Source organism: Streptomyces sp. NPDC002795 (assembly GCF_042888725.1).
In the GTDB taxonomy this organism is placed as follows: domain Bacteria; phylum Actinomycetota; class Actinomycetes; order Streptomycetales; family Streptomycetaceae; genus Streptomyces.
The window spans coordinates 113,460-170,877 of the sequence record NZ_JBIAQB010000014.1 but is presented as its reverse complement, the minus strand read 5'-3'; the positions used below and the strand labels follow the sequence as shown (position 1 = coordinate 170,877).

Here is a 57,418-nt window from a genome sequence, read left to right as displayed (position 1 = left end):
CCCTTCCGTACGCTCGTACGATGGAGGGGGTCCATTGCCCTATTCAGGAGGAACTGTGTCGGAGGAGCTCAACCCGGAGACCCCGGAAGCTGACGAGCCCATCAAGCAGCGCAAGAACGGCCTCTACCCGGGCGTTTCCGACGAGCTCGCCGAGAACATGAAGTCCGGCTGGGCCGACACCGAGCTGCACGACCTGCAGCCGTGTCCGCAGGCCGCCGAGACCGCCGCCCGCCGTGCCGCCCTGTCCGCCCGCTTCCCCGGCGAGCGCCTCGTGGTGCCCGCGGGCAACCTCAAGACCCGCTCGAACGACACGGAGTACGCCTTTCGCGCCTCCGTCGAGTACGCGTACCTGACCGGCAACCAGACCGAGGACGGCGTCCTCGTCCTGGAGCCCAGGGCAGAGGGCCACGACGCCACGATCTACCTCCTGCCGCGCTCCAACCGCGAGAACGGCGAGTTCTGGCTCGACGGCCAGGGCGAGCTGTGGGTGGGCCGCCGCCACTCCCTGACCGAGGCCGAGAAGCACTACGGCATCCCCGCCTCCGACGTGCGCGAGCTGGCCGGGCGGCTGGCCGGGGCCACAGGCCCTGTGCGCGTCGTGCGCGGCTACGACGCCGGCGTCGAGGCCGCCCTGGCCGACAAGGTCACCGCCGAGCGCGACGACGAGCTGAAGGTCTTCCTCTCCGAGGCGCGCGTCGTGAAGGACGCGTTCGAGATCGGCGAACTGCAGAAGGCCGTCGACGCGACCGTGCACGGCTTCGAGGACGTCGTGAAGGTGCTCGACAAGGCCGAGGCCACCTCGGAGCGCTACATCGAAGGCACGTTCTTCCTGCGCGCGCGCGTGGAGGGCAACGACATCGGCTACGGCTCCATCTGCGCCGCGGGCCCGCACGCCTGCACGCTGCACTGGGTCCGCAACGACGGCGCGGTCCGCTCCGGCGACCTGCTGCTGCTCGACGCCGGTGTGGAGACGCACACGTACTACACCGCCGACGTCACGCGCACGCTGCCGATCAACGGCACGTACAGCGAGCTCCAGCGCAAGATCTACGACGCCGTGTACGAGGCCCAGGAGGCCGGTATCGCGGCCGTCAAGCCGGGCGGCAAGTTCCGGGACTTCCACGACGCCGCGCAGCGTGTGCTCGCCACGAAGCTCGTCGAGTGGGGCCTGGTCGAGGGCCCGGTCGAGCGTGTCCTGGAGCTGGGCCTCCAGCGCCGCTGGACCCTGCACGGCACCGGTCACATGCTCGGCATGGACGTCCACGACTGCGCGGTCGCGCGGACCGAGTCGTACGTGAACGGCACGCTGGAGCCCGGCATGTGCCTCACCGTCGAGCCCGGTCTGTACTTCCAGGCCGACGACCTGACGGTGCCGCAGGAGTACCGCGGCATCGGCGTGCGGATCGAGGACGACATCCTCGTCACCGAGGACGGCAACAAGAACCTGTCGGCCGGGCTGCCCCGCGCGGCGGACGAGGTCGAGGCGTGGATGGCCCGCCTGAAGGGCTGAGCTCGGAAAAACGCGACAAGGAGGGCCGCACCCGATGGTGCGGCCCTCCTTGTCGCGTAAATGCGCTCCTTGTTGCGAAAAAACGCGCTCACACCGCCATCAGCGGCGCGTCCTCCCGCCACTTGAGGATCTTGTCGAAGCTGACCACGGCGCCGCCCTTGCCAGGTCTGTTCACGAAGTGCACGTGGTCGGCGAGTTCCTGAATCAGGCACAGGCCACGGCCGTGCTCCGCGTAGTCGGGTGCCGGGTGGATGGACACCGCCGCACGACCACCCGCCGCGGTGAAGCCGGGCCCGGCGTCGGCCACTTCGATGCGGCACATCTCGCCGTCCAGGTACGCGGTGACCCGGAACGCGTCCGTCGCCTCGCTCGTCGCCGCACCGCCGTGCTCCACGGCGTTCGCACACGCCTCACTGAGCGCGACCGACAGATCGTAGGAGACATCGGGATCGACGCCCGCGGTCTCCATGGTGCCCATGAGGAGGCGCCGGGCGAGCGGCACGCTCGCGGCATCGCGCCGTAGCTGGAGGGACCACCAGATGCTCATGCTCCCGCCTCCCGGCCGCGACTCGACATACCGATACGTATTGCCACCGGCGGCCCGGCGCAATCGCGTAGTTGACGTGATGACGCCCATACGGCCGACGCGCATACGGGGGTCGTCGGTGTACGGGAGATTCGGGACCTTGCGGACCTGCTGTATGGAGGGTGTGAAGCCAGTGCGATGATGAGGCCGCCATGTCTGCCCCCCACGAGCGCCAGGCGCGCAGCGCGGCCGGTCTCCGGCTGCTCAGGGCCGCGGTGTTCGCCGCGGTCTGCGTCATGCTGTCCGCGGCGGGGCACGTCGTCGGTTCGACGGCCACCGTCCCGCTGTGGACGCTGTCGCTCGGCTTCCTCGCGGTCTTCTGTGTGGCCCTGCCGCCGGCGGGACGCGAGCGGTCGCTGCCGGGCATCGCCGCCACGCTGGGGGCCGGACAGATCGCGCTGCACAGCCTCTTCGGCCTCGGCCAGCAGCACACCATGACCATGGCCGCCGCGTCGGGCGAACCCTCGGCGGTCGAGCGGGCCGCGCGGCTCATGTGCGGGGCGGGCGCGTCGACGCTCAGCCCGGCGCAGGCCCAGCGGATCCTCGACAACGCGCGCGTGCCGTCCGGCGACACCCACCACATGGCAGGCGCGGCGGACTCCGCGATGTCGCTGCTGCCGTCCCTGCCGATGCTCCTCGGGCACCTGCTCGCCGCGGCCGGCGCGGGCTGGCTGCTGCGCCACGGGGATCTCGCCCTGAGCCGCATCGTGCGGCTCTCGCGGCTCTCCGCGCAGAGCGTCGTCGCCCATGCGGCACCCATGCGTTCGCTGCGGGCCGTCCTCGGCCTCGTACGCGTCCTCAGAGCCGGGCTCCGGGATGCCCTCGCCCTGCCGTGCGCCGCTCGTGCCGGGTTCGCCGAACCACCGGCCCTGCGGGCGGCGGCACTTCAGCACTCCGTGAGCCGGCGCGGACCGCCCACGGCCGGCACGTTCCTTCTCGCTGCCTGAACGGCACGCGTACTCCACCACGTACTGCGTGGGGTGAGCCGTGCCGTGCGGCACGCGCGCGTACCCGCTATTTCTTCTGTCGCCGCCTACGTAGTGCGGTGTTTCGCGGTCGCGCCCCTTCACCCTTCGCTGGATCCCGCTGAACGTGGAGTTCTCCCTGTCATGAAGAAGATGTCCCGCGCCGCTCTCGTCGGTGCCGCCGCCGTCTCCTCCGTCGTCCTCCTGTCCGCCCCCGCCTTCGCGCACGTGAGCGTGCAGCCGGAGGGCGAGGCCGCCAAGGGCGACTACGCCGTCGTCGACTTCAAGGTGCCCAACGAGCGCGACGACGCCGCGACGACCAAGGTCGAGATCAACTTCCCGACCGAGCACCCGCTCGCCTCGGTGATGCCCGAGCCCGTGCCGGGCTGGAAGGCCGACGTCACCAAGACGAAGCTCGACAAGCCGATGGAGATGCACGGCGAGAAGATCACCGAGGCCGTCTCCAAGGTCACCTGGACCGCGACCGGTTCCGGCAAGGACGAGGGCGTGCAGCCCGGCTACTTCCAGAAGTTCCCGGTGTCCATCGGCCAGCTGCCGACCGACACCGACCAGCTCGTCTTCAAGGCGCTCCAGACCTACGACAACAAGGAGGTCGTGCGCTGGATCGAGCCGCAGCAGAAGGGCCAGGAGGAGCCGGAGTTCCCGGCCCCCGCCCTTGAGCTCTCGGCCGCCTCGGACGACGGGCACGGTGCCGCAGGCGCCTCCGACGACACCGGCGAGAAGGAGACCGCCGCGGCCTCCACGGATGCCGGCTCGGGCAGCGACACCACCGCCCGCACCCTCGGCATCGTCGGCATCGTCGTCGGCGCCGCCGGTGTGGCGTTCGGCGTCACGGCGGGCCGTCGGCGTACCAACAGCTGAGCCACCCTCGGGGGGTGCCGGGGTCGCGGTGGGCGACCCCGGCACCCGCCGGCCACCTCACATCTGGGACATTTTTCTATGCGCAACCCCCGCAAGAACACGAAGTTCAACAGGAAGAGCCTGCTGGCCGCGGTCGGGCTCGTCACCGTCGCGAGCTTCGCCCTGTCCGCCTGCGGCAGCGGCGACGACAGCGGCAAGCCCGTCGCCGAGGTGTCCTCCGACGCCGGTCCGAAGAAGGCCGCGACGGTCCTCGACAAGCCCTTCAAGAAGCCGGATCTGGTCCTCACCGACACCCACGGCAAGAAGTTCGACCTGCGCGAGCAGACCAAGAACAAGCCGACGCTGATCTACTTCGGCTACACGCACTGCCCCGACGTCTGCCCGCTGACGATGAGCAACATCGCCGTCGCCAAGAAGTCGCTCCCCAAGTCCGAGCAGGACAAGCTCCAGGTCGTCTTCGTCACCACCGACCCGGACCGCGACACCCCGTCCGTGCTCGGCAAGTGGCTCAAGGCGCAGGACCCCGACTTCACCGGCCTCACCGGCGACTTCGCCACCATCCAGGGCGGCGCCCGCACCCTCGGCATCTCCATCGAGCCGACGCAGAAGGACAAGAACGGCAAGGTCGTGTCGATGCACGGCACACAGGTCATCGCCTTCTCGCCGAAGAACGACGCCGGTTACGTGCTGTACGGCGAGGACGCCACCGTCGACGACTACACCAAGGACCTCCCCAAGATCGTCAAGGGGGAGAAGCCGTGAGGCGCACACCCATCGCCCTCGGCGCCCTCACGCTCGCGGCGGGGCTCGCCCTGACCGCCTGCGGCTCCGGCTCCGAGGACTCCGCCGACAAGCCCGACGTGAAGGTCGAGAGCGCGTTCCTTCCGGCGCCCGCCTCCGGCGACATGGCGGCCGGGTTCTTCACCGTGCACAACAAGGGAGCCGCCGACACCCTCACGTCCGTGAGCAGCGCGATTTCCCAGAAGGTCACCCTGCACAGCACCAAGGGCGGTGTGATGAAGGAGCAGAGGTCCTTCGCCGTGCCCGCGAACGGCGAGCTCGACTTCGAACGCGGCGGCAACCACCTCATGTTCGAGAACCTGAAGCGCAAGCCCGCAGAGGGCGACAAGGTGTCGGTGCAGCTGCACTTCGCCAAGTCCGGGACCGTCACGGTCTCCTTCCCCGTGAAGGTCGCCACCTACAACCCGTCGCACGCTTCGCACTGAAGGGGCTGACCTGTACGTGAAGACCATCGCTCCCCGCACCTGGCAACTGGTGCTGCTCTTCCTCGCCGTCACCGGCGCACTCCTGGCCTGCGCCGCTCCCGCGTCCGCGCACGCCGCGCTGACCGGGAGCGACCCCAAGCAGGGAGCGGTGGTCGACACGGCACCGAAGAAGGTGTCGCTCACCTTCTCCGAGAGCGTCGCGATCTCCGACGGCGCGGTCCGTGTCCTCGACCCCTCCGGCAAGCGCGTCGACGACGGAAAGGTCGCCCACCCCGGCGGCACGACCTACGCGGTGGGACTGCACTCGGGCCTGCCCGACGGCACGTTCACCGTCGCCTACCAGGTCGTCTCCGCCGACAGCCACCCCGTCGCCGGCGCCTACACCTTCTCCATCGGCGCGCCCTCCAAGACGACCGCGGTGGTCGCCGACCAGAACGCGGGCGGCGGAGTCGTCGGCGGGATCTACGACGTCGCGCGCTACGTCTCGTACGCGGGCTTCGCGCTGCTGGTGGGCGGTGCCGCGTTCGTGCTCGGATGCTGGCGGCGCGGCGCGGGCAGCAAGCCGGTACAGCGCGTCGTGGTCGGCTCCTGGACCGCGCTCACCGCCGCCACCCTGGTCATGCTGCTGATGCGGGGCTCGTACACCGGGTCGGGAAAGCTCGGCGACATCTTCGACATGGCGCTGCTCGGCCAGGTCCTTCAGACGAAGACCGGCGCCGCGCTCACCTCCCGGCTGCTGCTGCTCGCGGCGGCGGCCCTCTTCATCGCGGTGCTCTTCGGCGCCTACGTAAAGAAGAGCGAGATCGAAGAGAGCGAGAGGGAGAAGGAACGGAACGATCTCACCTTCGGGCTCTCCGTCGGCGGCGCCGTCGTCGCGGCCGGGCTCGCCGCCACCTGGGCCATGGCCGAGCACGCCTCGACCGGCATCCAGGCGGCCCTCGCGATGCCCGTCGACGTACTGCACCTGCTGGCCGTCGCCGCCTGGCTCGGCGGGCTGACCACGCTGCTCGTCGCCCTGTACCGGGTGCCGACGATCGAGGGCTCGGCCGTACGCCGCTTCTCCCGGGTCGCCTTCTGCAGCGTCCTCGTCCTCGTCGCGACCGGGCTCTACCAGTCGTGGCGCCAGGTCGGCTCCTGGTCGGCGCTGACCGGGACGTCGTACGGACAGTTGCTGATGGTGAAGGTCGGGCTCGTCGCCGTGCTCGTCGGCGTCGCCTGGATCTCCCGGAAGTGGACGGCGCGACTCACCGAGACCGCGGACGCCGCGCCGGTGGCACAGGAGCAGGTCCCCGAGGTCTCCGAGGAGAAGGAGCCCGTCTCCGTGGCCGTCGGAGGGAAGGGCGCGGACCCCGAGCGCGCCGCCCAACTCGCCCGGCAGCGCGCCGCGATGGCGAGCGCGCGCGAGAAGCGGGTGCGCGACGCCGATCCGCACCGCTTCGGGCTGCGCCGCTCGGTGCTCGTCGAGGCGGGCATCGCGGTCGCGCTGCTGGCCGTCACCACCGTGCTGACGTCCACCGAACCAGGCCGCACGGAGGAGGAGGCGAAGTCCGCCACCTCGGCCGCGCAGGCACAGGCCGGGCCGCTCTCCCTGAAGATCCCCTTCGACACCGGCGGCGCGGACGGCAAGGGCACCGCCCTCCTGGAGATGGACCCCGGACGCACCGGCAACAACGAAATACACCTCTACATAGAGCGGCCGAACGGCAAGGCCTTCGACGTCCCCGAGGTGAAACTCGCCCTCACCCAGGAGGCGAAGAAGATCGGGCCACTGCCTGTCCTGCCCGACCACATCGCCACGGGACACTGGACGGCGAGCGGCGTGCAGATCCCCGTGGCAGGCGACTGGAAGGTCGCGCTGACCGTGCGTACGTCGGACATCGACCAGATCACCATCAACAAGAACGCGAAGATCGGCTGACCTGCCCCATGGCTGACACGACTGACACGGCCGGCACGGCTGACACGGCTGACACGGCTGACACGGCTGACACCAAGAACGGCACCGGATCCACCCCGCAGGCCGCGGGCATCTCGCGGCGCCGACTGATCGGGACGGCGGGTGCCACCGGCGTCGCCCTCGGAGCCGTCGGTGCGGGCGCTGGGTACGCCGCCGCGTCCTCGAACTCCCCCGAGCAGCAAGCCACGTTGACCTCGATCGGGGCGGACGAGGTGATGTTTCACGGGAAACATCAGCCCGGCATCACCACCGCGATGCAGGCCCGCGGCCACCTCGTCGCGTTCGACCTGGCGGCGGGCGCGGGGCGCAAGGAGGCCGCGGCCCTGCTGCGCCGCTGGTCGGCGACGGCAGAGCGGTTGATGGCGGGCGAGCCCTCGGCCTCGGACGACACGGACGTGGCCCGGGACGCGGGCCCCTCCTCGCTGACGGTCACCTTCGGCTTCGGCCACAGCTTCTTCTCCCGTACGGGACTCCAGAAGCAGCGCCCCGCCGCCCTCGACCCGCTGCCAGACTTCTACTCCGACCACCTCGACAAGGCGCGCAGCAACGGCGACCTGTGGGTGCAGATCGGCGCCAACGACTCGCTCGTCGCCTTCCACGCGCTGCGGGCGATCCAGAAGGACGCCGGCAGCACCGCCAGGCTGCGCTGGCAGATGAACGGCTTCAACCGCTCGCCGGGGGCCACCGCCCACCCGATGACGGTCCGCAATCTGATGGGCCAGGTAGACGGCACGGGCAACCCCAAGCCCGCCGACGCGGACTTCAACAAGCGCGTCTTCGTGCCGGGTTCGGGTTCGAGCTCCGGTTCCGATTCCGGTTCCGCGCAGTCCCCCGCCTGGATGGGAGGCGGCTCGTACGTCGTCGTACGCCGGATCCGGATGCTCCTCGACGACTGGGAGAAGCTGTCGACGACGGCGCAGGAGCACGTCATCGGGCGCAAGAAGTCGAGCGGCGCCCCGCTGACCGGCGGCAAGGAGACCACCGAGCCCGACCTGGAGAAGACGGACGCGAACGGCGACCTCGTCATCCCGCTCAACGCGCACGCCCGCATCACCCGGCCCGACCAGAACGGCGGATCCGCACTGCTGCGCCGCCCGTTCTCGTACCACGACGGCTTCGACGAGGACGGCACCCCGGACGCGGGCCTGCTCTTCATCTGCTGGCAGGCGGACCCGCTGCGCGGCTTCGTGCCGGTGCAGCGCAAGCTCGACCGGGGCGACGCCCTGTCGAAGTTCATCCGGCACGAGGCGAGCGGGCTCTTCGCGGTACCGGGCGGCGCCGAGAAGGGCGGCTACGTGGGGCAGGCCTTGCTGGAGGGATAGCTGGAGGGACAGCCGGGGCCGCAGGTGCTGTCGCCGGGTGGGGTGGCTCCTGACGCATCCGTGAGCCCGGCCCCGTACGGCGCATTAGGGTGAGCCCATGCCAGCCAGCTACGCGTATCTCGGCCCCGAGGGCACCTTCACCGAAGTCGCCCTGCGCACGCTCCCGGAGACGGCCACCCGGGAACTCGTCCCCGTGGTGTCCGTGCCCGCGGCGCTCGACGCCGTCCGCAGCGGCGAGGCCGAGGCCGCGTTCGTACCGATCGAGAACTCCGTCGAGGGCGGCATCACCACGACCCTCGACGAGCTGGTCGCAGGCGAGCCGCTGATGATCTACCGCGAGGTGCTGCTCGACATCACCTTCGCGCTGCTCGTCCGCCCCGGCACCGCGATCACCGACATCAAGACCGTCACCGCGCACCCTGCCGCCCAGCCGCAGGTGCGCAACTGGATGAAGGCCCACCTGGCCGAGGACGTGACCTGGGAGTCCGCGGCGTCGAACGCCGACGGCGCGCGCCTCGTACAGGAGGGGCGCTACGACGCCGCGTTCGCCGGCGAGTTCGCGGCCGAGAAGTACGGGCTCGTGCCGCTGGTCACCGAGATCCACGACGCGGAGAACGCGCAGACCCGCTTCGTCCTGGTCGGCAAGCCGGCCCGGCCCGCGGCGCCCACCGGCGCGGACAAGACCTCGGTCGTCATCTGGCAGCGCGAGGACCACCCCGGTGGGCTGATGGAGCTGCTCCAGGAGTTCGCCATCCGCGGGGTCAACCTGGTGCTGCTGCAGTCGCGGCCCACCGGCACGGGCATCGGCGACTACTGCTTCGCGATCGACGCGGAGGGGCACATCGCGGACCGCCGGGTGGCGGAGGCGCTGATGGGGCTGAGGCGGGCGTGCCCGGAGGTGCGCTTCCTCGGCTCGTACCCGCGGGCGGGGGTCGCCGTCGAGGACGTGCGCCCGCCGCGCTCGGGAACCTCGGACGGCGAGTTCGTGGCGGCGTCGGACTGGCTGGCGCGCTGCCAGGACGGCCGGTTCTAACGGTTCTCACGCATCGGCCGTAGCCGGCCTGGCCAGGCGTAGTCCCTGCCGGATCCGAAAAAGTTGTCCACCGTCGGATCCGGCTCCTTTTTGCCTGGACACCCGGTCCTACCAGCGGATTTTCTTCATCCACAGAAGTTATCCACAGGCCTCCTTCTCGACCTGGGGACAAGTCGACAGGAAGGTGCTGGTTGGTCGATAAATCGGCCCACAGCGCCCAGATGCATCCACAGACCGTCAGGTCACCCTTCGTCCATGCATTTGTCGTGATCAACTCTTTGGAGTGAAGCATTTCCACCCGAAAGTGAGCTTGCGCGCAGTTTGAGAGGGGAATTCTTCGTTACGCATGTGGCTTTCGGAATGATCTCTTCCGGCATCCACAGATCATTTTCACAGCCTGTGGATAACTTTCCAGGACCGTGCGTCGCTGTGGACAGCGGACCCCCAAGTGCCGCCCGCGACAAGGGGATCGAGTCAAGGCGAAGTGCCGCATCTGCCCCTTTCAAGGGAAAGTGGCAGCTTTCCTTGACGCGCCCCGACACCCCTCTTGTGGATCTTTTCCAGCCTCACTCCGCCCTCAATTCATATCCTGTCAAATAGGGCATAAGGGAGTGCAACGGATATCGGGTCGTGGGCCGGAAGCGGGCAACGGTAGCCTTGAGGGGTGATTGACCTTCGCCTGCTCCGTGAGGACCCCGACCGTGTTCGCGCCTCCCAGCGCGCCCGTGGAGAGGACGTCGCGCTTGTCGACTCAGTCCTGTCCGCCGATGAGCGGCGCAGGTCGTCCGGGCTCCGCTTCGACGAACTCCGTTCCGAGCAGAAGTCGCTCGGCAAGCTGATCCCCAAGGCCACGCCCGAGGAGAAGCAGGACCTCCTCAAGAAGGCGGGCGAGCTCTCCGCCGCCGTCAAGGCCGCAGAGGCCGAGCAGCGTGAGGCCGAGGAGGAGACCCACCGCCTCGCCCTCCAGCTGGGCAACATCGTGCATCCCGACGTCCCGCGCGGCGGCGAGGAGGACTTCGTCGTCCTGGAGACGCACGGCACGATCCGCGACTTCGGCGCCGAGGGCTTCGAGCCCAAGGACCACCTGGAGCTCGGCGAGGCGCTCGGCGCCATCGACGTCGAGCGCGGCGCGAAGGTCTCCGGCTCGCGCTTCTACTACCTGACCGGTGTCGGCGCGCTCCTCGAGCTCGCGCTCGTCAACGCGGCGATCGCGCAGGCCACCGAGGCCGGCTTCACGCCGATGCTGACCCCGGCCCTGGTACGCCCCCGCGCCATGGAGGGCACGGGCTTCCTCGGCCAGGCCGCCGACAACGTGTACCACCTGGAGAAGGACGACTACTACCTGGTCGGCACCTCCGAGGTCGCGCTCGCCGGCTACCACATGGACGAGATCCTCGAGGCGGACCAGCTGCCGCTGCGCTACGCCGGCTTCTCGCCGTGCTTCCGCCGCGAGGCGGGCACGTACGGCAAGGACACCCGCGGCATCTTCCGCGTGCACCAGTTCGACAAGGTCGAGATGTTCTCGTACGTCGACCCGGCGGACGCTCAGAACGAGCACCAGCGCCTCCTGGAGTGGGAGAAGCAGTGGCTGACCGGCCTCGAGCTGCCCTTCCAGGTGATCGACGTCGCCACTGGTGACCTCGGTTCCTCGGCCTCGCGCAAGTTCGACTGCGAGGCGTGGATCCCGACGCAGGGCAAGTACCGCGAGCTGACCTCGGCGTCGAACTGCGACGGGTTCCAGGCGCGCCGCCTGTCGATCCGGATGCGCGACAACCGCGACGGCAAGAAGGTGTTGCAGCCGCTCTCGACGCTGAACGGCACGCTGTGCGCCGTCCCGCGCACGATCGTCGCGATCCTGGAGAATCACCAGCAGGCCGACGGCTCGGTGCGGGTGCCGGAAATGCTGCGGCCCTACCTTGGGGGACGCACCACCCTGGACCCCAAGTAATCGCAGCCTGAACGGCCTGCGCAGCCTGTACAGCCTGGAGCCGAAAGCCAAGTGAGCCACCCCGCTCCCCTCGCCCCCGCCTTTCCGTACAAGCTCGTGGCGACCGATCTCGACGGAACGTTGCTGCGTTCCGACGACACGGTCTCCGAGCGCACGCGTGAGGCGCTCACCGCGGCCACCGCGGCGGGCGCCGCGCACATCATCGTGACCGGCAGGGCCGTGCCCTGGACCCGGCACATCCTCGACGACCTCGGCTACGAGGGCCTCGCGGTGTGCGGCCAGGGCGCGCAGGTCTACGACGCGGGGGAGCACCGGCTGCTCACCTCGGTGACGCTCGACCGGCAGCTGGCCGGGCTCGCGCTCGCCAAGATCGAGGCCGAGATCGGCCCGCTGGCGCTCGCCGCGAGCCGCGACGGCCTCGAGGGCGAGGTCATCGTCGGCCCGGGCTACGAGGTGCAGGAGGGCCCGCTCCCGGTCGTCCCGTTCACGGAACTCGCGGAGCTGTGGGCGCAGCCGCTCAACAAGGTGTACGTCCAGCACCCGGGCCTCACCGACGACCAGATGGCGGAGGTCGCGCGCACCGTCGCCGGCGGCCTGGTGGGCGTCACGATGGCGGGCGAGGGGATCGTGGAGCTGCTCCCGCTCGGCCTCTCCAAGGCCACGGGCCTCTCGCTGGCGGCCCGCCGCCTGGGCGCGAAGGCCGTCGACACCATCGCGTTCGGCGACATGCCCAATGACATCCCGATGTTCGGCTGGGCGTCCTACGGCGTGGCCATGTCCAACGCCCACGAGGAGCTCAAGACGGTGGCCAGCGAGGTGACGTCGTCGAACGAGGACGACGGCATCGCGGTGGTGCTGGAGCGGTTGCTCGCGGCTTGATCTGCCTGAACCGCATCGAGGGCCGGTCCCGGTTGAACCGGGGCCGGCCCTCGATGCGAAGGGTGGGCGGCCCGCGTGCCACGGAAGAAGGGCACGCGCTCGAAGCGGCCGCCCCGGGCTACACCCTGGGCGGGGCTCGACGGAGTGCAGTGACTACTCCGGAGCCTGCCTCGGGCCGCCCTGCCGGGAGCTCGACGAACTACTGAAGGACATCGCCGCGCTCCTCTCCCGGTCCTCGGACGCCACGGTCGGCGTGCTGACACAACTACTGTGCCGGGCCGCTGAGTTCGCCGCCACCGAATTACCGGCGGCGCCACCTGCGCAGCAGCCCGCGCCGCCGCGCCTTGCTGAAGAACCACCCGGCGGGTGGCTCGTCGGAGCGCCACGGCTGGGGTTCGGGCCTGCCCTCGCGCCACCGCTCGGCGAGCATGCGGGCCCGCGCGGACGGTTCGCTCGACTCGGCGGCGCGTATGAAGTCGGTGTCCAGGACCACGTCGTCCCAGGTGTCGTCGCCCTGACCGGGCCGGTCCCCCTCGCGGTTCGGTTCGTGTGCCATCGCGGGTCCTCCGGGTACTCCGGGTCTTCATCGGGGCGCCTGCCGAACGGCGCACCCTCCCACCAGTGTCCGGGTGGGAGGGTGAAATCTGCGTCAGGAAACGGACCGGAGCCCGTGCGGCGGCCGGGTCCTACTCCTCCCCGGCCAGCTTCAGGGTCCGCAGCTTCTGCCCCGCGTACCAGGTCGCCAGGACCGTCACCGCCACCAGGAGCACCGTCGCGAGCGGCAGCCCGACGTCCGAGGTGACGAGGTCGCCGCCGGCCACCTTCTGGGCGACCGCGAGGGCCCACTGCTGCACGCTGAGCGTGCGCGCCCCGGAGACCAGGGTCCCGAAGAGGGCCTCCCAGACGAGGGCGTAGACGAGGCCGAAGACGACCGCGTGCCGGGTGACCGTGCCGAGCAGGAGGAAGATCGCCGCGTAGGCGATCGAGGCCACCAGGGCGGCGATCGTGTAGGCGACGGCGATCTGCTGCCCGTTCCCGTTCAGGATGAAGCCCGCGATGAGCGTCGGGACGGCCGAGAACACCATGGTCACGCCGATGGCCACGATGAGTTTGGTGAAGATGATCGTGGGGCGCTTGAGCGGCTTCGAGAGCAGATAGACCACGGAGCCGTCGTCGATCTCCGGGCCGATGGCTCCGGTCCCCGCGATGACACCGATCAGCGGCACCATTGTGGCGAGCGCGAAGCCGCCGAGCAGATCGGACGCGGTCTGGTCGTCGGCCCCCGTGAGCCCGCGCACGAGCGCGGAGATCACGACCAGCAGCACGGGCAGCGCGAAGAGGATGAGGGCCCGGCGCCTGCCGAGCAGGGCTCGGTAGGTGAGTCGGGCGACAGTGGGGTCGTACATCAGGGCCTCCTACGCCGCGACCAGATACGAGAAGACGGACTCGAGGGACTCGTCGGACGGCGAGACCGTGAGCAGCCGGATGCCGTGCGCCTGCGCGACCTTCGGGAGCAGCGTCGTGAACCGGCCGAAGTCGACGGCCTGGACGTGCAGCGCGTCCTCCTTCAGGTCGACCTCGATGCCCGCCGTGGACGGGTCCGCGATCAGCACGGCGGCCAGCGCCCGGTCGTCGCTGGAGCGGATCAGATAGCGGTGCGGACGGTCGGTCATCAGGCGGCGGATCTTGCGGAAGTCGCCGCTCGCAGCGTGCCGGCCCGCGACGACCACCTCGATGTGGGAGGCCAGTTGCTCGACCTCTTCGAGGATGTGCGAGGAGAACAGGACCGTGCGCCCCTCGTCCCCCATGCGCCGCAGCAACTCCATGAGCTGCATGCGCTGGCGCGGGTCCATGCCGTTGAACGGCTCGTCGAGCAGCAGCACCGAGGGGGTGTGGACGAGCGCGGAGGCCATCTTCACGCGCTGCCGCATGCCCTTGGAGTACGTCGAGATCTTGCGGTCCTGTGCGTACTCCATCTCGACCGTGGCCAGCGCCTCCCCTGCCGCCTTCTTGCCGAGGCCGTGCAACTCGGCGTTGGCGACGACGAATTCGCGTCCCGTGAGGAAGTCGTACATCCCCTCGCGCTCGGGGACGATGCCGATGTGCCGGTAGATCTGTTCGTTGCGCCAGATCGGCTGTCCGTCGAGGGTCACCGAGCCGTTCGAGGGGGCGAGGAAGCCGCCCATCATGTTGATGAGCGTGGACTTGCCCGCGCCGTTCGGACCCAGCAGGCCGGTGACGCCGGGGGCGATGTTCATGGTGACGTCGTTGACGGCGACCACGTTGCCGAACCAGCGTGAGACGTGGTCGATGTTGATCGTGGTCACAGTCCGACCTTCCGGTAGCGGCGCATCAGCAGCCCGTAGGAGCCGGCGATGAGCCCGAGGACGACGAGCAGGTAGACGAGGCCCTGGCCTGCCGAGGGTCCATCTGCCCCGGGGAAGGACGAGCTCGCTCCGAGGAACGCGGTCTGCACTCCGTCGATGAGCGTGATGGGTGAGAAGAGGCCGAGCCAGGTCACCGCCCCGCTGTTGTCCTGGGCCTCGGCGATCGCCTGGACCGTGGACACCGCGCCGTAGGAGATGGTCAGGACGGCGATGACGGCGGCGATGCCGAACCCGCGGCGCGGGGTGACGGCGGAGACGACGAGTCCGATCCCGGCGAAGAGCAGCGACAACAGCGCCACGGATACCAGTCCTTGGGCCAATCCCTTGGTCTGCTCTGTGAAGTCCAGCTTGGCGAGCAGAGAGCCTACGTAGAGCACGATCAGCGGCGCGGCCGTGAGGATGAACAGGGCCGATGCCATGGCGGCGAATTTCGCGACTACGTAGTCGACCCGCTCGATGGGGCGCGAGAAGTAGAGCGGGATCGACTTGAAGCGCAGGTCCAGGGAGACCGCGTTCGGAGCGGCGGACGCCACGTAGAGGCCGATCACCGCCTGGAGGATGACCGCGTAGCGCGTGTAGTCGACGGGCAGGTCGTTCGCCTTCGTGGCGACGGCCACCGCGACCATGATCAGCGCCGGGACGCACATCACGATGAAGAGCAGCATCGGCAGCACCTTGGACTTGGCCGAGCGGCCGAGTCCGTAGGCACCGCGCAGGCTCTGTGAGAAGAGCGAGCGGCGGGAGTACGCGCGGCCCAGGCGCGGGCCGTCGTAGTGGCGGTAGCCGATGTTGTGGATCTGGGTGGACGCGCGGTCCACAGGGCTGGGCTCGGTGGTCATCGCGCCGCGCCTCCCGTCTGCTGCGGTGCGGCGGTGGCCGCCCAGGCCGCGGCGCGCTCGGAGCCCTGCTCCTGCTGCGCCTCGCCCTCGGGGCGGAAGACCTCCGCGATCTGGTGCCTGCGCTGCTCCATGCGGACCAGGCCGAGGCCGAGGTCCGCGACGACGTCGCGCACGATGTCGTACGTCTCCTCGCCCTGCGCCGTGATGAGGACGGTGTGCCCGGCGCCGGGCAGTTCACCGCCGGCGCTGCTCTCGATGCCGCGCTGCGCGAACGCCTCGCGGAGCGCCTTTGTCCCGTCCGGGTGTTCGTCGCTGTCGGTGACCTCGATCGCCAGCGTCGCCGTGGCCTGCGTGAAGTCCGTGGTGGAGCTGGAGCGCAGCAGCTTGCCGCCGTCGATGATGACGACGTGGTCGCAGGTGCGCTCGAGCTCACCGAGCAGGTGCGAGGTGACGAGGACGGAGATGCCGAAGTCGGTGTGCACGCGCCGGATCAGGCCGAGCATGTCGTCACGGCCGACCGGGTCCAGCCCGTTCGTCGGCTCGTCCAGGAACACCAACTGCGGGTCGTGCACCAGCGCCTGGGCCAGCTTCACGCGCTGCTTCATGCCCGTCGAGTAGCCACCGATGGGTCGGTAGCGCTCCTCGTAGAGGCCGACGTGCCGCAGGGTGTCGGCGGTGCGCTCGCGGGCGGCCGTGGGCGGCAGGCCCGACATGCGCGCCATGTGGACGACGAGCTCGGTCGCCGAGACGTCCGGCGGCAGGCAGTCGTGCTCCGGCATGTAGCCGACGCGCTCACGGATCTTGGGACCCGATGACGGGTCCGCGACGTCGAACCCGAGCACTTCGGCACGGCCCTCCGTCGCGGGGGACAGACCAAGCAAAATCTTGATCATGGTGGACTTGCCGGCTCCATTGGATCCGACGAGTCCGGTCACACCGGGCCCGATGTCCATGGTCAGCCGGTCAAGTGCGGTCACCTTGGGGAACCGCTTGCTCAGGCTTTCGGTCGCGATCACAGTCACGGTTCGACCGTAGTGGCGCAGGCCACACGAATTCGTCAGACCGTGGGGTCGACCTCGCATAAGACCTGAGTATTACGGGTCCCTAGGGGTCCGCCCTGAGTAGGCCGTGCAGACCCCTTGACGTCGCCGCCAGGCATTGTCACATTCATCAGTGTCAAGTTACGAGCGCGTACGGCGACGACCCGGTCACGAACCGGGGCGGCCGCGACCGGGACGGACGGTGGCATGACCTCAGCGGTGGTACGTGAACTCTCGGCGGAACTGCGGGGGTTCAGAGAGGTACAGAGGCTCGCGTACGCGTGCGCGGAATCGGTCGCGGCGCAGCTCAAGCCAGGTGTGACCGAGCGCGAGGCGGCGCGGATGCAGCGGGAGTGGCTGCGCGAGCGCGGGGTGCGGGACTGGTTCCATCTGCCGTTCGCCTGGTTCGGGGACCGCACGGCGTTCGTGAACTTCCGCGTACCGCTTCAGTTCTTCCCGACGAACCGGAAGCTGGAAGCGGGGATGCCCTTCATCCTCGACATGGCGCCAGTCCACCAGGGCCGCACCGCGGACATCGGCTACTCGGGCTGTCTCGGCCTCAACCCCGTGCACGACAAGCTGCTTTCGGACCTTCAGGCGCACCGCGAGCTGCTCCTGCGCGAGGTGCGCGAGCGCCGCTCCCTGCGGGAGATCTACGAGGACGTGGAGCGGTTGATGGTCCGCCAGGGCTATGCGAACCGGCACCGGGCGTATCCCTTCGGCGTGATCGCGCACAAGGTCGACCGGGTCAAGGAGCGGCGCATCAACCCCACGCTGTTCGGCTTCGGCACCCAGTCCCTGAAGGGCCTGGCGAGCGACGCGCTGCACGGGCACCGGGACGGCTGGTCGCCGCTGTGGTCGCCGTACAAGTTCTCCGACCATCCGCCGCGGCCGGGCCTTTGGGCGGTCGAACCGCACCTCGGATTCAGGGGCACGGGCGCCAAGTTCGAGGAGCTCCTCGTGGTCACCGACTCCAAGGACCCGCAGGAGAGCGCCTTTTGGCTGGACGACGATCTGCCGCACGTGCGGCGCTGGGCGGAGGGCATCTGATGACGGACCTGATGAAGATCGAAGGCGCGCGTGAGCGCCGGGTGCGCACGGGCGGTATCGACCTGTGCGTCGTCGAGCTGGGCGAACCCGGGCCCGAGCGGCCGACGGTGGTGCTCGTGCACGGCTACCCGGACTCCAAGGAGGTGTGGTCGGAGGTCGCCGCGCGCCTCGCGGACCACTTCCACATAGTGCTCTACGACGTACGCGGACACGGTAGGTCGACGGCCCCGCAGCCGCTGCGCGGCGGCTTCACCCTGGAGAAGCTGACCGACGACTTCCTGGCGGTCGTCGACGCGGTGAGCCCGGACCGGCCCGTGCACCTCGTGGGGCACGACTGGGGTTCGGTGCAGTCGTGGGAGTTCACCACGGTCAAGCGCACACAGGGCCGCATCGCGTCCTTCACGTCGATGTCCGGCCCGTCCCTCGACCACTTCGGGCACTGGATCAAGCAGCGCGTGAAGAAGCCCACGCCCGCCAAGGTGGGCCAGCTGCTCGGCCAGGGCGCCAAGTCCTGGTACGTCTACATGCTGCACACACCCGTGCTGCCCGAGCTCGCCTGGCGCGGTCCGCTCGGCAAGCGCTGGCCGAAGATCCTGGAGCGCGTCGAGCGGGTCCCGGCCGACGACTACCCGACGTCGTCACTGCCCTCGGACGCCGCCCGCGGGGCCTGGCTCTACCGGGACAACATCCGGTCGCGGCTGCGCCACCCGCGCGAGGACGCGTACGCGCACGCGCCCGTGCAGCTCATCACGCCGCTCGGGGACGCCTTCCTGTCGCCGAAGCTGTACGACCAGCTGGAGCTGTGGGCGCCCCAGTTGACGCGCCGCGTGCTGCCCGCCAAGCACTGGGTTCCGCGCACCCGCCCCGATCAACTCAGCTCCTGGATCACCGAGTTCGTCACCGCTCACGAGGGGCAGGAGGCGGGCGTGCCCGCGCAGCGCCCGGTGGCCGACGGCAAGCACGCGGACCGGTTCGCCGGCCAGCTGGTCCTGGTGACCGGCGCGGGCAGCGGCATCGGCCGGGCCACCGCGTTCGCCTTCGCGGAGGCCGGCGCGCGCGTGGTCGCCGTCGACCGGGACGCCGAGAGCGCCGCGCGGACCGCCGAGCTGGCCCAGCTCATAGGCGCCCCCGAGGCGTGGGGCGAGACCGTGGACGTCGCCGACGAGCAGGCCATGGAGAAGCTCGCCGAGAAGGTCGCCGCCGAGTACGGCGTGGTCGACGTCCTGGTGAACAACGCGGGGATCGGCCTGTCCGGCTCCTTCCTCGACACCACCACGGAGGACTGGAAGAAGGTCCTCGACGTCAATCTGTGGGGCGTCATCCACGGCTGCCGCCTGTTCGGCAAGCAGATGGCCGAGCGCGGGCAGGGCGGCCACATCGTGAACACCGCGTCCGCGGCGGCGTACCAGCCCTCGAAGGCGCTCCCCGCGTACTCGACCTCCAAGGCCGCCGTCCTCATGCTCAGCGAGTGCCTGCGCGCCGAGCTGGCCGGGCAGGGCATCGGGGTCTCCGCGATCTGCCCCGGTCTGGTGAACACGAACATCACGGCGACGGCCCGCTTCGCCGGGGTGGACGCCGAGGAGGAGCGGCGCCTCCAGAAGAAGTCCTCGCGCCTGTACGGCCTGCGCAACTACCCGCCGGAGAAGGTCGCCGCGGCGATCCTGGGCGCCGTCGTGCACAACAAGGCGGTCGTCCCGGTCACCCCGGAGGCCCGCGGCGCCCACCTCATGTCCCGCTTCACGCCCAAGGCCCTGCGGGCGGTCGCACGGATGGAGCCACCCCTGTGAGCACCGACGCACCGGCGCCGAGGCCACGGGACGGGGCGGCGCGGTCGACTGCCGAGTACCGGATCGAGGACCTGGCGCACCACAGCGGTGCCACGGTCCGCACGATCCGCGCCTACCAGGACCGTGGCCTGCTGCCGCGGCCGGAGCGCCGCGGGCGGGCCAATGTGTACGCGGACACGCATCTGTCCAGGCTGCGCCAGATCGCCGACCTGCTGGACCGCGGCTACACCCTGGCGTCCATCAAGGAGCTGCTGGAGGCCTGGGACGCGGGGCGCGGCCTGGGCGGCGTGCTCGGCCTGGTCGCGGAGGTGGACGGCCCGTGGACGGACGAGCGGGCGGGGCGCATCACGCGCGCGGAGCTGGACGGAAGGTTCGGCGGCGAACCGGACGAGGCCGCCGTGCGGGACGCGCTCGAACTCGGCGTGCTGGAGCGCGTGCCCGGGAAGGACGACGAGTTCCTCGTGCCGAGCCCTCAAGAGCTCGCGGTCGCGGTCGAGTTGCACGCGGCGGGCGTTCCGCTGTCCGCGATTGCCGGTCATCTACGGGAGTTGAGGGGGCAGGTCGAACATATAGCGGCGCGTTTCCTGGAGTTCACCACCGAGCATGTCTTCGCGCGCTATCTCGGCCCGCAGCCGCCGACGGACGCGGAAGCGGCCGAGGCGGCCTCGCTCGTGCGGCGGCTTCGGCCGCTCGCGCAGCAGTCCGTGGATGCCGAACTCGCCCGGGCTATGCGGACGTTCGCGACCCGTCACCTCCATCGTCACCTCGCCGAGGGGCCGGTGGCCGAAGTGGTGGACGAGCCGCAATCCGTCCCCATACCTGCGCAGACAATGCGGGCTGTACGCAGGCTTGTTGGCGCGGAGCACGTCTCGACGTTCATCGCGGCAGCGGCTGAACGCGAAGTACAGACAAGGACATTGGACGCATTGGCATCAAATACCAGCAATACGCCCACTGTTGACCAAAAGCCCTTTCCTGCTTGAGAGTTGTTCACAGAATCGCCAACTGGCCTGTGGATAACTGAACTTGGCTGTGGATCAAACACGCGGGCCAAAATTTCTGGATCGAATCCGGGAGAGTTCCGGGAGTTCCGGAAGAGCTCCGAGAGCGCTCCGGGCGAGATGTGAGGTAAATCCGCATACGCTCACAGACATGAACGAGAACGCTCCCGCTACATCGCCCTGCCCGCTGCGCCTGAGCACCGTGATCCTGCCTCACCGCCGCTGGCGCGAGGGCGCCCGCGAGACCTGGCTGCGCGCGGAGGAGCTGGGCTTCCACACCGCGTACACGTACGACCACCTGTCCTGGCGCGTGCCGTTCCGGGACGGGCCGTGGTTCGGGGCGGTCCCGACGCTGACGGCCGCGGCCACCGCAACCGAGCGGATCCGCCTGGGCACCCTCGTGACCTCGCCGAACTTCCGGCACCCCGTCACACTCGCCAAGGAACTGCTCTCGCTCGACGACATCTCCGGTGGCCGGATCACGCTCGGCGTCGGCGCGGGCGGCACGGGCTTCGACGCGAGCGCCCTCGCGCACAGCGGGCAGAAGCCGTGGACCCCACGAGAGCGCGCCGACCGTTTCGCGGAGTTCGTCCCGCTGCTCGACCGGCTGCTCACCGAGGACACGGTCTCGTACGACGGGACCTTCTACTCGGCGGGCGGCGATGTCGGCGCACAGAACATTCCTGGCTGCGTGCAGCGCCCCCGGCTGCCGTTCGCGGTGGCCGCGACGGGTCCGCGCGGCCTGAAGCTCGCCGCGCGGCACGGGCAGGCCTGGGTGACCACCGGCGACCCGAAGCTGTACGAGACGGGCACCCCGGAGGAGTCGATTCAGGCCATTCGCGGGCAGGTCTCGAAGCTGGCCGCCGCGTGCGAGGCCATCGGCCGCGACGCGAACGAACCGGACAAGATCCTGCTCACCGGATTCACCCCGGACCGCGGCCGCCCCCTCACCTCCGTCGACGCCTTCGTGGACTTCGCGGGCAGGCACCGGGAGCTGGGCTTCACCGAGCTCGTCCTGCACTGGCCGATCCCCGACACCGGGTTCGCGGCCGACCAGAAGACCTTCGAAGCAATCGCCACGGAGGCCCTGGCCCAACTCGACTGAATCGGACTCCGTCACGCCGGGACCCGGGCGGGGCGCATGAGCCAGGCGCGTACTCATCTGTGCGCCCCGCAGCACGCCCGTGCGCGCATATGCGCGACCATGGGTCGGTGACCTCACCGACTCCCGGGCCCCGGACTCCGGCCCCCTCCGCCCCCACGCCCCGGCTGATCGCCACCGACCTCGACGGAACGTTGCTGCACGACGACAAGACCGTTTCGCCGCGTACGGTCGCCGCGCTCGCCGCCGCGGAGGAGGCCGGCATCGAGGTCTTTTTCGTGACGGGACGCCCGGCCCGCTGGATGGATGTCGTCAGTGACCATGTGCACGGCCACGGCCTGGCGATCTGCGGGAACGGCGCCGCCGTCGTGGACCTGCACGGCGGCGCGGGCGAGCACCGCTTCGTCAAGATCCGCGAGCTGACGGTCCCGGACGCGCTCGACGTCGTCCGCATCCTGCGTGCGACCGCCCCCGGCACCACCTTCGCCGTCGAGCGCACCGGCGGCCTGCACCACGAGCCGACGTACCCGCCGCTGCACCTGGACCCCGGGGAGACCGTCGCCCCCGCGGAGAAGCTGCTGGCCGCGGACTTCGAGGACGCGTCCGTCGCGGACCAGCCGGTGCTCAAGCTCCTCGCGTACCACCCCGAGCTCGACCCCGACGCGTTCCTCGCCCTGGCCCGCGCGGGTGTGGGCGACCGGGCGGCCATCACCCGGTCGAGTCCGAGCGCGCTCCTGGAGATCAGCGGCCCCGGCGTCTCCAAGGCGAGCACGCTCGCCATGTGCTGCGCGGAGCGCGGCATCGCGCCCACCGAGGTGGTCGCCGTCGGGGACATGCCCAACGACATGGAGATGCTCGCCTGGGCGGGCACGTCCTACGCGATGGGGAACGCGCACCCCGAGGTCCTGGCCTCGGCGACCGGCCGTACGGCGACCAACAACGAGGACGGCGTGGCCCGCGTCATCGAGGACATCCTGGCCGCGCACGCCCCCGCCAGGTAGCTCCACCAGGCCAGGTAGCCCCACCGGGCCAAGTAGCCCCACCGGACCAGGTGGCTGCACGACGCCTACAGCTTCACGTGGCGCTCGGTGAACCACTTCACCGGGTCCACCCCGGACCCCAGATACGGCGTGAGCCGCACCTCGAAGTGGAGGTGCGGCCCCGTCGAGTTGCCGGTGGTGCCAGACTGGCCGACCCACTGCCCCGCGCGGAGCTTCTGCCCTTGGTCGACGGTGACCGCGGCGAGGTGCGCGTACTGCGTGTAGTAGCCGCCCGGATGCCGCACGACGACCTCGATGCCGAAGGCGCCGCCGCAGGACACGCTCACGACGCGGCCCGCGCCCACCGACCGCACCGGGGTGCCGATGTCGACAGCGAAGTCCTGCCCGGTGTGCCGGTGCGACCAGCGCTCACCCGCACTGTCGAAGCCCGCGGACAGCTCGTACTTCTTCACAGGAGGCAGCCACGCGCGCGTGGTTGGGTTTTTCGGCTCCTTGAGGCGTACGGCGCCCCGGCACTTCCCCGCGGCGACCGATGCGTCGGCCTGTCCTTGGAGTTGCCAGCGCGCCGCTTCGAGCTTGCTCTCGATGCTCTTCTTAAGGATGACGAGCCGTGCGTTGCGCTTCTTTAGGGAGCGCCACGCGTGCGCCGCCCTGCGCTGTCCGTCCGCGAGCCTCCGCTCGGCGCGCCTGCTCTGTCGACAGCGTTGTTGAGAGCCAGATCGGCTTGCCAGACCGCCCGTTGACCGCGCATCAGCTTCTCGGGGTCCCCGGCCAGCAGCATCTGCGCCTCGACGGGGATGTCGCCACCGCTGCGGTACTGGGCGCGGGCGATCCGCCCGAGGTCGTCGTGGAGCACGGCGATCTGCCGCCGCTCCCGCACGAGCAGCCGCTCCATCGTCCGTGCCTCCGCCTTCTGTACGGATGCGGCTCTACGGCCCGCTTCGTAGCGCTGCGTCGCCGTGGACGCGTCCTCGAAGAGGCGCGCGACGTCCGCACTCGCCTCGGGGCCCTCCGCGCCCTGGGAGACCGTGGTCGGGCCACCGAGGGCGACGAGGGCGCACAGCAGCACCGGGAGGACGAGCGATGTGCTGGTGCGGCGGGGTCCATGACGCATGCATCGGATCGTCGACCGCCGCACGCCGGGCTTCCTGTGGGGCTGGTACGGCCGAGGGAACGGGTGCCCCGTACGGCGCAGGAACGTACCGCCAAACCGGGGCGGGCGGCGCCGTCATCGGACGGACGCGGCCGGCCCTCAGTGAGGCGCCTGCCACACCACCGTCGTGCCGTCCCCGTCGAGCCCCGGCCCGTGCCAACTGGCGCCGCCGAGCGATTCGGCCCGCTTCTGGAGGTTCTTCAGTCCGCTGCGCCGGCCCCCCTCCCTGATGCCCACACCGTCGTCCGCGACTGTCAGACGGACGCCCTGCCGCCCGTCGGGCAGGAGCACCGTGGCGTCCACGACGACATCGATGCGGTCGGCCTCCGCGTGCCGGAACGCGTTCGAGAGGGCCTCGCGCAGCGCCGCGATGAGGTGCTTGCCGGTGAGCTCGCCGACGACCGTGTCGACGGGGCCGAGGAAGCGGTGCGAGGGCTTGAACCCGAGCGGCACGGCAGCCATGTTGATCTCGCGGAGCACCTTGGTGCGCAGGCCCGACGGCGCCTCGGTCGGCCCTTGCTGGAGCGCGAAGATCGCGGTGCGGATCTCCTGGATCGTGGTGTCGAGCTCGTCGACCGCCTTGCCGACGCCGGTCTGCACCTCGGGCACCACGGAGCGGCGCTGGGCGGTCTCCAGCATCATCCCGGTGGCGAAGAGGCGCTGGATGACGAGGTCGTGCAGATCGCGCGCGATCCGGTCGCGGTCCTCCAGGACGGCGAGGCGCTCCCGGTCGCGCTGCGCGTCGGCCGAGACCAGGGCGAGCGCGGCCTGGGAGGCGAACTGGGTGGCCAGGGTGCGCTCCGCCTCGGTGAAAGGACGCCCTCCACGCGCGCGGGTCATCACCAACGTCCCCAGGACCCGCCCGCCGCTCTGGAGGGGCAGCATCATGGACGGCCCGTACTCCTTCGCGAGGCCGGTCAGCATGCGGGGGTCGGTGGCCGCGTCGTCGACGAACACGGCCCGGCCTTCGAGGAGTTCGGAGATGACCTCGCTCTCCGGCGGCACGATCGCGCCAAGCGCGGTGGAGGGCCCGTCCGAGTCGACGGCGACGATCTCCATGCCGCCCTCCTCCGCGGGCAGCATCACTATGCCGGCCGCCGAGTCCGAGAGGTTCCGGGACTGTTCGGCGACCACCTGGAGCGCGTCGTCGGCGTCGCCGCCCGAGAGGAGCGCGGTGGTCACCGCCACCGAGCCGTCGATCCACCGCTCGCGCTGCTTGGCCGCCTCGTAGAGACGCGCGTTGCCGATGGCGATGCCCGCCTCCGTGGCGAGCACCCGGACCATGCTCAGGTCGTCGTCGTTGAACTCGCCTCCGCCGTGCTTCTCCGTGAGGTAGAGGTTTCCGAAGATCTCGCCCTGTACGCGGATGGGGAGGCCGAGAAACGTGTGCATCGGCGGATGGTTCGCGGGAAAGCCGCAGGAGCGCGGGTCGTCCGCGAGGTTCGCGAGGCGCACTGCCACCGGGTCGTGGATGAGCGCGCCGAGCAGCCCCCTGTGCCCGTCGGGCAGCCGCCCGATGAGCCGCGCGGTCTCCTCGTCGACTCCGGAGTAAACGAAGTCCGAGAGTCCTTCGCCGTCCTCGGCGATGACGCCGATCGCGGCGTACTTGGCGTCGGTCAGTTCGGCGGCCGTCTCGCAGATCCGGTCGAGCGTGGTGTGCAGTTCGAGGCCTGTGCCCACGGAACGCATCGCTTCCAGGAGCTGCGGCAGCCGTGCGGTCAGCTCGGCCGACAGCCCGTGAAGGCTGCGTGTCGCCTGAGTCGCCGCCTCCAGGGAAGCCGCGGCGGGCTCGTCGGGAGGCGGGGCGCCGGAGTCCGTGGGTGCTGCCATGCTGCGAGCCTAATTAGTGCCGATTGGCGAGGAAAGTCGGGATGCTGGCGGGCGGCTGCCCGAGGCAGGACCTCAGCTCCCCGCGCAGGCCAGCGCCTCCGCCGCGCCCTCCTGACGCCGAAGCTCCCGGAGCGGCCCGTCGACCGCGACAAGGTCGGCGTACGGACCGCGCTGGGCGACCCGGCCTCCGTCGAGCACGAGCACCTCGTCCACGGCCTCCAGACCCGCGAGCCGGTGCGTGATCAGCACTGTCGTCCGCCCCCGCGTGGCGTCCAGAAGATCCGCCGTGAGTGCGTCCGCAGTCTCCAGGTCGAGGTGTTCGGCGGGCTCGTCGAGCACGAGGACGGGGAAGTCGGCGAGCAGCGCGCGGGCGAGCGCGAGCCGCTGCCGCTGGCCACCCGAGAGACGCGCCGCGTGCTCACCCACCAGGGTGTCGAGCCCGTCCGGCAGCGCCTGCGCCCACTCGCGCAGCCGTACGCGGCCGAGCACCGCCCACAGCTCGTCCTCGGTGGCGTCCTTCTTGGCGAGCAGCAGGTTCTCGCGGAGGCTGCTGTCGAAGAGGTGCGCGTCCTGGGCGCACAGCCCGACGAGGCGCCGGACCGCGTCGCCGTCGAGGTCCGACGCGTCGACCCCGGCGAGCGTGTACGTCCCGGCGTCCGCGTCGAGGAAGCGCAGCAACACCTGGGCGAGGGTCGTCTTTCCCGAACCCGACGGGCCGACGACGGCGACGCGACGGCCGCGCTCCAGCGTCAGATCGAGGCCGGCGAGCGCGTCCCGCTCCTGGCCCTCGTAGCGGGCGGTGAGGCCGCGCACGGCGAGCGGGAAGGGGTCCTGCGGCGCCTGTGCGGGCCGCTCGGGCTCCCGTACGGGTTCCGGCGCGTCCAGGACCTCGTGGACCCGCTCAGCGCTCTTGTGGACGCGCTGGCGGTGCTGCACGGCGAGCGGCAGGCCGAGCACCGCCTCGAACGCGGCGAGCGGCGTCAGGACGACGACCGCGAGCGACACCCCGTGGAGCTGGCCCGTGCGCACACCCTGGATTCCGACGAGTGCGGCGGCCGCCACGGTCAGGCCGGTGATCAGCGCGGTGAGCCCGTCTCCGAGCGCGGTCGCGGTGGCGGCGCGCGAGGCGATCCGCGTCAGCACGGAGTCAGCTTCCGCGGCCTCCTTCGTACGTCGCGGCAGCGCGCCCGAGACCGTCAGTTCGGCGGTACCGGTGAGCAGTTCGGCGGCCTTCGTGGCGAGCACCCCGCGCGCGGGGGCCAGCCTCCGCTCCGCGCGCCGGGACACCGCGCCCGACAGCAGCGGCACCCCGACCCCGGCGAGCAGCAGCCCCACGGCGAGCACGACGCCCGCGGCAGGCAGCAGCCACGCGGTGAACGCCACCGACCCCACGCCCACGAGCGCGGCGGCCGACGCGGGCAGCAGCCAGCGCAGCCAGTAGTCCTGCAGGGCGTCCACATCGGCGACGAGCCGGGAGAGCAGGTCGCCGCGCCGCGTCGTGCGCAGCCCCGCCGGGGCGAGCCGCTCCAGGCGCCGGTACACGGCGACCCGGGTGTCGGCCAGCATCCGCAGCACCGCGTCGTGCGACACGAGCCGCTCCAGGTACCGGAAGATCGCCCGCCCGATGCCGAACGCGCGCGTGGCCGTCACCGCGACCATCAGGTAGAGCACCGGCGGCATCTGCGAAGCCCGCGAGATCAGCCACCCGGACGTCGTCATCAGGCCGACCGCGCTGCCGAGCGCGAGCGCACCGAGCAGCAGGGCGAGGACGAGCCGCGAGCGGCGCGGCCTGGCGGCGGCGCGCAGCCGTGCGAGCGCATGGCGCCGGTCCGCCGATACGTCTGCGCGCACCTCCACCGGGGCGGCGTCGACGGCATCGGCGAAGGCTCGCGCGGACGGGCTCCCTTGCGCGGCGCCACGCGCCTGCGCCGGCACCGCGCCGGGCGCCTCGATCCGTACGACCCGGTCCGCTACGGCGAGCAGCGCGGGACGGTGCACGACGAGCAGCACGGTCCGCCCCACGGCGAGCCTGCGCACCGCGTCGACGATGCCCGCCTCGGTCCCGCCGTCGAGCGCGGCCGTGGGCTCGTCGAGCAACACGACCGGCCGGTCCGCGAGGAACGCCCGCGCCAGCGCGAGCCGCTGCCGCTGCCCGGCGGAGAGCCCGGCGCCGTCCTCCCCGAGCACACTCGCCATGCCCTCGGGCAACGCCTCGACGAACTCCAGGGCCCCCGCCTCCCGCAGCGCGGCGAGCACCGCGGCGTCATCGGCCTCGGGCCGCGCGAGCCGTACGTTGTCCGCGATCGACCCGGCGTACAGCTGTGGCCGCTGCGGAACCCACGCCACGCGCGCGTGCCACGCCTCACGCCGTACCTCGGCGAGGTCGACACCGCCGACGGAAATCCGCCCACCACAAGGGCGTACAAAACCCAATAGGGCACTGACCAGCGTCGACTTGCCCGCCCCGCTCGGCCCTACGAGGGCCACGGTCTCGCCCTCGGCGACCTTGAAGGAGACATCGGAGACGGCCTCCGAAGACCGCCCTTCGTAGCGAACAGAAACGCTTTCAAACCCGATTCCGCCGGCCGAGGGGACGTCCCGCGTACCGGCCTCGGGCAGCGGCGACTCCAGGACCGCGAAGATCTCCTCCGCCGCGGCGAGCCCCTCGGCCGCCGCGTGGTACTGCGCGCCCACCTGCCGCAGCGGCAGATACGCCTCGGGCGCGAGCACCAGAATCACGAGCCCGATGTACAGATCCATCTCGCCGTGCACGAGCCGCATGCCGATGGTCACGGCGACGAGCGCGACCGACAGCGTGGCCAGCAGCTCCAGCGCGAACGACGAGAGGAAGGCGATCCGCAGGGTGCGCATCGTCGCCTTGCGGTACTCGCCGGTGATCTTGCGGATGGACTCGGCCTGCGCCTTGGCGCGACCGAACACCTTCAGGGTCGGCAGGCCCGCGACGACGTCCAGGAAGTGTCCCGAAAGCCGGGAGAGCAGCCGCCACTGACGGTCCATCCGGGACTGGGTCGCCCAGCCGATCAGCATCATGAAGATCGGGATGAGGGGCAGCGTGCCGGCGATGATCGCCGCCGACACCCAGTCCTCGGTGACGACGCGGGCGAGCACCGCCACCGGGACCACCACCGCGAGCCCCAACTGCGGCAGATAGCGGGAGAAGTAGTCGTCGAGGGCGTCCACGCCGCGCGTCGCGAGCGCCACGAGGGACCCGGTGCGCTGCCCGCTCAACCACCCCGGGCCGAGCCGCGCGGCCCGCTCCAACAGCCGCCTGCGCAGCTCCGACTTGACCGCCGCGCTCGCCCGGTGCGCGGCCAGCTCGGTCAGCCAGGCCACGAGCCCGCGTCCGGCCGCGACCGCCGCCAACAGCAGCAGCGGCGTCCGCAGTTCGGCCACGTCGAGGCCGTGCTGGAACGCGCCCACCACGACCTCGGCGATGAGCATCGCCTGCGCGATGACCAGTCCCGCCCCGGCGGCGCCCAGGGCCACCACCGCGATCAGGAAGAGGCGAGAGGCCCGGCCGTACCGGAACAGACGCTGGTCGATCGGTTTCACGTGAAACACACCCTCACGTAGACGAACGTAGGCGAACGCAGACGGGCGAAAGCGCTCAGTGCGCCTCGGCAGGCATGTGGTTCGTGCCGAGCCGCTTGCGGAACACCCAGTAGGTCCAGGCCTGGTAGAGCAGGACCAGCGGCGTCATGATCCCGGCGACCCAGGTCATCACCTTCAGCGTGTACGGACCCGAGGACGTGTTGTCGATCGTCAGGTTCCACGCCTCATTGAGCGAGGACGGCATGACGTTCGGCACCAGGGACAGGAAGATCACCGCCACCACCGCCGCGATCGCGATCCCGTTGAAGCTGAAGGCCCAGCCCTCGCGCCCCCTGGCGTTCATCACGAGCGTCCCGAGCAGCCCGACGACCGCCACGGCGAACGCCACCGCGGTCCACACCGTTCCGCGCTCGACCTGGATCCAGGCGAGGAACCCGCCACCCAGCAGCACGGTGGCGACCCCCGCCTTCGTCGCGAGCGCACGCGCCCGCACCCGGATGTCCCCCACCGTCTTCAGTGCGGTGAACACGGCCCCGTGCAGCGTGCACACGGCGGTGAAGGCGAGGCCGCCGAGCAGTCCCCACCAGGTCAGCAGGTCGCTGAACGAACCGGCGAAGTCCTGCTGGGAGTTGATCGGCACACCGTGCACCATGTCGGCGAACATCACACCCCACAGGAACGGCAGCAGCAGCGAGCTGCCGAAGAGCACCAGCTCCCAGTTGCGCTGCCAGCTCTCCTCCGTCCGCTTGTGCCGGTACTCGAAGGACAGCACACGCACGATCAGCAGCAGCAACGCGAGCACGAGCAGCATGTAGAAGGCGCTGAAGAACGTCGCGTACCAAACAGGGAACGCGGCGAACATCGCGCCGGCCGCCGTGAGCAGCCAGACCTCGTTGCCGTCCCACACCGGCCCGATGATGTTGATCAGCACGCGCCGCTCGGTCCGGTCGCGCGCCAGCAGCCGCGTCAGGATGCCCACCCCGAAGTCGAAGCCTTCGAGGAAGAAGTAGCCGGTCCACAGAACGGCGATCAGAAGGAACCAGAAGTCGTTGAGGCCCATGGCGTTTCTCCTCTCAGTACGCGAAGGTCAGTGGCTTGTCGGCATCGTCGTCATCGGAGTCGTCCCCCCAGGGCCCACGCAGCTTCGGATCCTTGGTCGGCGGTTCCTCGTCCGTGTCGGGCCCCTTGACGGCGTACTTCTTCATCAGCCGGACGTTGATCCAGAACAGCACCGCGTACAGCAGGGTCAGCGCGCTCAGAGAGATCGCCATCTCGGTCTGGCTGACTCCGGGGGATACCGAGTCCGCGGTCTTGAACAGCCCGAAGACGGCCCAGGGCTGACGGCCCATCTCGGTGAAGATCCAGCCGATGGAGTTGGCGATGAAGGGGAAGATCAGCGAGGCCATGCCGACCCGCCAGCCCCACTTCGTGACGGTCGGGCCGAGTTCCTTTTTGTTGGTGAGCATCAGCTTGGGGATTTCGTCCTCGCCCCTTCGATGCTCGGGCAACAGCCATCGCTTCTTCCGGGTCAGCCAGAATCCGGCGCCCGCGGCGACGGCAGCGGTGAGCCCGATACCGATCATCAGGCGGAAGCCCCAGAAGGTGATGAAGATGTTGGGGATGTAGTCGTTGGGGGAGCCGCCGTACTTGTCGGCCTCGGCCTTGGCGGTCTCGTGGATGCCCGGGACGCAGCTGGTGAAGTTGTCGTCGGCCAGGAAGGACAGCAGGCCGGGAAGCTCTATCTCGACGGAGTTGTGGCCCTTGTTCACGTTGCCGACGGCGAAGATGGAGAACGGTGCGGGGCATTCGGTGTCCCACAGCGCCTCGGCCGCCGCCATCTTCATCGGCTGCTGCTTGAACATCACCTTGGCCAGCTGGTCGCCGGAGAGGGCGACCAGGACGCCCGCGATCATCGCGGTGACCAGTCCGATCCGCAGCGAGCTGCGCAGCGTGATGGTCCGCTTGCGGTCGACCTGCTCGCCGGCCTCCTTCTGCTTCTTGATCTTCCAGAGCAGGAAGCTGGAGACGCCGATCATGAACGCTCCGCCGGTCAGGAAGGCGGAGGAGATGGTGTGCGCGAACTGGACGACCGCGGTGTTCTGGAAGAGGACGTGCCAGATGTCGTTGAGACGGGCCACGCCGGTCTTGCCGTCGATCTCGTAGCCGACCGGGTGCTGCATCCAGGAGTTCGCCGCCAGGATGAAGTAGGCGGAGGCCAGCGTGCCGATCGACACCATCCACATGCAGGCGCAGTGGATCTTCTTCGGCAGCTTGTCCCAGCCGAAGATCCACAGCCCGATGAAGGTGGACTCGAAGAAGAAGGCGATCAGCGCCTCCATCGCGAGCGGAGCGCCGAAGACGTCACCGACGAACTTCGAGTAGTCCGACCAGTTCATGCCGAACTGGAACTCCTGCACGAGCCCGGTCGCGACACCGATCGCGATATTGATCAGGAAAAGCTTCCCCCAGAACTTCGTGGCGTGGAAGTACTTCTCCTTGCCCGTGCGCACCCACGCCGTCTCGAGGCCCGCCGTGAGCGCGGCCAGAGAGATCGTCAGCGGCACGAACAGGAAGTGGTAGACGGTGGTGATGCCGAACTGCCATCGCGCCAGGGTCTCCGGCGCGAGGGCGACCGTTGTCGGGTCCACTGCGTCTTCTCCTTACATCGCCGTAGTCACAGCGGCAGTTTGCCCCTTTAATCCCACAAATCCCGGGAGGAACCAGGACACGCTTGTGAACGCGTTCACATTCACAAGCATTATGTCGTACTGGTTGTCGGCATACGAGAGGGGGTCCCCCTTTACTTCGGGAGACCCCCTGCGGCTACGGTGCGCGGCCAACCCGCGGCGCCCTACAGCTCCTTGCGGAACTCCTCGGCCGCCTTCAGGAAGATGTCGTTGGCCTCGGTCTCCGCGATCGTGGTGCGCACACCCTCACCCGCGAACGGCCGTACGACCACGCCCGCCCGCTCACAGGCCGCCGCGAAGTCCATCGTCTTCTCCCCCAGGCGCAGCCACACGAAGTTGGCCTGCGTCTCGGGCACCGTCCAGCCCTGCGCCCGCAGCCCCTCGACGACCCGCGTGCGCTCGGTCACCAGCGAGCCGACCCGGCCGAGCAGCTCGTCCTCCGCGCGCAGCGAGGCGACCGCCGCGTCCTGTGCGAGCTGGCTCACACCGAACGGCACCGCCGTCTTGCGCAGCGCCGCGGCGACCGGCTCGTGCGCGATGGCGAAGCCCACACGGAGCCCCGCGAGCCCGTACGCCTTCGAGAAGGTCCGCAGCACCGCCACGTTCGGCCGGTCCCGGTAGATCTCGACGCCGTCCGGCACCTCGGTGTCGCGGATGAACTCGCGGTACGCCTCGTCGAGGACCACCAGCACATCGGAGGGCACCCGGTCGAGGAACCGTTCCAGCTCGGCCCGGCGGATGGCATTGCCCGTGGGGTTGTTGGGGTTGCAGACGAAGATGAGGCGCGTGCGATCGGTGATCGCGTCGACCATGGCGTCGAGGTCGTGGTCCTCGCTCGGCGTGAGCGGCACCTGCACCGACTTCGCACCGCTGATCTGCGTGATGATCGGGTACGCCTCGAAGGACCGCCACGGGTAGATGACCTCGTCACCCGGTCCCGAGGTCGCCTGGAGCAGCTGCTGCGCGACGCCGACCGAGCCGGTCCCCGTGGCCAGATGCGTGACGGGCACACCGAAACGGTCGGACAGCTCGTTCATCAGGCCGGTGCACGCCATGTCCGGGTAGCGGTTGAAGGTCCCGGCGGCCGCGATCGCCTGCTCCATCACCCCGGGCAGCGGAGGATACGGGTTCTCGTTGGAGGACAGCTTGTACGCCACCGGCCCCCCAGCAGCGGCCGGCTTGCCGGGCTTGTAGGCAGGGATCCCCGCCAGCTCCGCACGCAGCTTGGGGTTGATCTCGCTCACCGCAGTCCTCCTTGTGGGCACCGTTCCAATACTGCTCACCTTAAGAGGATTCGCCGCGCTCCCCAATGGCCCGGGTCCCGACCCCTCCCCGAGGCGTGCGGAGAGGGGGGAGCGCTCCCCGTCCTGACGCGCGCCGGTGGCTCGCGCCGTGGCGCGCATCACCCGTGAAGGTGAGTTGAGACCTACTCGCAACATCGCCGACTTGGCAGGCCCATGCGTGACGACAAGCGAAGTGCCATAGCCCAACCCCTCAACTCCCTTTAATTTCAAGGTTGATGATGGGTAATCACCTTGCAGAAACGTGCCTGTCAACGCCTGCATATGCGCCCCCACCATGCAGCCGAATGAGCCCTACTATCGGCTCGCCATGACAGCAGCAGGGAAGCACCAGGTGAGCCGGGCAGAGACGACCCGCAGGGGCACCCGGCCGAGCCGGGCAGGCATCAGAGATGTTGCCGCAGCCGCCGGGGTCTCGATCACGACTGTGTCCGATGCGCTCAACGGTAAGGGCAGGCTCCCGGACGCCACCCGAAGCCATGTACGCGAGGTCGCCGAGCGGTTGGGCTATCGCCCATCCGCCGCCGCTCGCACGCTCCGTACCGGGAAATCGGGCCTCATCGGCCTGACCGTGACGACGTACGGGGATGAACCTTTCACCTTCACAGAATTCGCGTACTTCGCCGAGATGGCCCGCGCCGCCACCTCCGCCGCGCTCGCCCGCGGGTACGCCCTCGTCATCCTGCCCGCCACCTCACGCCACGACGTGTGGTCGAACGTCGCACTCGACGGCACCGTCGTCATCGACCCCTCCGACCACGATCCGGTCGTCACCGAGCTGGTCCGCCAGGGCCTGCCTGTCGTCTCCGACGGACGTCCCGCGGGCACCCTGCCCGTGACCGCCTGGGTCGACAACGACCACGAGGCCGCCGTGCTCGGCATCCTCGACCACCTCGCCGAGTCCGGCGCCCGCCGCATCGGCCTGCTGACCGGCACCACCACCGACACGTACACACACCTCTCCACCTCGGCGTACCTGCGCTGGTGCGAGCGGATCGGACAGGAACCGGTCTACGAGTCGTACCCCGCGCACGACCCGTGCGCGGGCGCCGTCGCAGCCGACCGGCTGCTCGCCCGGCCCGACCGCCCCGACGCGGTCTACGGCCTCTTCGATCCCAACGGCACCGATCTGCTCGCCGCCGCGCGCCGCTACGGGCTGCGCGTCCCGGAGGATCTCCTGCTGGTGTGCTGCAGCGAGTCGACGGTCTATGCGAACACGGAACCGCCCATCACCACCCTCTCCCTCAAACCGCGGCGGATCGGGACGTCCGTCGTGCAGCTTCTCATCGACGCCATCGAAGGCGTCGAGTCCGACCAGCCGGTCGAGCAGGTGATGCCGACCGAACTCATCGTGCGGACCTCGTCCCAGCGGCGCCCGCACCGCACCACGGTCAACCCTCCCCGCTCGCCGGGAAAGGGCTGACCGCCCCGGTCCGCCCCCTCCATCGACTTCTGCGAAGAGAAAAGTCCACACCAATTCGGGAGAAATGCACGGCGATCAGCCGCCCGTCACCGATTCACCACCCCTGGTGCATCACACAGCGCGAGCCGCATTCCTATGATGGGCGCACGACACCGCGGGCCGCTGCGACCAGGCAGTCCGATACGGTGCACAGGCGGCGCAATGGTGGTGGAGGGGTCGATGACTCAGGGGGCCGGTCTGGGATCCGCAGCGGGCACGGGGACGCTGCGCGACTTCCGTGTTCCCGCGTACGTCCATGACGTACCGGCGAACGTGCAGCCGACGGACCCCGACGTACCCCCGCCCGGCGCAGGGAATCCCGAGGATCTCTCCGACGGTTACACGCCGACCGAGCGCGATCTGCCGGTCATCAACCAGGGCGACACCGTCCAGGTCGAGGCGGCGCAGCCCGCGCCCACGGGGGACGAGGGCCTCGGCCCGCTGTACGTCGTCGGCGATGTGCACGGCTACCTCGACGAGCTGCTGGCCGCGCTCCGCGAGCAGGGCCTGATCGACGCGGAGGGCAACTGGGCGGCGGGCACCGCGCGCCTGTGGTTCCTCGGCGACTTCACCGATCGCGGGCCGGACGGGATCGGCGTCATCGACCTCGTCATGCGGCTGTCCGCGGAGGCGGCGGCCGCGGGCGGCTACTGCAAGGCGCTCATGGGCAACCACGAGCTGCTGCTGCTCGGCGCGAAGCGGTTCGGCGACACGCCCGTGAACTCCGGGGCGGGCACCGCCACGTTCCAGGCGGCCTGGTTGCTCAACGGCGGGCAGAAGGCCGACATGGACCGCCTCCAGGACGTACATCTGCAGTGGATGTCCCGGCTCGACGCGATCGAGATCGAGGACGACCACCTGCTCACGCACTCGGACACCACCGCGTATCTCGACTACGGCGACTCCATCGAGGCCGTCAACGACACGGTGCGCGAGACCCTCACGCGCAATGACGCGGACGAGTGCTGGGACCTGTTCCGCAAGTTCACCAAGCGGTTCGCGTTCAAGGACGAGGAGTCGGGACCTGGCGCCGTGCGGCAGCTACTCGACGTCTTCGGCGGCTCGCGCATCGTGCACGGCCACAGCCCGATCCCGTACCTGCTCGGCGAGGTCGGTGGCGAGGACGGGGACAGCGAGGACGGCAGGCCCCCCGTCGAGGGCCCGCATGTGTACGCGAACGGCCTGGCCATCGCCATGGACGGCGGCGTGACCATGGCCGGAAAACTGCTTGTCCAGCAACTCCCCATGGATATCTGACACTTCGCGGGGCAGACGCGAAAGCGGAGGATCCGACTGGCCACGGGCCAATTTCCGGAAACCCCCTGTCACCGCGTGCCGTGACAGCTCTACCATCGGCTTATCCGTAGCAGGCTCCCCTCCGTTTCTGCCCGACGGCTCGCACCCATGCGGGCCACCAAGCCCTACGGAGCATCGGGGGATGCACATGAACAGCGCTCCGCATTTGCTGAACGAGGACCGTCCCGAGTTCGAGCGGCTCCTCGATGACGCGCTGCGTACCGCACCGAATCGGCCTGAACTCGCCGCAGTGGGCCGGCGGCTCAACCCCGAACAGCTGCGCACCATGGCGCTCGGCGCCGCCGCACTGATCAACACGGCGGCAGCCGACGAGTACCAGCGCTACGTCAAGGTCCGCGAGGAACTGCGCTCCACGCCGCGGCTCCTGCGTCCGCTACGCGAAGGAGGCAACTCCAGCGGGGAGAGCACGGGACCGGGCGTCGCCGCGGTCGCCGTCGTGCTCGCCCCGGTCCTGGCCGGGACCGCAGCCGTGATCTTCCTGATCGTCGGCTACGTCCTGAACATGCTCAACCCGGTACCGGCCTTCGCCGGAACGCTGCTCACCTTCGGCTGGGTCTTCGGCGCGATCACCGCGGCGAGCATTCTCGTCGCGGCCGTCTGCCTGCTGCTCGCGGCGCTGCGCAATGGATCGACGTCGCTCCAGGCGAGCGCGCACGGCGAGGCGAGCGAGGAAGTGAAGCAGGCCAGGGAGGCCTGGCGCGTCGCGCTCCTGGACCGGGGCATCCTGCCGTTCCTGCGGGACGCCCTGGCGGATCCCTCGGCGGGCGGCGGCTCGCACCTCGGGGGCCGCGGAGGCTCCGGCGGGCGCATGCCGCAACTCGGTTACAACAGGCCGGGGTTCAGCAGTCCCGACGGCGGTGGCACCGCCACGGGCCAGCGCGCCGGCTATTCGAGCCCGGACTTCTCCAGCCCGGACTTCGGCGGCCCGGACCACCAGCCGGACTGACCCTCCGGCGGCCACCGGGCCGTGCCCGACGACGAGGCCCCTCGTGCACGAGGGGCCCCACCGTCATGCCGTCAGTCGGCGATCGGCAGATACACGCGGTTGCCGGCCCGCGCGAACTCCTTGGACTTCTGCTCCATGCCCTCCTCGATCTCCGAGGACGTGCTGCCGTGTTCGCGCCGGATGTCCTGCGAGATCTTCATCGAGCAGAACTTCGGCCCGCACATCGAGCAGAAGTGCGCCGTCTTCGCGGGCTCCGCCGGCAGCGTCTCGTCGTGGAACTCCCGCGCCGTGTCCGGGTCGAGGGCCAGGTTGAACTGGTCCTCCCAGCGGAACTCGAAGCGGGCGTCGGAGAGCGCGTCGTCCCAGGCCTGCGCGTCCGGGTGGCCCTTGGCGAGGTCCGCCGCATGCGCCGCGATCTTGTACGTGATGACGCCGGTCTTCACGTCGTCGCGGTTGGGCAGCCCCAGGTGCTCCTTCGGCGTGACGTAGCAGAGCATCGCCGTGCCCCACCAGGCGATCATCGCGGCCCCGATGCCGGAGGTGATGTGGTCGTACGCCGGGGCGATGTCGGTGGTCAGCGGGCCGAGCGTGTAGAACGGCGCCTCCTCGCAGATCTCCTGCTGGAGGTCGATGTTCTCCTTGATCTTGTGCATCGGGACATGGCCCGGGCCCTCGATCATCGTCTGCACATTATGGCGCTTGGCGATGGAGTTCAGCTCGCCGAGCGTCCTCAGCTCCGCGAACTGGGCCTCGTCGTTGGCGTCCGCGATGCAGCCGGGGCGCAGGCCGTCGCCGAGCGAGTACGTGACGTCGTACGCCGCGAGGATCTCGCAGAGCTCCTCGAAGTGCTCGTAGAGGAAGCTCTCCTTGTGGTGCGCGAGGCACCACGCGGCCATGATCGAGCCGCCGCGGGAGACGATGCCGGTCTTGCGGTCGGCGGTCATCGGGACGAACGGGAGGCGGACGCCCGCGTGGACCGTCATGTAGTCCACGCCCTGCTCGGCCTGCTCGATGACCGTGTCCTTGTAGACCTCCCAGGTCAGTTCCTCTGCCTTGCCGTCGACCTTTTCGAGTGCGTGGTAGAGCGGCACGGTGCCGATCGGGACAGGGGAGTTGCGCAGCACCCATTCGCGCGTGGTGTGGATATTGCGGCCGGTGGAGAGGTCCATGACCGTGTCGGCGCCCCACTTGGTCGCCCAGGTCATCTTGTCCACCTCCTCCTCGATGGAGCTCGTCACGGCCGAGTTGCCGATATTGGCGTTGACCTTCACCAGGAAACGCTTGCCGATGATCATCGGCTCGATCTCCGGGTGGTTGACGTTCGCGGGCAGCACGGCCCGGCCCGCCGCGATCTCCTCGCGCACGACCTCCGGCGCGACGTTCTCCCGGATGGCCACGTACTCCATCTCCGGGGTGATCTCCCCCCGGCGCGCGTACGCGAGTTGGGTCACGGCCTGCCCGTCCCGGCCGCGGCGCGGCTGGCGCGGGCGGCCGGGGAAGACCGCGTCGAGGTTGCGCAGCCCGCCGCGCGGCGACGTGTGCTTGATGCCGTCGTCCTCAGGGCGGGCGGGGCGGCCCGCGTACTCCTCCGTGTCGCCGCGGGCGATGATCCAGTTCTCCCGCAGCGGCGCGAGTCCGCGGCGGACATCGGTGTCGACGGTCGGGTCGGTGTACGGACCTGAGGTGTCGTACAGCGTCACCGACTGCCCATTGGTGAGATGCACTTGACGGACCGGCACCTGGAGGTCGGGGCGCGAGCCCCTGATGTACCCCTTGTGCCAGCCGATGGACCGGCCGGCCTCCTCGGTCGAGCTGGAGGCAGGCGTGTGCGCGTCCGTTGTGGTCATGAGACCTACTCCCTACGCCGGCATTACCCGGTAACAGGTTCAGCGGTCGACGCAGCGATATCCGTCCCCTGGTCACGCAGTTCCACGCTGTTTCACGTGAAACGCGCTGGGACGAAGGTCAGCGCCCTCTCAGCCCGGTGCTCCGAGCTCCCGCGATGGCAAAAGCGGCTCCACGCTAACGTGACGTACGCCGCGTTGACCAGAGGGCCCCCTCCGTTCTTGCGATGATCGGGCGGTGACCACCAGCCAGCAGCCTCCAGCTCCGCCGTCTCACCCCCCGCATGGGCACTCCCACAGCCATGGCCCAGCGGCGCCTGTCTCGCGGCACCTGCGCAAAGTGATCGCGGCCGTCCTGATCCCGTTCTCGGTCGCGGTCGTCGTGGGCCTCGCGGTGCTCTGGCCGGGCGGCGCACCGCCGCACGAGCGCAGCGGTGTCGGTTTCGACCGGCAGACGCAACAGGCCACGGTGACCCAGGTCGAGCAGGTCGACTGTTCGTCCGTGCACGCCCAGGGGCAGAGCCCGACCGGGGACCCCACGGCGCAACAGGGCACCACGGGCGAGCAGAAGACCGGTGGCACCTGCGAGAACGCGACGATCCGGATCGACAGCGGCAAGGACAAGGGCCGTACGTTCACCGAGGTCGTCCAGCCGGATTCACCGCGGCAGTTGCACGAGGGCCAGAAGGTGATCGCCGCCTACGCGCCGGACGCACCGAAGGACCTGCAGTACTCGGTCACCGATGTGAACCGCAAGGTTCCGATGGTGCTGCTGGCCGGAATCTTCGCCCTGGCCGTGGTCGTGGTCGGCCGGATGCGCGGCGTCATGGCACTGGTCGCTCTCGCGATCAGCTTCATGGTGCTGACGTTCTTCATCCTGCCCGCGATTCTTCAGGGGTCGAACCCCCTGGTCGTCGCGGTGGTCGGGGCCAGCGCGATCATGTTGATCGCGCTCTACATGTGTCACGGCCTGACGGCCAGAACCTCCGTCGCCGTGCTCGGCACCCTCGTCTCCCTGCTGCTGATCGGCCTGTTGGGCTCGCTGTTCATCGGCTGGGCGGCCCTGACGGGCAACACCGACGACAACACGGGTCTTATCCACGGCCTGTACCCGGACATCGACATGAGCGGTCTGCTGCTCGCCGGCGTCATCATCGGCTCGCTCGGTGTGCTCGACGACGTGACGGTCACGCAGACCTCTGCCGTGTGGGAGCTGCACGAGGCGAACCCGACGCTGGGCCGGCGTGCCCTGTACCGGGCGGCCATCCGCATCGGCCGCGACCACATCGCATCCGTCGTCAACACGCTCGTCCTGGCCTACGCGGGCGCCGCGCTGCCGCTGCTGCTGCTCTTCTCGATCGCGCAGAGCAGCGTCGCCGACGTGGCCAACAGCGAGCTGGTGGCCGAGGAGATCGTGCGTACGCTGGTCGGCTCGATCGGCCTCGTCGCCTCGGTGCCGGTGACCACCGCGCTGGCCGCGCTCGTGGTCTCCGCCGACCGCCCGGAGACGCGGGAGCCCGCTAAGGCCGCCCCCGCTCCTGGACGCGGTGGCGGAGGCCGGCGGCGTAAACGCTGAAAGGCGCGGAACTGCTCGGGTGCACCGCGCTGCTGAAGCGTTACGTCTGGTCCGGTGTCGTACAGGCCATCTGGTGGCGCGTGAGCCGTCTGCTGTCGTGCGAGCCGATGGGGAATCAGCCCGCGCTCTGTTCCTCGGCGAGGATCCGGTCGAGAGCCTCGTCGAGGTCGGACTCGAAGTCCGCGCCCGTCTCCTCCTGTCCCAGCGGGACGAGTTTGTCCGTCCGGTCGAGGAACGCGACGAGCGGTGCGACCCCGGCTCGGAACAGGGCCTGGTCCGCCCCGACCTGGAGCCTGATGTGCACCTCTCCCGGCATCTCACCGACGGCGCCGCCGACCCGCTCCACCGGTGTGACCTGTACATCCCCTTCGCCACTGGCCCCGTTGACCCCGTCAACGAGGAGCTCCCGGCCGAACGCCCAGGTCACGGGCGCGTCTCCGGGAAGATGGAAGGTCAGCCGCACGGCGTACGGATCGGTGGACTCGTACCGGAGCTCCACCGGAATGCGGAACGAGAGCTCCTCGGAGACGAGGAAGCTCATCATGACCTCTGCTTGAACTGCTTGTACCGACTCGCGCATCGCCTACCCCGTCAACTTGCCGTCGATTGGCCAGGAATTACCTGCCTGACACTGCTGGCATCTTGCTCAACGTACACACAGGATCACAAGGAGTGAGTTTTCAAATGCTGATAGAGAAGGCGAGTGTTCCTACCAGCTTGCCGATCTCGTGCTGCAACCGACGGGCTGTGGGCAGCAGTTTCTCCGCCTGATGGGAAGGGAGAGAAATGGCCAAAGTTGCCGCGGCCGACCCGATCGTCAGGGGGAACGCGGCGCAGGCCGCGCCCAGCGCGTACTCCTGATGCTCGACGACCGGTTCCATGCGGCCCACCCGGTCCAGTTTCCGAAGCAGCGCGCGGTCGTCGCGGACCGAATACGGAGTGATGGACTGCGCGGGATAGCGGTCGAGGTGGTCCTTGCGGGCCGCCTCGTCGAGCTGGGAGAGCAGACACTGGCCGATGGCATGGGCGTGGCCGGTCTCACGGAAGTCGGCCCACTCCTCGACGGCCGGATTGGCCGGGGTGTCGGCGACGGCGACGAGCTCGATCTCGCCGTCTCGGTAGACCGCGAAGTAGACCGGGACGCCGATGGTGTCGCGCCAGTGCCGCAGCGCATCGGTGATCATGCTGCGACGATTCTGCTGTGCGCCGCTGCTGCTCAAACGCTCGGTGGCGTCACCGAAAACGAAGACGCCGTTCTCCCGGCGGAGATATCCCTCATGAGCCAGCGTGCGCAGCAGGTGGTACGCGGTGGGAAGGGCGAGGCCGGCTTCCCGCGCGAGCTGCTTGGCCGGCGCCCCGTCGTCATGGGAAGCGACCGCCTCAAGCAGTCGCATGGCCCTCTGTACGGAGCCGATGAGTGTCTGCGGGGCGGCGGGCGCGGTATCGACCGTGGCCAAGGTTCACTCCCGATGCGCGTGGGGGACCCCCGCGTATTCGAGGCTCGCAGGGGGCTAAAGCCATCGAATTCCGGACTCTAACCCTTGGCCACCGATTGGCGCCTGCCGCGCAAGGAAACTTCCCCCGGTCGTGCGAAAGGTCGCGCGACGCAACGACCGGGACCCGCACACAAGTGCGTGCGGCTTCACCAGTCGCGGCTCCGCGACGACGATCCGACCAGGAACTTCCGCACTACGTAGATGAGTCCACCCACCAGAGCGGCGAACACGAGCACCTTGAACAGCAGGCCGATCACAAAGCCGACGACGCTGGCGATCAGACCGCCGAACACGACGATGGCGATGACCGGCACCGCGACCCACTTCACCCACCACGGCATGTCCGCGAATATCTCTCGCACTGCCATCGCTCCTTCGTTGTCCCTTGGATGCTTCTGCTTCGAGCTTCTGACTCGATGCTGGCACGTCGAAGGGCCGTGCGGGCCCTTCTGATCCCTTGTCCTCCCCTGACCCGTCCCCTAGGGAACCCCGAGGTGGGGCCCGTCCCCGGGGCCGACCCGTCAGCCTTCCGGAGGCGAGAAGACGACGAGAACGCGCAGGTCCTCACTGATGTGGTGGAACTTGTGCGCGGCACCGGCCGGCACGTACACCACGCTGCCCCGGGCGACCTGAGTGGTCTCCATGCCGACCGTGATCGAACCGCGGCCGCTGACCACGAGGTAGACCTCGTCCTGGCTGTGCGGCTGCTGCGGGTCCTGCGCGCCCGCGTCGAGCGCGTACAGCCCGACCGACATATTGCGCTCCCGCAGAAACTGCAGATACGCCCCGTCGTTGGCGGCTCTCTCCGCCTCGAGCTCATCCAACCGGAACGCCTTCATCGCGCTCTCCCACCCCTGTCACCAGTCATGTCTGCAACGATCAGACACATGAAGAATTTCCTCGTCAAGACGCTCGCCAACGCGGGAGCCCTGGCCGTCGCGGTCTGGGTGCTCGACAAGATCACCCTCACCGGCGACAGCACCGGCAAGAAGATCGGCACGCTGGTCCTCGTCGCCCTCATCTTCGGCCTGGTCAACGTGATCGTGAAGCCGATCGTAAAACTTCTGACCCTGCCGCTGTTCCTCCTCACGCTCGGCCTGATCACGCTGATCGTGAACGCCCTGATGCTGCTGCTCACCTCGTGGCTCGCCGACCAGGTGGACCTGAGCTTCCACGTCGACGGCCTCTGGACGGCGATCGTCGGTGGCCTGATCGTCGCGGTCGTCTCCTGGGCGCTGAACGTCGTACTGCCCGACGGCAAGGACTGAGAGCGGCCGAGGATGACCTACCGCGTCTGTTTCGTCTGCACCGGCAACATCTGCCGCTCGCCCATGGCCGAGCACGTCTTCCGCGCCCGCGTCGAGGAGGCGGGGCTCGACGGCCTCGTCGAGGTCGACAGCGCGGGCACGGACGGCTGGCACGAGGGCGACGGCGCCGATCCGCGCACCGTCCAGGTCCTCACCGAGCACGGCTATGCCTCCGAGCACACGGCCCGCCGGTTCCACGGCGACTGGTTCGCCCGCCTCGACCTGGTCGTCGCCCTCGACCACGGCCATCTGCGCACGCTGCGCCGCCTGGCGTCGACGCCCGAGGACGCCGAGAAGGTGCGTCTGCTGCGTTCCTACGACGCCGGGGCCGCTGCCTCGGACCTGGATGTCCCCGATCCGTACTACGGCGATCTGGGCGGCTTCGAGGAGTGCCTGAAGCTGGTCGAGGCGGCCTCGGAGGGCCTTCTCGTGTCCGTGCGCGAAGCGGTGGAGGGACAGATCGCATGACGAAGCCCTCGGCACAGGAGCCGGGAGACGGCACGCGGGCGGTCCGTGCCGGTCTTCCCGAGCCGGTCAAGAACGAACCGACCCTGCCGGGACCCGTGTTCGCCGCACACTTCCATCTGCCCGGCGATGTGTCGGGGCCCTATGCGTACGGTCGCGACGAGAACCCGACGTGGACGCATCTCGAGCGCGCCATCAGCGAATTGGAGGCTCCAGGGCGCTCCGGCGTGCAGACGCTGGCCTTCGCCTCCGGCATGGCCGCGATCTCCGCGGTCCTCTTCTCGCAGCTGCGCGCCGGCGACGCGGTGGTCCTGCCGGCCGACGGCTACCAGGTCTTCCCGCTCGTCCGCGAGCAGCTCACGGCGTACGGGATCGAGGTGCGCACCGCGCCGACCGGCGCAGACGCGCAGCTCGACGTCCTCGAAGGGGCGCGGCTGCTGTGGCTGGAGACGCCGTCCAACCCCGGACTCGATGTCTGCGACATCCGGCGCCTCGCCGACGCCGCTCACGCGCGCGGGGCGCTCGTCGCCGTGGACAACACGCTCGCGACCCCGCTCGGGCAGCGCCCGCTGGAGCTCGGCGCGGACTTCGCGGTGGCCAGCGGCACCAAACAGCTCACGGGCCACGGCGACCTCCTGCTCGGCTACGTCGCCTGTGCCGACGCCGAGTTGATCGCCTCGGTGAAGCGCTGGCGCAAGATCGTCGGGGCGATTCCGGGGCCGATGGAGGCCTGGCTCGCGCACCGGTCCCTCGCCACGCTCGAGCTGCGTGCCGAGCGGCAGAGCGCCAACGCGCTGGCCGTGGCGCACGCCCTGCTGGCGCGCGCCGACGTCACCGGGGTGCGTCATCCGGGTCTGCCCGGCGACCCGTCCCATGACGTCGCCGCAGGTCAGATGCGGCGCTTCGGCTGCGTGGTCTCCTTCGAACTGCCCTCGCGCGCACAGGCCGAGCGGTTCCTCGACGCTCTGACCCTGGTGGACGACGCGACGAGCTTCGGCGGCGTACGGTCCACCGCCGAACGGCGCGGGCGCTGGGGCGGGGACGCCGTCACCGAAGGCTTCATCCGCTTCTCCGCGGGCGCCGAGAACACCGAGGACCTGGTGGCGGACGTGCTGCGGGCGCTGGACGAGGCCCACGAACGGTGACATCGCCGGGAGTTTGAAGACAGGCCCTAGTACCGCGCTACGTACAACGGACGGTCCGAGCCTCCCCCCTCGTGGCTCGGACCGTCCCGGTTCCTGCGCGCTAAGAACCGCGCAAGCAAGGCTAGTTGACTCTGTGTCAGTGTCCAATCACGGTAGCGACAGAAACCTATCGACTTATTTATAGTTGGGCGCGGCCGGGGGTTGGGGAGGGAGGCGTGCCGCGATGGATCTCGCGTTGCTGCGCACCTTTGTGACGGTGCACCGGGCCGGTTCGTTCACGCGCGCCGCCGCTCTGCTCGGCCTGTCCCAGCCGGCGGTCACCTCCCAGATCCGCACGCTGGAGCGGCAGCTGGGGCGCCCGCTATTCCTGCGCCAGGCGCGCGGTGTCACGGCCACGACGATCGGCGACGAGCTGGCCCACAAGGCGGCTCCGCATCTCGACGCCCTCGTGGAGATCGCCGAAACCGGGCTCGACGAGGAGTCCCCCGTACGCACTCTGCACCTGGCGGGGCCGCCGGAGTTCACCGCGGAGCGCGCCCTGCCCGCGCTGACGGCCCTGACCCGCGACGACGGGCAGAGCATCGCGTTACGGGCAAGCTTCGGAACGGCCGAGGAAACCCTGGAGGGGCTCGCTGCGGGGCATCACGATCTGGCCATCGCGACGGCCCGTCCGCGCGGCGCGCTGCACACGGCGACTCCGCTCTGCGACGAGGAGCACGTGCTGGCCGCCGCCCCTCGCTTGGCTGCCCGGATCGGCCGCGGCATGCTGCACCGCGACGCGGCGCCGTCCCTGGAGAAGTTCCCTGTGGTCGAGGTGCACGAGTCGTTGCCCCTGGTCAGCCGCTACTGGGCCGCTGTCTTCGACTCCCGGCCCGCTGTCTCCGGCACGGTCGTCGTGCCCGATCTGCGCGCGGTGCTCGCTTGTGTGATCGCGGGCGCCGGCCTCGCCGTCCTGCCGCGCTATCTGTGCGAGGAGAACTTGGAACGCGGGGAGATCGTCGCTCTGCTCGACCCGCCCGTGCCACCGTTGCGTACGTATTTCCTGGTGGTGCGTACCGGCACACTCGCCATGCCGCACATCGCGCGGGCGCATGAGTGGCTGCTGCGCGCTGCCGTCGACTGGTCGTGAGCGGGGCGCCGAGCGATGCGGGATGTTTCACGTGGAACCAGCCGGGCCACATTTCTCCCATGACCGTCCGACCCGTGGTCAAGCGCACCGCACGCGCCGTCCTGCTGGATGGCGACGACCTGATCCTGATCAAGCGGACCAAGCCCGGTGTCGATCCGTACTGGGTGACCCCCGGTGGCGGAGTCGAGCCGGAGGACACGACCGTCGTGGACGCCCTCCATCGCGAGGTGCACGAGGAACTCGGCGCCAAGGTCATCGACGTGGTGCCCTGCTTCGTGGACACCGTCGAGCACATCGGCGAGGACGGCGGCGCGACCGGCGTGAAGGTCCAGCACTTCTTCGTCTGCCGACTGGAGTCGATGGACACCGACGAACGGCACGGGCCCGAGATCGAGGACCCGTGCGGCGGCTACGAGATCGTGCGGGTGCCGTTCACCCGCGTCGGCATCGCCTCGGTCCATCTGGTGCCGCTCTCGCTGCGCCACTACCTGGACGGCAACATCGAGGGCGTACGGGCGATGCACGCGCCCGATCTGGGCTGACGCTTCGCGGTACCGGGTTTCGTTGCGGGACTCAGTCCGTCGCCGCGACGAGATCCTCGACCGAGTCGTGCCTGATGCGGCTGCCAGGGATACCGATGCGCCGCAGCGTGTCGATGCTGCTGCGGATCATGCCGGGCGGCCCGGAGAGATACGCGTCGTACTCGTTCCAGGGGCCGTACTCCCGCACCGCATCCGGCAGCTGGAGGTGGGCCTGCTGGTCGACGATGGGACGCACCGAGAGCCACGCATGGCTCTGTGAGAGGCGCAGCATGGTGTCGATGTCGTACAGGTCGTGGTTGGTGCGGGCGCCGTAGAACACCTCGACCGAGCGCTGGTGCCCGTGCTCGGCCACGTCCTCGACGAGCGCCTTGATGGGCGCGATGCCGGTGCCGCCGCCCAGGCAGAGCAGCCCGCTGTCGGTGGTGTGGTCGACGGTCATGGAGCCGGCGGGCGGGCCGAGGCGCAGCACGTCGCCGGGGCGGGCCCGGTGCACCAGGGCGTTGGAGACCCAGCCCGCCGGGACCGCCTTCACGTGGAACGAGAGCAGCCCGTCCGAGCGGGGCGCGGACGCGAACGAGTAGTGCCGCCAGATCCGCGGCCACCAGGGCGTCTCCAGCGTCGTGTACTGCCCGGCCAGGAACGGGTAGGGCTGATCGGGCCGCACGGTCACCACGGCGACGTCGGGGGTGCGCAGGTCGTGCGAGACGACCTCGGCCATCCACCAGGCCGGCGCCTTCAGCTCGTCCTCGGCCGCCGCGTCGATCATGACCTGGGAGATCGTCGTGTACGTGCGGACCCAGGCGGCCTCGGTCTCCGCGTTCCACGTGGTCGTGGCGTACTGGGTGAGCGCGGCGATCAGGCACTCGCCGACGGCCGGGTAATGGTCGGGCTGCGTGCCGTACTTGCGGTGACCGCGGCCCAGGTTCTTCAGGTACGCCACAAGGACGTCCTTGTTGTCGATGTGCTCGGCGGCGGTCAGCAGCGCCTTGAGGATCCGGTCGCGCTGGGTGTCCATCGCCGCGGGGAAGAGCGGGCGCAGTTCGGGGTGACGCACGAACAGCAGCGCGTAGAAGTACGAGGTGACCCTGTCCGCGACGGGACCGATCTCCTCCATGGTGCGGCGGACGAGGATCGCGTCGGGGGAGGCATGCGCGGGAGCGGGGCGCGCGGAGGCGGCCATGGGGCCGGGCGTCTCGGCGGCGCGCGGCGGGGCGGGCTGCTGCGTCTGCTGCTCGGCCGGCGCCTGACGCGGCTCCGGTATTCGGTGCTCCTCCTGCGTCACCTCCTGGCCGGAACCGGTGGTGGGCGGTTGCGGGGCCGCGGCCGTGCGCGGCGTGAACCAGCCGCCCCCACCGTCCGAACCGTCAGAGCCGGAACCGGCCGACGGCGTAGTGGTCGGAGCGTCCATGCTGTGCCTCGCCTCGAACATATTTCGGTCGGTCAACGTACTCCCGAGCTGTTCCGCGCCCGGAAACTGTGGGCTTTCCCCCGCGTACCTCGATAACAATGCAGCCCACATTGAACACTGCATTCCGGACGGCTACCGACAAGTAAGGTAAGAGTGTGACATTGTCCGCAGTCCCCTCACCGCAGCATGCCACCCGGTGTCATTGCCCAGAACGCAAAGCGGAAAGTGCAGGTCTTCGATCTCCCCGTCCCGTTAGGCTGCTTGGGCCTGCGCGCACCACGGGCTTCCCCTCGCCCTTCTTCGGCCGCCCGAAGCCATCCGGACCCGACGATACCGGCCGCCACGAAGTCGACAACCCCCTCCCGGCATAACTGCGCATTAGGCGAACCTCAGCCGCTTCGTAAATTGCTCAATTAGCGGCCTCGGAGCGCCAATTCGCATGCCCGGCGCCGTCGAGCGCGAGCAAGAGCCGCCCCAGGCGCCATGTTTCACGTGAAACTCCCGTCGCGGCCGAAAGCGCAGGGCCACTCTCCACAAAGCGGTGGACGGCACGGGGCGAAGTCCGACAGCCTGACCTGCGTGTCGACACCTTCCCTCTCCGGCCTGCCCATCCGTCGCCTCACCCCCCGCGATGTCCTCGCGTGCGCCGACCTGTCCGAGGACCGGGGCTGGCCCCGCGAGGAACACAAGTGGCGGCTGCTGCTCTCCGCCGGTACCGGCCATGGCATCGACGACCCCGACGGCGGCCTCGTCAGCGCCTGCGTAGTGACCGAGTACGGCCCCCGGGAGCGACCCGAACTCGGCGCGATCGGCATGGTCCTGGTCGCCGAACGGCATGCACGTCAGGGTGTCGGCAGGCGTCTGATGCGCCACATCGTCGAGCGGGCGGGCACGACACCGCTCACACTCCACGCGACGCCGTACGGACGGCCGCTCTACGAGGAGTTGGGCTTCAAGGTCACAGGGCGGGCCGAGATGGTGCGCGGCCACTTCTCCGCGGGCGGGTTCCTGCCCGACGTCACCACCCGCGCGGCCACGGCGGAGGACCTCCCTGCGATCCTCCGCCTGGACGCGGAGATCTTCGGCCCTGACCGTACGCACGTCATCGCCCGACTTCCCGCTTTCGCGGACCAGTTGCGGGTGGCTGTGGACGGCGGTGCCGGTGGCGGGCTCATCGGCTTCGCCGCCGCCTGGCCCAACGAGGACACCCACGTCGTCGGTCCCCTCGTGGCCCACGACACCGCGACGGCGCAGGCTCTCGTGGCCTCGATCGCGGCGGGCACGGACCGCCCGCTGCGGACCGACATCGACCTGCGCCATGAGGAACTGCTGGTGTGGCTCAAGGAGCGCGGACTTGAGGCTGTCGGCCTCAACACGGTGATGAATTACGGTGCTTCGGACCTGCCCGGCGACTGGACCCGCCGTTTCGCACCGCTGACCGTGGCCGCGGGCTGAATACACGTCCGCCCCAAGTGCCGCTGTGCTGCGACGCCTTGGGGCGGATGCGGGGGCGCTGCGGCTGCTACGCGAGGGCCTCCACGGCCGCGGTGGCGAAGCCGTGGTCCTGCTCGGGGGCGCCCCCACCGACACCGATGGCACCGATGAGCCGGCCGTCGCGGTGGACCGGCAGGCCGCCGGCGATGAACAGCAACGGCCGGTCCAGCGCGGTGGGCAGGGTGTGGAAAGGGCCCTCGGGCTTGACCAGGTCGACGAGGTCGGCGGTGGGGGCGTTCAGCTGGAGCGCGGTGTACGCCTTGCGCGTGCTGGTCTCGCCGGAGATGAGGACGGCGCGGTCGTCGCGGCGGAAGGCCAGGAGGTGTCCGCCCGCGTCGAGGACGGTGACGCTGACGGTGACCCCGGCCGCCTCGGCGGCGAGGCGAGCGGCGGAGACGAGGGTCTCGGCGTCCTGCGTGCTGAGCGGGGTGACGGCGGTGGTGCTCATGAGGTGATGCTCCTTGCGCGGTGGTGCTGAGAGATGAGGTGGGGCGTCGGCCACGTCGACCCGATGCGGATCAGTGGTGGGCCGGCTCTGTGCGCGGCTGCTCGGCGGCCGCGACGATCAGGCTCGGAGCGGACGAGCGGCGCTCGATGGCCGCGGACAGTACGGCCAGGACGAGGGCGGACGCGGCGAGCACGGCACCGACCCAGTTCGGCGAGGTGTAGCCGAGGCCCGCGGCGATCACCATGCCGCCGAGCCAGGCGGAGAGGGCGTTGCCGAGGTTGAAGGCGCCGATGTTGACGGCCGAGGCGAGCGTCGGGGCGCCGGAGGCCTGGTCGAGGACACGCTTCTGCAGCGGCGGCACCGTCGCGAAGCCGAACGCGCCGATCAGCACGAGGGAGATCGCGGACAGCACCTGGTTGTGCGCGGTGACCGTGAACAGGGCGAGCACGAGGGCGAGCGCGCTCAGCGACACGTACAGCATCGGCATCAAGGCCCGGTCGGCGAACTTTCCGCCGATGAGGTTGCCGGCGACCATACCGAGGCCGAAAAGGACCATGAGCCAGGTGACGGAGCCGTCCGCGAAGCCGGCGACGTGCGTCATCATCGGCGCGATGTAGGTGACGGCCGCGAAGACGCCGCCGAAGCCGAGCACGGTCATCGCCATGGCGAGCACGACCTGCACGTTCTTGAACGCGGCCAGCTCGTGACGCAGCCGCACGCCTTCCGGCTTTGGCAGGTCGGGTACGAGCTTGGCGATACCGGCGAGGCCGATGACGCCGAGTCCGGCGACGACCGTGAACGTCACGCGCCAGCCGACCGACTGGCCGATGAACGTGCCGAGCGGGACGCCGACGACGTTGGCGACGGTCAGGCCCGTGAACATCATGGCGATCGCTCCGGCCTTCTTCTCCGGTGCCACCAGCTCGGCCGCGACGACCGAGCCGATGCCGAAGAACGCTCCGTGGGCGAGCGAGGCGACCACGCGACCGATCAGCATGACGGCGAAGACGGGGGCGACGGCGGACAGCAGGTTGCCGACGATGAAGAAGCCGAGCAGCAACATCAGCATCCGCTTGCGCGGGATGCGCGTGCCCAGGGCGGTCATCAGCGGGGCACCGAACATCACACCGAGTGCGTAGCCGGTCACCAGATAGCCCGCCGTGGGGATGGAGACGCCGAAGTCACCCGCGACCTCTGGGAGCAATCCCATGATCACGAATTCCGTGGTTCCGATACCGAAGGCCCCGATCGCGAGGGCCAGAAGCGCGAGAGGCATGGAGGGACCCCTTCCAGACTGTTGCGGGTGCGCTTTACGGGACCTCACAATAATTGCAGGCGCGGGTTAATTGCAAACGCGGGAAACCCCGAGCATCGACTACTCTGGGCTGAGCCGCTCCGGGACGGAGGAACCACGAGCCATGACCGCCACAGACCCCGCACTGACCGCCCTCTCGCAGGGCTGGTGCGCGCTTTCGCTGCTGCACGGGAAGATCGAGTCCCACATCGAGCGCGCACTGCAGGCCCGGCACGGGCTGAGCGTGCGCGAGTATTCGCTGCTTGACGTTCTCAGCCGCCAGCACGACGGGGAGGGCGGACACCTCCAGATGAAGCAGGTGGCCGACGCCGTCGTCCTGAGCCAGAGCGCGACCACGCGCCTGGTCACCCGGCTCGAGGAGCGCGGCCTACTCTCGCGCTACCTGTGCCCGACCGACCGTCGGGGCATCTACACAAACGTCTCCGAAGCCGGGTTCAAGCTCCTCGAAGAGGCACGCCCCACGAACTCCACGGCGCTGCGGGAAGCCCTCGACGTCGCGGCCGAGAACCCGGAGCTCGCCCCCTTGGTCAAGGCGGTCGAGGGGCTGCACGCCGTCGCCTGACCCGGGGGGGGGGGCAGAGCATGGGCGGCGGATCGCGGAAGACGGGGCCCCACCCGCGCTGCGGGTCCACGGGCCCATGGGGGGGGCCTTGAGACTAGGGCGTCCGCGGCAGGGACGTTCCGGAGATGGCCGCCCTGACGGCCGACGCGAATCAGCGTCGTATTGTCCCCTGCGCGAGGGTCGCAGCGGCCTCGGCTCGCAGATCATCGACGGGGAGTCGATCGGTCGGCTGTTTCACGTGAAACAGCCGACCGACAGAGCCACGCATCACCGCGGAATGCCCCGCCACCCCTCCGGATCCACCCCACCAGGAACCGGGCCGCCCGCCGGATACGGCTCCCGCGTGAAGACGAAGGAACCGAGGTCGAGGTGGCTCACCGCCCCATCGTCCCGCCGGACGGCCCGGAGCAGCTCTCCCGCGTAGTAGCCGTCGAGCCCGGTCCAGGTACCGTCCCCGTTCGCCCGGAACCGCGAGCGCCGCCCGCCCTCGGCCGCCGGCCCCATCTCCACGCCACCGTCGGCCACCAAGCGCAGCACCACGGCCTGTGTCCCCCAGAACCAGGGCCCCACCAGCTCCAGCTCGGACGCATTCACTTCAGGGAGCGGTCGCCACGGCTCGGGCAACCTCGGCTCGGCCTCTGCGACGATCGCCAACAGCTCGGCGGCCAGTGTCGCCGCGGGCACCCCCGTCGTGCAGTTGGCGAGAGCGACCGCCACGAGACCCTCCTCCTCGCACAGCCACAGCCCCGCCACAAACCCCGGCAGCGAGCCGCTGTGTCCGGCCAAGGTGAGGCCGCCGCCCCGCACCACCTGCATGCCGAACCCGTACGAGGCCTCCCAGTCGCCCGGCAGCGTAGGCGCGGCGGGGGTCCGCAACTCCCGGACGGAGTCCGCACTCAGCACCCGGTCGTCTCCGACCGTGAGGAAGGACGCGAGGACAGTCAAATCCCGCGTGGTGGACCACAGTTGACCAGCAGGAGCCATCAGGCCCAGGTCCTCGCTCGGCTCCGGGAGCAGCACATCTGCGTACGGGTGCACGGCCCAGCCCCCGGCGTGCGGCTGCTGTGGTTGGGCGCTGGTGCGGGTCAGACCCAGCGGTTCGAGGACCTCGTCGCGCAGGGCTTCCTCCCAGGACACCCCGCGCACCGCCTCGACCAGGGCGCCCAGGAGCGTATAGCCGGGGTTGGAGTAGTGGTGGCGACGCCCGACGGGGTGCCGGAAGGGCTGCTCGCCGAGGACGTCTGCGAGGTTCGGACGCCGGCTCGCCGGGCTCCGCTCCCACCATTCCCCCGGAGTCTCGGCCGCCAATCCACCGGTGTGGGCGAGCAGTTCGGCGATGGTGACCGTGCCGACACCAGTGCCGGACACGTACTTCTCCAGCGGGTCCGCAAGGTCGAGCAGCCCCTCGTCGCGCAGCCGCAGCACCAGCACGGCCGTGAACGTCTTGGTGATCGAACCGATCCGGTACTGCACATGCTCGTCCGGCCCGTGCCCGTCCACCGAGGTACGCGACCCGGTCCACACCAACTCACCGTCCCGCGCGACCGCGGCCACGAGTGAGGGCGCCCGCCCTTCGCTCTGGGCCACGGCGATGCGGTGCAGGAGGGCCCGACGCGTGGTGGGCAACAGCTCTTCCGGGGATGTCGTCATGGGCCCAGTCCATCCCGGCCGACGACCGGCGTCGAGCGGATTTCACCGGAGGCAGATCTCCGCCGCCGATCTCCGGGTGCGTCGGCTCTGCCTGGCTCGGCGTGGTGGACGACGAACTGCTGGCCAGGCACGCCGCGTACGTCGAAGGCCTGATCAGGTCTGCGCCATATCCACGAAACGTGAGTAGTGGCCCTGGAAAGCGACGGTGATCGTGGCCGTCGGACCATTACGGTGCTTGCCGACGATGATGTCCGCCTCGCCCGCGCGCGGTGATTCCTTCTCGTACGCGTCCTCACGGTGCAGCAGGATCACCATGTCCGCGTCCTGCTCGATCGAGCCGGATTCACGCAGGTCGGACACCTGGGGCTTCTTGTCCGTGCGCTGCTCGGGACCACGGTTCAGCTGAGAGAGCGCGATCACCGGCAGTTCCAGCTCCTTGGCCAGCAGCTTCAGGTTTCGGGACATGTCCGAGACCTCCTGCTGTCGACTCTCGGAGCGCTTCGAGCCACCGGCCTGCATCAGCTGCAGATAGTCGATGATCACGAGCTTGATGTCGTTGCGCTGCTTGAGCCGGCGGCACTTCGCGCGGATCTCCATCATCGACAGGTTCGGGGAGTCGTCGATGTACAGCGGCGCGGCCGAGACCTCGGGCATCCGGCGCGCGAGCCGCGTCCAGTCCTCGTCCGTCATCGTGCCGGAGCGCATGTGGTGCAGGGCCACCCGCGCCTCGGCCGACAGCAGGCGCATCGCGATCTCGTTGCGCCCCATTTCGAGGGAGAAGATGACGCTGGGCAGGTTGTTCTTGATCGACGCGGCGCGCGCGAAGTCCAGTGCCAGCGTGGACTTACCCATGGCGGGGCGGGCCGCGATGACGATCATCTGGCCCGGGTGCAGACCGTTGGTGAGCGAGTCGAAGTCGGTGAAGCCGGTCGGCACACCGGTCATCTCGCCGCTGCGCGAACCGATCGCCTCGATCTCGTCGAGCGCGCCCTCCATGATGTCGCCGAGCGGGAGGTAGTCCTCGCTGGTGCGCTGCTCGGTGACCGCGTAGACCTCGGCCTGCGCCCTGTTGACGATCTCGTCGACGTCGTCGTCGCCCGCGTATCCCATCTGCGTGATCCGCGTGCCCGCCTCGACGAGACGGCGCAGTACGGCGCGCTCATGGACGATCTCCGCGTAGTACTCGGCGTTGGCCGCCGTCGGGACCGTCTGCACGAGGGTGTGCAGATACGATGCACCACCGACCTTGTTGATCTCGCCGCGCTTGGTCAGCTCCGCGGCGATGGTGATCGGGTCGGCGGGCTCCCCCTTGGCGTAGACGTCAAGGATCGCCTGGAAGATCGTTTCGTGGGCCGGCTTGTAGAAGTCGGCCCCCTTGATGACCTCTACGACGTCCGCGATCGCGTCCTTCGATAGGAGCATGCCACCGAGCACGGACTGCTCGGCGTCCAGATCCTGCGGCGGGACGCGCTCGAAGGTGGCTGGGCCCTCGTCCCAGCCGCCGCCCTCGCTGCCCCGCTCATGCTGGTCGCCCTGGCCTCGGCCACCGCCCCGGAACGGCCGGGCAGGGGGGAGGCGATCGCTGGGACCGTCGTCGGCCCAGGGGTCGTCCAATGGCTCGGAGATACTCACCGGGCCGCCTCCTCCCGTCCGCCGAGCGGACCTCGCCGTGCCCCTCATTCCTACGGCACGACACTGACAAATAAGAGGCCCAACTCCGCTTCTGACGCGTCGGATTTGTGAGGTTTCCGGGCTCGCGGGACACGGTGGGCGCCGCACCACGGTAGGCCTGTGGGCACCGTCAGCCAATCTGGTTATCCACAGGCGGTGTGGATGACGGGCTCCTCGCTGTGGAGAACTCGGGAAAACCTGTGCACGACACGGTGGACAGGCCTGTGAACAAGCCCTCAGGCGATTCCATACACAGGCTCTGACCTGCAGTTTCCCCATCCACCGGCTGTGCAGAAGAAAAACTTTCCCAGTCGGCCCAAGTTCTCCGTCGGCCCCGCCGCGCGACACGCGGAAGACCTCCCAAAGTAAGGGTCATTCGCGCATTGCATCTCTTACCTGTGGAAGATTAGATTGGTGCCCATGACACAGGCTCCCGCGACACCCAAGGCTGCCCGACGCCGGCACGACCGAGAGATCGTCGCCCTCGCCGTTCCCGCCTTCGGCGCACTCGTCGCTGAGCCCCTTTTCCTCATGGCCGACAGCGCCATCGTCGGCCATCTCGGCACCTCACAGCTCGCCGGACTTGCCGTCGCCGCGGCCCTGCTGCAGACCGCGGTCAGCATCTTTGTCTTTCTCGCCTACGCGACCACCGCGGCGGTTGCCCGCCGCGTCGGCTCCGGCGATCTGAAGTCCGCCATCCAGCAGGGCATGGACGGCATCTGGCTCGCCCTGTTCCTCGGGGCCGTCGTCGTCGCGGTCGCCCTGCCCACGGCCCCGGCGCTGGTCGAACTCTTCGGCGCCTCCGACACGGCGACGCCCTACGCGATCACCTACCTGCGCATCTCCTCGCTCGGCATCCCCCCGATGCTCATCGTCCTCGCCGCCACCGGCGTGCTGCGCGGGCTGCAGAACACCAAGACCCCGCTCTATGTGGCGGGCGCCGGCTTCATCGCCAACGCCGGACTGAACGTCGCGCTCGTCTACGGTGCCGGCCTGGGGATCGCGGGTTCGGCCTGGGGCACCGTCATCGCCCAGGTCGGCATGGCCGCCGTCTACCTCGTCGTCGTGGTCCGCGGCGCCCGCCGCCACGGGGCTTCGCTGCGTCCGGACGCGGCCGGCATCAGGGCCTGCGCCCAGGCAGGCGCGCCGCTCCTTGTCCGCACGATCTCGCTCCGGGCGATCCTGATGATCGCGACAGCCGTCGCGGCCCGGCTCGGTGACGCCGATGTGGCCGCGCACCAGATCATCCTGTCCCTGTGGAGCCTGACGGCCTTCGCTCTCGACGCCATCGCCATCGCCGGTCAGGCGATCATCGGCCGCTACCTCGGAGCGGACGACGCTCCGGGCGCACAGGCTGTCTGCCGCCGGATGGTGGAGTGGGGGATCGCCGCGGGAGTCGTCCTTGGCGTACTGATCGTCATCGCGAGGCCGCTGTTCGTCCCGCTGTTCACGAGCGATCAGCTCGTACAGGACGCCGCTCTGCCCGCTCTCATCGTCGTGGCGCTCTCCCAGCCCATTTGCGGGATCGTCTACGTCCTGGACGGTGTCCTCATGGGCGCGGGCGACGGGCCGTATCTGGCCTGGGCCATGCTGGTCACGTTCGCGGTCTTCACGCCTGTGGCGCTGCTGGTCCCCGTCCTCGGCGGCGGTCTCACCGCGGTCTGGGGCGCGATGGCGCTGATGATGACGGTGCGCATGGTCACGCTCTGGATCCGCTACCGATCAGGACGCTGGGCCGTGACAGGCGCGACGCGCTGACGCGAGGCGGCCTGTTTCACGTGAAACAGCGAACCCCAAACCGCGAACCGCAAACCGCGAACCGCAAACCGCGAACCAGGCCGTTCCGCTGTTTCACGTGAAACGCAGACCGCAAGCGTGTGGGGCCGCACCCCGAAGGGTGCGGCCCCACATGTGCTTCAGCTCTGCTCAGGGCAGTGCTCAGGCAGAGACGACCTCGATGTTGACCTTGGCGGCAACCTCGGGGTGCAGACGCACGGAGGCCTCGTGGCCACCGAGCGACTTGATCGGCGAGCCCAGCTCGACACGACGCTTGTCGACCTTCGGGCCACCGGCAGCCTCGATCGCCGAAGCGACGTCGGCCGGGGTGACGGAACCGAAGAGACGACCGGCGTCGCCGGAGCGGACGGCCAGGCGGACCGCGATGCCCTCGAGCTTGGCCTTGATCTCGTTGGCCTGCTCGATGGTGGCGATCTCGTGGATCTTGCGGGCGCGGCGGATCTGCGCCACGTCCTGCTCGCCACCCTTGGTCCAGCGGATAGCGAACTTCCGCGGGATCAGGTAGTTACGGGCGTACCCGTCCTTGACGTCGACGACCTCGCCGGCGGTGCCGAGGCCAGAGACCTCGTGGGTCAGGATGATCTTCATGTTTCGGTCACCCTTTCCTTATCGCGCGGTGGACGTGTAGGGCAGCAGCGCCATCTCACGGCTGTTCTTGACGGCCGTGGCGACGTCACGCTGGTGCTGCGTGCAGTTGCCGGTCACGCGGCGGGCACGGATCTTGCCGCGGTCGGAAATGAACTTCCGCAGCATGTTCGTGTCCTTGTAGTCCACGTACGTGACCT

50 protein-coding genes, 1 pseudogene and 1 riboswitch (1 of these 52 running past the window's edge) are annotated in these 57,418 nt (G+C 69.7%); of the genes and pseudogenes, 27 read left to right on the top strand and 24 right to left on the bottom strand.

All coding sequences use genetic code 11. The features are described from left to right. Positions 1–55 precede the first annotated feature (55 nt). Positions 56–1,510 (top strand): aminopeptidase P family protein, encoded by a 1,455-nt coding sequence (locus ACFYWS_RS34600; RefSeq protein ID WP_389283029.1) that lies wholly within the window; start codon positions 56–58, stop codon positions 1,508–1,510. A gap of 88 nt (positions 1,511–1,598) precedes the next feature. Here ACFYWS_RS34600 and ACFYWS_RS34595 read toward each other — a convergent pair whose 3' ends face one another. After that, complete coding sequence (locus tag ACFYWS_RS34595) at positions 1,599–2,057, bottom strand: ATP-binding protein (RefSeq protein ID WP_389283028.1); 459 nt, start codon at positions 2,055–2,057, stop codon at positions 1,599–1,601. A gap of 191 nt (positions 2,058–2,248) precedes the next feature. Here ACFYWS_RS34595 and ACFYWS_RS34590 point away from each other — a divergent pair, with 191 nt between their 5' ends. From ACFYWS_RS34590 to ACFYWS_RS34550, 9 genes are all read left to right on the top strand, one after another. After that, positions 2,249–3,043 carry a hypothetical protein gene (locus tag ACFYWS_RS34590; RefSeq protein WP_389283026.1) on the top strand — a complete coding sequence of 265 codons (795 nt, stop codon included), beginning with the start codon at positions 2,249–2,251 and terminating at the stop codon, positions 3,041–3,043. A gap of 162 nt (positions 3,044–3,205) precedes the next feature. Then, entirely contained in the window at positions 3,206–3,943 is a 738-nt protein-coding gene (locus ACFYWS_RS34585) for a YcnI family protein (RefSeq protein ID WP_389283024.1), read from the top strand. Between the two features lie 78 nt (positions 3,944–4,021). Then, positions 4,022–4,705 (top strand): SCO family protein, encoded by a 684-nt coding sequence (locus ACFYWS_RS34580; RefSeq protein WP_389283022.1) that lies wholly within the window; start codon positions 4,022–4,024, stop codon positions 4,703–4,705. Then, positions 4,702–5,169 carry a copper chaperone PCu(A)C gene (locus ACFYWS_RS34575; protein WP_389283020.1) on the top strand — a complete coding sequence of 156 codons (468 nt, stop codon included), beginning with the start codon at positions 4,702–4,704 and terminating at the stop codon, positions 5,167–5,169. The genes ACFYWS_RS34580 and ACFYWS_RS34575 overlap by 4 nt, the downstream gene beginning before the upstream one ends. A 16-nt stretch (positions 5,170–5,185) precedes the next feature. Further along, entirely contained in the window at positions 5,186–7,087 is a 1,902-nt protein-coding gene (locus ACFYWS_RS34570) for a copper resistance CopC/CopD family protein (RefSeq protein ID WP_389283019.1), read from the top strand. 8 nt (positions 7,088–7,095) lie between these two features. Next, entirely contained in the window at positions 7,096–8,448 is a 1,353-nt protein-coding gene (efeB, locus tag ACFYWS_RS34565; protein ID WP_389283018.1) for an iron uptake transporter deferrochelatase/peroxidase subunit, read from the top strand. Between the two features lie 97 nt (positions 8,449–8,545). After that, positions 8,546–9,481, top strand: a complete 936-nt coding sequence (gene pheA, locus ACFYWS_RS34560; RefSeq protein ID WP_389283016.1) for a prephenate dehydratase — start codon at positions 8,546–8,548, stop codon at positions 9,479–9,481. A gap of 664 nt (positions 9,482–10,145) precedes the next feature. Continuing rightward, complete coding sequence (gene serS, locus ACFYWS_RS34555; RefSeq protein WP_389283014.1) at positions 10,146–11,429, top strand: serine--tRNA ligase; 1,284 nt, start codon at positions 10,146–10,148, stop codon at positions 11,427–11,429. Positions 11,430–11,480: 51 nt separating this feature from the next. After that, a complete protein-coding gene (locus ACFYWS_RS34550; RefSeq protein WP_389283012.1) occupies positions 11,481–12,308 on the top strand; it encodes an HAD family hydrolase in 828 nt (275 codons plus the stop codon). Positions 12,309–12,609: 301 nt separating this feature from the next. On the opposite strand, the gene ACFYWS_RS34545 is transcribed toward ACFYWS_RS34550, so the two are convergent. From ACFYWS_RS34545 to ACFYWS_RS34525, 5 genes are all read right to left on the bottom strand, one after another. Continuing rightward, the gene (locus ACFYWS_RS34545; RefSeq protein WP_389283011.1) at positions 12,610–12,864 is read right to left on the bottom strand and encodes a hypothetical protein; all 255 of its coding nucleotides are present in this window, start codon (positions 12,862–12,864) and stop codon (positions 12,610–12,612) included. A gap of 130 nt (positions 12,865–12,994) precedes the next feature. Then, positions 12,995–13,714 (bottom strand): ABC transporter permease, encoded by a 720-nt coding sequence (locus tag ACFYWS_RS34540; protein WP_389283009.1) that lies wholly within the window; start codon positions 13,712–13,714, stop codon positions 12,995–12,997. 9 nt (positions 13,715–13,723) lie between these two features. Continuing rightward, complete coding sequence (locus ACFYWS_RS34535; protein WP_389283007.1) at positions 13,724–14,635, bottom strand: ABC transporter ATP-binding protein; 912 nt, start codon at positions 14,633–14,635, stop codon at positions 13,724–13,726. Continuing rightward, the gene (locus tag ACFYWS_RS34530; protein ID WP_389283005.1) at positions 14,632–15,534 is read right to left on the bottom strand and encodes an ABC transporter permease; all 903 of its coding nucleotides are present in this window, start codon (positions 15,532–15,534) and stop codon (positions 14,632–14,634) included. Before ACFYWS_RS34530 ends, ACFYWS_RS34535 begins: the two co-directional genes overlap by 4 nt. Then, positions 15,531–16,550 carry an ABC transporter ATP-binding protein gene (locus ACFYWS_RS34525; RefSeq protein ID WP_389283144.1) on the bottom strand — a complete coding sequence of 340 codons (1,020 nt, stop codon included), beginning with the start codon at positions 16,548–16,550 and terminating at the stop codon, positions 15,531–15,533. The genes ACFYWS_RS34530 and ACFYWS_RS34525 overlap by 4 nt, the downstream gene beginning before the upstream one ends. A 231-nt stretch (positions 16,551–16,781) precedes the next feature. Between ACFYWS_RS34525 and ACFYWS_RS34520 the strand changes: the two genes are divergently transcribed. The 5 genes from ACFYWS_RS34520 (at position 16,782) to ACFYWS_RS34500 (ending at position 22,515) form a co-directional block, all read left to right on the top strand. Then, positions 16,782–17,624, top strand: coding sequence for a M24 family metallopeptidase (locus ACFYWS_RS34520; protein WP_389283003.1), 843 nt, complete (start codon positions 16,782–16,784; stop codon positions 17,622–17,624). An 11-nt stretch (positions 17,625–17,635) separates the two neighbouring features. Beyond that, positions 17,636–19,411, top strand: a complete 1,776-nt coding sequence (locus tag ACFYWS_RS34515) for an SDR family oxidoreductase (RefSeq protein ID WP_389283142.1) — start codon at positions 17,636–17,638, stop codon at positions 19,409–19,411. Beyond that, positions 19,408–20,394, top strand: a complete 987-nt coding sequence (locus ACFYWS_RS34510; protein WP_389283001.1) for a MerR family transcriptional regulator — start codon at positions 19,408–19,410, stop codon at positions 20,392–20,394. Before ACFYWS_RS34515 ends, ACFYWS_RS34510 begins: the two co-directional genes overlap by 4 nt. A 169-nt stretch (positions 20,395–20,563) precedes the next feature. Beyond that, positions 20,564–21,517: an LLM class flavin-dependent oxidoreductase gene (locus ACFYWS_RS34505; RefSeq protein WP_389282999.1), complete on the top strand. Its 954-nt coding sequence runs from the start codon at positions 20,564–20,566 to the stop codon at positions 21,515–21,517. Positions 21,518–21,606: 89 nt separating this feature from the next. After that, complete coding sequence (locus ACFYWS_RS34500) at positions 21,607–22,515, top strand: HAD-IIB family hydrolase (protein ID WP_389282997.1); 909 nt, start codon at positions 21,607–21,609, stop codon at positions 22,513–22,515. Positions 22,516–22,580: 65 nt separating this feature from the next. Here the strand turns inward: ACFYWS_RS34500 and ACFYWS_RS34495 are convergent. The 6 genes and pseudogenes from ACFYWS_RS34495 to hisC form a co-directional block, all read right to left on the bottom strand. Beyond that, positions 22,581–23,629 (bottom strand): annotated as a pseudogene (locus ACFYWS_RS34495) (M23 family metallopeptidase). Between the two features lie 138 nt (positions 23,630–23,767). Beyond that, positions 23,768–25,498, bottom strand: a complete 1,731-nt coding sequence (locus ACFYWS_RS34490) for a GAF domain-containing protein (RefSeq protein ID WP_389282995.1) — start codon at positions 25,496–25,498, stop codon at positions 23,768–23,770. 72 nt (positions 25,499–25,570) lie between these two features. Continuing rightward, positions 25,571–29,071, bottom strand: a complete 3,501-nt coding sequence (gene cydD, locus ACFYWS_RS34485) for a thiol reductant ABC exporter subunit CydD (protein ID WP_389282993.1) — start codon at positions 29,069–29,071, stop codon at positions 25,571–25,573. A 55-nt stretch (positions 29,072–29,126) separates the two neighbouring features. Next, on the bottom strand, positions 29,127–30,131 hold the full coding sequence (gene cydB, locus ACFYWS_RS34480) for a cytochrome d ubiquinol oxidase subunit II (protein ID WP_389282991.1): 1,005 nt from the start codon (positions 30,129–30,131) through the stop codon (positions 29,127–29,129). A 13-nt stretch (positions 30,132–30,144) separates the two neighbouring features. Beyond that, positions 30,145–31,719 (bottom strand): cytochrome ubiquinol oxidase subunit I, encoded by a 1,575-nt coding sequence (locus ACFYWS_RS34475; protein WP_389282989.1) that lies wholly within the window; start codon positions 31,717–31,719, stop codon positions 30,145–30,147. Positions 31,720–31,922: 203 nt separating this feature from the next. Further along, positions 31,923–33,002 carry a histidinol-phosphate transaminase gene (gene hisC, locus ACFYWS_RS34470; RefSeq protein WP_389282987.1) on the bottom strand — a complete coding sequence of 360 codons (1,080 nt, stop codon included), beginning with the start codon at positions 33,000–33,002 and terminating at the stop codon, positions 31,923–31,925. Positions 33,003–33,369: 367 nt separating this feature from the next. On the opposite strand from hisC, the gene ACFYWS_RS34465 reads away from it, so the two are divergent. The 3 genes from ACFYWS_RS34465 to ACFYWS_RS34455 all read left to right on the top strand — a co-directional run bounded on the left by ACFYWS_RS34465 (position 33,370) and on the right by ACFYWS_RS34455 (position 36,784). Beyond that, complete coding sequence (locus tag ACFYWS_RS34465; protein ID WP_389282985.1) at positions 33,370–34,482, top strand: LacI family DNA-binding transcriptional regulator; 1,113 nt, start codon at positions 33,370–33,372, stop codon at positions 34,480–34,482. A 219-nt stretch (positions 34,483–34,701) separates the two neighbouring features. Further along, a complete protein-coding gene (locus tag ACFYWS_RS34460; protein WP_389282983.1) occupies positions 34,702–35,778 on the top strand; it encodes a metallophosphoesterase in 1,077 nt (358 codons plus the stop codon). A 181-nt stretch (positions 35,779–35,959) separates the two neighbouring features. Continuing rightward, complete coding sequence (locus tag ACFYWS_RS34455) at positions 35,960–36,784, top strand: hypothetical protein (protein WP_389282981.1); 825 nt, start codon at positions 35,960–35,962, stop codon at positions 36,782–36,784. A gap of 71 nt (positions 36,785–36,855) precedes the next feature. On the opposite strand, the gene thiC is transcribed toward ACFYWS_RS34455, so the two are convergent. Then, entirely contained in the window at positions 36,856–38,631 is a 1,776-nt protein-coding gene (gene thiC, locus ACFYWS_RS34450) for a phosphomethylpyrimidine synthase ThiC (RefSeq protein WP_389282979.1), read from the bottom strand. Beyond that, positions 38,624–38,795, bottom strand: a riboswitch (TPP riboswitch). (Overlaps the previous gene by 8 nt.) Before the next feature lie 71 nt (positions 38,796–38,866). Between thiC and ACFYWS_RS34445 the strand changes: the two genes are divergently transcribed. Then, positions 38,867–40,204 carry a YibE/F family protein gene (locus ACFYWS_RS34445; protein WP_389282978.1) on the top strand — a complete coding sequence of 446 codons (1,338 nt, stop codon included), beginning with the start codon at positions 38,867–38,869 and terminating at the stop codon, positions 40,202–40,204. 115 nt (positions 40,205–40,319) lie between these two features. Here the strand turns inward: ACFYWS_RS34445 and ACFYWS_RS34440 are convergent, their stop codons facing one another. From ACFYWS_RS34440 to ACFYWS_RS34425, 4 genes are all read right to left on the bottom strand, one after another. Next, complete coding sequence (locus tag ACFYWS_RS34440) at positions 40,320–40,784, bottom strand: SsgA family sporulation/cell division regulator (protein WP_385758954.1); 465 nt, start codon at positions 40,782–40,784, stop codon at positions 40,320–40,322. Positions 40,785–40,884: 100 nt separating this feature from the next. Continuing rightward, positions 40,885–41,661 carry an IclR family transcriptional regulator gene (locus ACFYWS_RS34435; RefSeq protein ID WP_389282976.1) on the bottom strand — a complete coding sequence of 259 codons (777 nt, stop codon included), beginning with the start codon at positions 41,659–41,661 and terminating at the stop codon, positions 40,885–40,887. Positions 41,662–41,846: 185 nt separating this feature from the next. After that, positions 41,847–42,062: a DUF5326 family protein gene (locus ACFYWS_RS34430; protein WP_351332288.1), complete on the bottom strand. Its 216-nt coding sequence runs from the start codon at positions 42,060–42,062 to the stop codon at positions 41,847–41,849. Between the two features lie 159 nt (positions 42,063–42,221). Continuing rightward, positions 42,222–42,539: a cupin domain-containing protein gene (locus ACFYWS_RS34425; RefSeq protein ID WP_389282974.1), complete on the bottom strand. Its 318-nt coding sequence runs from the start codon at positions 42,537–42,539 to the stop codon at positions 42,222–42,224. 48 nt (positions 42,540–42,587) lie between these two features. Here ACFYWS_RS34425 and ACFYWS_RS34420 point away from each other — a divergent pair, with 48 nt between their 5' ends. The 5 genes from ACFYWS_RS34420 to ACFYWS_RS34400 all read left to right on the top strand — a co-directional run bounded on the left by ACFYWS_RS34420 (position 42,588) and on the right by ACFYWS_RS34400 (position 46,288). Then, positions 42,588–42,968: a phage holin family protein gene (locus ACFYWS_RS34420; protein ID WP_389282972.1), complete on the top strand. Its 381-nt coding sequence runs from the start codon at positions 42,588–42,590 to the stop codon at positions 42,966–42,968. A gap of 12 nt (positions 42,969–42,980) precedes the next feature. After that, the gene (locus ACFYWS_RS34415; RefSeq protein ID WP_389282970.1) at positions 42,981–43,475 is read left to right on the top strand and encodes a low molecular weight protein-tyrosine-phosphatase; all 495 of its coding nucleotides are present in this window, start codon (positions 42,981–42,983) and stop codon (positions 43,473–43,475) included. Next, a complete protein-coding gene (locus ACFYWS_RS34410; RefSeq protein WP_389282968.1) occupies positions 43,472–44,617 on the top strand; it encodes a cystathionine gamma-lyase in 1,146 nt (381 codons plus the stop codon). The genes ACFYWS_RS34415 and ACFYWS_RS34410 overlap by 4 nt, the downstream gene beginning before the upstream one ends. A 223-nt stretch (positions 44,618–44,840) precedes the next feature. Continuing rightward, positions 44,841–45,746: a LysR family transcriptional regulator gene (locus tag ACFYWS_RS34405; protein WP_389282967.1), complete on the top strand. Its 906-nt coding sequence runs from the start codon at positions 44,841–44,843 to the stop codon at positions 45,744–45,746. 59 nt (positions 45,747–45,805) lie between these two features. Further along, a complete protein-coding gene (locus ACFYWS_RS34400) occupies positions 45,806–46,288 on the top strand; it encodes an NUDIX domain-containing protein (RefSeq protein WP_389282965.1) in 483 nt (160 codons plus the stop codon). 31 nt (positions 46,289–46,319) lie between these two features. On the opposite strand, the gene ACFYWS_RS34395 is transcribed toward ACFYWS_RS34400, so the two are convergent. Continuing rightward, positions 46,320–47,717: a globin domain-containing protein gene (locus tag ACFYWS_RS34395; RefSeq protein WP_389283140.1), complete on the bottom strand. Its 1,398-nt coding sequence runs from the start codon at positions 47,715–47,717 to the stop codon at positions 46,320–46,322. A 558-nt stretch (positions 47,718–48,275) separates the two neighbouring features. Between ACFYWS_RS34395 and ACFYWS_RS34390 the strand changes: the two genes are divergently transcribed. Beyond that, positions 48,276–49,151, top strand: coding sequence for a GNAT family N-acetyltransferase (locus ACFYWS_RS34390; protein ID WP_389282963.1), 876 nt, complete (start codon positions 48,276–48,278; stop codon positions 49,149–49,151). Between the two features lie 67 nt (positions 49,152–49,218). Here ACFYWS_RS34390 and ACFYWS_RS34385 read toward each other — a convergent pair whose 3' ends face one another. Further along, positions 49,219–49,638: a heme-binding protein gene (locus ACFYWS_RS34385; protein WP_385758982.1), complete on the bottom strand. Its 420-nt coding sequence runs from the start codon at positions 49,636–49,638 to the stop codon at positions 49,219–49,221. Positions 49,639–49,708: 70 nt separating this feature from the next. Beyond that, positions 49,709–50,914 (bottom strand): MFS transporter, encoded by a 1,206-nt coding sequence (locus ACFYWS_RS34380; protein WP_389282962.1) that lies wholly within the window; start codon positions 50,912–50,914, stop codon positions 49,709–49,711. A 142-nt stretch (positions 50,915–51,056) separates the two neighbouring features. Between ACFYWS_RS34380 and ACFYWS_RS34375 the strand changes: the two genes are divergently transcribed. Beyond that, on the top strand, positions 51,057–51,515 hold the full coding sequence (locus ACFYWS_RS34375) for a MarR family winged helix-turn-helix transcriptional regulator (protein WP_389282961.1): 459 nt from the start codon (positions 51,057–51,059) through the stop codon (positions 51,513–51,515). A gap of 267 nt (positions 51,516–51,782) precedes the next feature. Here the strand turns inward: ACFYWS_RS34375 and ACFYWS_RS34370 are convergent, their stop codons facing one another. Continuing rightward, positions 51,783–53,165, bottom strand: a complete 1,383-nt coding sequence (locus tag ACFYWS_RS34370) for a serine hydrolase domain-containing protein (RefSeq protein WP_389282960.1) — start codon at positions 53,163–53,165, stop codon at positions 51,783–51,785. Positions 53,166–53,318: 153 nt separating this feature from the next. Next, the gene (gene dnaB / locus ACFYWS_RS34365; RefSeq protein WP_389282958.1) at positions 53,319–54,797 is read right to left on the bottom strand and encodes a replicative DNA helicase; all 1,479 of its coding nucleotides are present in this window, start codon (positions 54,795–54,797) and stop codon (positions 53,319–53,321) included. 459 nt (positions 54,798–55,256) lie between these two features. Between dnaB and ACFYWS_RS34360 the strand changes: the two genes are divergently transcribed. Continuing rightward, positions 55,257–56,594, top strand: coding sequence for an MATE family efflux transporter (locus tag ACFYWS_RS34360; protein WP_389282957.1), 1,338 nt, complete (start codon positions 55,257–55,259; stop codon positions 56,592–56,594). A gap of 180 nt (positions 56,595–56,774) precedes the next feature. Here ACFYWS_RS34360 and rplI read toward each other — a convergent pair whose 3' ends face one another. Both rplI and rpsR read right to left on the bottom strand, forming a co-directional pair. Beyond that, a complete protein-coding gene (rplI, locus tag ACFYWS_RS34355; RefSeq protein WP_326018527.1) occupies positions 56,775–57,221 on the bottom strand; it encodes a 50S ribosomal protein L9 in 447 nt (148 codons plus the stop codon). An 18-nt stretch (positions 57,222–57,239) separates the two neighbouring features. Continuing rightward, on the bottom strand, positions 57,240–57,418 hold the 3' portion of the coding sequence (rpsR, locus tag ACFYWS_RS34350; protein WP_003949403.1) for a 30S ribosomal protein S18. It continues 58 nt past the right edge of the window; only the last 179 of its 237 coding nucleotides appear in the window; the start codon falls outside the window, past its right edge; the stop codon is at positions 57,240–57,242.

What these genes read in the sequence shown, in the direction of transcription:
- ACFYWS_RS34595 (WP_389283028.1), bottom strand. Translation starts at nt 2,057, where the DNA reads ATGAGCATCTGGTGGTCCCTCCAGCTACGGCGCGATGCCGCGAGCGTG.
- ACFYWS_RS34590 (WP_389283026.1), top strand. Translation starts at nt 2,249, where the DNA reads ATGTCTGCCCCCCACGAGCGCCAGGCGCGCAGCGCGGCCGGTCTCCGG.
- ACFYWS_RS34585 (WP_389283024.1), top strand. Translation starts at nt 3,206, where the DNA reads ATGAAGAAGATGTCCCGCGCCGCTCTCGTCGGTGCCGCCGCCGTCTCC.
- ACFYWS_RS34580 (WP_389283022.1), top strand. Translation starts at nt 4,022, where the DNA reads ATGCGCAACCCCCGCAAGAACACGAAGTTCAACAGGAAGAGCCTGCTG.
- efeB (WP_389283018.1), top strand. Translation starts at nt 7,096, where the DNA reads ATGGCTGACACGACTGACACGGCCGGCACGGCTGACACGGCTGACACG.
- pheA (WP_389283016.1), top strand. Translation starts at nt 8,546, where the DNA reads ATGCCAGCCAGCTACGCGTATCTCGGCCCCGAGGGCACCTTCACCGAA.
- ACFYWS_RS34545 (WP_389283011.1), bottom strand. Translation starts at nt 12,864, where the DNA reads ATGGCACACGAACCGAACCGCGAGGGGGACCGGCCCGGTCAGGGCGAC.
- ACFYWS_RS34540 (WP_389283009.1), bottom strand. Translation starts at nt 13,714, where the DNA reads ATGTACGACCCCACTGTCGCCCGACTCACCTACCGAGCCCTGCTCGGC.
- ACFYWS_RS34530 (WP_389283005.1), bottom strand. Translation starts at nt 15,534, where the DNA reads ATGACCACCGAGCCCAGCCCTGTGGACCGCGCGTCCACCCAGATCCAC.
- ACFYWS_RS34520 (WP_389283003.1), top strand. Translation starts at nt 16,782, where the DNA reads ATGACCTCAGCGGTGGTACGTGAACTCTCGGCGGAACTGCGGGGGTTC.
- ACFYWS_RS34515 (WP_389283142.1), top strand. Translation starts at nt 17,636, where the DNA reads ATGAAGATCGAAGGCGCGCGTGAGCGCCGGGTGCGCACGGGCGGTATC.
- ACFYWS_RS34505 (WP_389282999.1), top strand. Translation starts at nt 20,564, where the DNA reads ATGAACGAGAACGCTCCCGCTACATCGCCCTGCCCGCTGCGCCTGAGC.
- ACFYWS_RS34500 (WP_389282997.1), top strand. Translation starts at nt 21,607, where the DNA reads ATGCGCGACCATGGGTCGGTGACCTCACCGACTCCCGGGCCCCGGACT.
- ACFYWS_RS34490 (WP_389282995.1), bottom strand. Translation starts at nt 25,498, where the DNA reads ATGGCAGCACCCACGGACTCCGGCGCCCCGCCTCCCGACGAGCCCGCC.
- cydB (WP_389282991.1), bottom strand. Translation starts at nt 30,131, where the DNA reads ATGGGCCTCAACGACTTCTGGTTCCTTCTGATCGCCGTTCTGTGGACC.
- ACFYWS_RS34465 (WP_389282985.1), top strand. Translation starts at nt 33,370, where the DNA reads ATGACAGCAGCAGGGAAGCACCAGGTGAGCCGGGCAGAGACGACCCGC.
- ACFYWS_RS34460 (WP_389282983.1), top strand. Translation starts at nt 34,702, where the DNA reads ATGACTCAGGGGGCCGGTCTGGGATCCGCAGCGGGCACGGGGACGCTG.
- ACFYWS_RS34455 (WP_389282981.1), top strand. Translation starts at nt 35,960, where the DNA reads ATGCACATGAACAGCGCTCCGCATTTGCTGAACGAGGACCGTCCCGAG.
- thiC (WP_389282979.1), bottom strand. Translation starts at nt 38,631, where the DNA reads ATGACCACAACGGACGCGCACACGCCTGCCTCCAGCTCGACCGAGGAG.
- ACFYWS_RS34440 (WP_385758954.1), bottom strand. Translation starts at nt 40,784, where the DNA reads ATGCGCGAGTCGGTACAAGCAGTTCAAGCAGAGGTCATGATGAGCTTC.
- ACFYWS_RS34425 (WP_389282974.1), bottom strand. Translation starts at nt 42,539, where the DNA reads ATGAAGGCGTTCCGGTTGGATGAGCTCGAGGCGGAGAGAGCCGCCAAC.
- ACFYWS_RS34420 (WP_389282972.1), top strand. Translation starts at nt 42,588, where the DNA reads ATGAAGAATTTCCTCGTCAAGACGCTCGCCAACGCGGGAGCCCTGGCC.
- ACFYWS_RS34415 (WP_389282970.1), top strand. Translation starts at nt 42,981, where the DNA reads ATGACCTACCGCGTCTGTTTCGTCTGCACCGGCAACATCTGCCGCTCG.
- ACFYWS_RS34410 (WP_389282968.1), top strand. Translation starts at nt 43,472, where the DNA reads ATGACGAAGCCCTCGGCACAGGAGCCGGGAGACGGCACGCGGGCGGTC.
- ACFYWS_RS34405 (WP_389282967.1), top strand. Translation starts at nt 44,841, where the DNA reads ATGGATCTCGCGTTGCTGCGCACCTTTGTGACGGTGCACCGGGCCGGT.
- ACFYWS_RS34400 (WP_389282965.1), top strand. Translation starts at nt 45,806, where the DNA reads ATGACCGTCCGACCCGTGGTCAAGCGCACCGCACGCGCCGTCCTGCTG.
- ACFYWS_RS34395 (WP_389283140.1), bottom strand. Translation starts at nt 47,717, where the DNA reads ATGTTCGAGGCGAGGCACAGCATGGACGCTCCGACCACTACGCCGTCG.
- ACFYWS_RS34385 (WP_385758982.1), bottom strand. Translation starts at nt 49,638, where the DNA reads ATGAGCACCACCGCCGTCACCCCGCTCAGCACGCAGGACGCCGAGACC.
- ACFYWS_RS34380 (WP_389282962.1), bottom strand. Translation starts at nt 50,914, where the DNA reads ATGCCTCTCGCGCTTCTGGCCCTCGCGATCGGGGCCTTCGGTATCGGA.
- ACFYWS_RS34375 (WP_389282961.1), top strand. Translation starts at nt 51,057, where the DNA reads ATGACCGCCACAGACCCCGCACTGACCGCCCTCTCGCAGGGCTGGTGC.
- ACFYWS_RS34370 (WP_389282960.1), bottom strand. Translation starts at nt 53,165, where the DNA reads ATGACGACATCCCCGGAAGAGCTGTTGCCCACCACGCGTCGGGCCCTC.
- ACFYWS_RS34360 (WP_389282957.1), top strand. Translation starts at nt 55,257, where the DNA reads ATGACACAGGCTCCCGCGACACCCAAGGCTGCCCGACGCCGGCACGAC.
- rplI (WP_326018527.1), bottom strand. Translation starts at nt 57,221, where the DNA reads ATGAAGATCATCCTGACCCACGAGGTCTCTGGCCTCGGCACCGCCGGC.